This is a genomic window from Streptomyces olivaceus (genome assembly GCF_000721235.1).
Classification (GTDB): domain Bacteria; phylum Actinomycetota; class Actinomycetes; order Streptomycetales; family Streptomycetaceae; genus Streptomyces; species Streptomyces olivaceus.
On sequence record NZ_JOFH01000049.1, the window covers coordinates 1 to 54,280 of the forward strand.

The 54,280-nt window shown below is 71.5% G+C and carries 54 protein-coding genes and 1 tRNA gene (1 of these 55 cut by a window edge); 26 read left to right on the forward strand and 29 right to left on the reverse strand.

The window, feature by feature from the left end; genetic code table 11:
* Positions 1 to 177: 177 nt before the first annotated feature.
* Entirely contained in the window at positions 178 to 609 is a 432-nt protein-coding gene (locus tag IG94_RS0134435) for an ATP-binding protein (RefSeq protein ID WP_031046721.1), read from the forward strand.
* On the opposite strand, the gene IG94_RS0134440 is transcribed toward IG94_RS0134435, so the two are convergent.
* Both IG94_RS0134440 and IG94_RS0134445 read right to left on the reverse strand, forming a co-directional pair.
* Positions 575 to 1,396 (reverse strand): serine hydrolase domain-containing protein, encoded by an 822-nt coding sequence (locus IG94_RS0134440; RefSeq protein ID WP_031046723.1) that lies wholly within the window; start codon positions 1,394 to 1,396, stop codon positions 575 to 577. The two genes, IG94_RS0134435 and IG94_RS0134440, sit on opposite strands and share 35 nt — an antisense overlap.
* Positions 1,397 to 1,415: 19 nt before the next feature.
* The gene (locus tag IG94_RS0134445; RefSeq protein ID WP_031046726.1) at positions 1,416 to 1,886 is read right to left on the reverse strand and encodes a GNAT family N-acetyltransferase; all 471 of its coding nucleotides are present in this window, start codon (positions 1,884 to 1,886) and stop codon (positions 1,416 to 1,418) included.
* Positions 1,887 to 1,997: 111 nt separating this feature from the next.
* Between IG94_RS0134445 and IG94_RS0134450 the strand changes: the two genes are divergently transcribed.
* Positions 1,998 to 2,474 (forward strand): MerR family transcriptional regulator, encoded by a 477-nt coding sequence (locus IG94_RS0134450; RefSeq protein ID WP_031046729.1) that lies wholly within the window; start codon positions 1,998 to 2,000, stop codon positions 2,472 to 2,474.
* 7 nt (positions 2,475 to 2,481) lie between these two features.
* Here the strand turns inward: IG94_RS0134450 and IG94_RS0134455 are convergent, their stop codons facing one another.
* The 3 genes from IG94_RS0134455 to IG94_RS0134465 all read right to left on the reverse strand — a co-directional run bounded on the left by IG94_RS0134455 (position 2,482) and on the right by IG94_RS0134465 (position 5,364).
* Positions 2,482 to 3,351, reverse strand: coding sequence for a DUF4429 domain-containing protein (locus IG94_RS0134455; RefSeq protein ID WP_031046732.1), 870 nt, complete (start codon positions 3,349 to 3,351; stop codon positions 2,482 to 2,484).
* A gap of 66 nt (positions 3,352 to 3,417) precedes the next feature.
* Positions 3,418 to 4,635 (reverse strand): alpha/beta hydrolase family protein, encoded by a 1,218-nt coding sequence (locus tag IG94_RS0134460; protein ID WP_031046735.1) that lies wholly within the window; start codon positions 4,633 to 4,635, stop codon positions 3,418 to 3,420.
* Between the two features lie 54 nt (positions 4,636 to 4,689).
* Positions 4,690 to 5,364 (reverse strand): TetR family transcriptional regulator, encoded by a 675-nt coding sequence (locus tag IG94_RS0134465; protein WP_051159628.1) that lies wholly within the window; start codon positions 5,362 to 5,364, stop codon positions 4,690 to 4,692.
* A 161-nt stretch (positions 5,365 to 5,525) separates the two neighbouring features.
* Here IG94_RS0134465 and IG94_RS0134470 point away from each other — a divergent pair, with 161 nt between their 5' ends.
* Together IG94_RS0134470 and IG94_RS0134475 are read left to right on the forward strand one after the other, a co-directional pair.
* Positions 5,526 to 7,136 carry an MFS transporter gene (locus IG94_RS0134470; protein ID WP_031046742.1) on the forward strand — a complete coding sequence of 537 codons (1,611 nt, stop codon included), beginning with the start codon at positions 5,526 to 5,528 and terminating at the stop codon, positions 7,134 to 7,136.
* Between the two features lie 251 nt (positions 7,137 to 7,387).
* Entirely contained in the window at positions 7,388 to 7,696 is a 309-nt protein-coding gene (locus IG94_RS0134475) for a hypothetical protein (protein WP_031046746.1), read from the forward strand.
* A gap of 136 nt (positions 7,697 to 7,832) precedes the next feature.
* Here the strand turns inward: IG94_RS0134475 and aceE are convergent, their stop codons facing one another.
* Positions 7,833 to 10,589: a pyruvate dehydrogenase (acetyl-transferring), homodimeric type gene (gene aceE, locus IG94_RS0134480; RefSeq protein WP_031046749.1), complete on the reverse strand. Its 2,757-nt coding sequence runs from the start codon at positions 10,587 to 10,589 to the stop codon at positions 7,833 to 7,835.
* 427 nt (positions 10,590 to 11,016) lie between these two features.
* On the opposite strand from aceE, the gene IG94_RS0134485 reads away from it, so the two are divergent.
* The 6 genes from IG94_RS0134485 to IG94_RS0134510 all read left to right on the forward strand — a co-directional run bounded on the left by IG94_RS0134485 (position 11,017) and on the right by IG94_RS0134510 (position 15,383).
* The gene (locus IG94_RS0134485) at positions 11,017 to 11,454 is read left to right on the forward strand and encodes a DUF3052 domain-containing protein (RefSeq protein ID WP_007449195.1); all 438 of its coding nucleotides are present in this window, start codon (positions 11,017 to 11,019) and stop codon (positions 11,452 to 11,454) included.
* 126 nt (positions 11,455 to 11,580) lie between these two features.
* Positions 11,581 to 12,039 (forward strand): peroxiredoxin, encoded by a 459-nt coding sequence (locus IG94_RS0134490; protein ID WP_031046751.1) that lies wholly within the window; start codon positions 11,581 to 11,583, stop codon positions 12,037 to 12,039.
* 162 nt (positions 12,040 to 12,201) lie between these two features.
* Positions 12,202 to 12,777: a calcium homeostasis/redox stress adaptation protein gene (locus tag IG94_RS0134495; protein ID WP_031046752.1), complete on the forward strand. Its 576-nt coding sequence runs from the start codon at positions 12,202 to 12,204 to the stop codon at positions 12,775 to 12,777.
* A gap of 183 nt (positions 12,778 to 12,960) precedes the next feature.
* Complete coding sequence (locus IG94_RS0134500; protein WP_031046753.1) at positions 12,961 to 13,536, forward strand: TerD family protein; 576 nt, start codon at positions 12,961 to 12,963, stop codon at positions 13,534 to 13,536.
* A 49-nt stretch (positions 13,537 to 13,585) separates the two neighbouring features.
* On the forward strand, positions 13,586 to 14,680 hold the full coding sequence (locus tag IG94_RS0134505; protein WP_346009428.1) for a DUF475 domain-containing protein: 1,095 nt from the start codon (positions 13,586 to 13,588) through the stop codon (positions 14,678 to 14,680).
* On the forward strand, positions 14,646 to 15,383 hold the full coding sequence (locus tag IG94_RS0134510) for a TerD family protein (RefSeq protein WP_031046755.1): 738 nt from the start codon (positions 14,646 to 14,648) through the stop codon (positions 15,381 to 15,383). The genes IG94_RS0134505 and IG94_RS0134510 overlap by 35 nt, the downstream gene beginning before the upstream one ends.
* Before the next feature lie 117 nt (positions 15,384 to 15,500).
* Here the strand turns inward: IG94_RS0134510 and IG94_RS0134515 are convergent, their stop codons facing one another.
* A complete protein-coding gene (locus IG94_RS0134515) occupies positions 15,501 to 16,442 on the reverse strand; it encodes a TerD family protein (RefSeq protein ID WP_031046757.1) in 942 nt (313 codons plus the stop codon).
* 219 nt (positions 16,443 to 16,661) lie between these two features.
* Between IG94_RS0134515 and IG94_RS0134520 the strand changes: the two genes are divergently transcribed.
* From IG94_RS0134520 to IG94_RS0134530, 3 genes are all read left to right on the forward strand, one after another.
* Entirely contained in the window at positions 16,662 to 17,828 is a 1,167-nt protein-coding gene (locus tag IG94_RS0134520) for an HpcH/HpaI aldolase/citrate lyase family protein (RefSeq protein ID WP_031046758.1), read from the forward strand.
* An 81-nt stretch (positions 17,829 to 17,909) separates the two neighbouring features.
* Positions 17,910 to 20,474, forward strand: a complete 2,565-nt coding sequence (locus IG94_RS0134525) for a phosphoribosyltransferase (RefSeq protein WP_031046760.1) — start codon at positions 17,910 to 17,912, stop codon at positions 20,472 to 20,474.
* The gene (locus tag IG94_RS0134530; protein WP_043485467.1) at positions 20,474 to 21,313 is read left to right on the forward strand and encodes an HAD family hydrolase; all 840 of its coding nucleotides are present in this window, start codon (positions 20,474 to 20,476) and stop codon (positions 21,311 to 21,313) included. The genes IG94_RS0134525 and IG94_RS0134530 overlap by 1 nt, the downstream gene beginning before the upstream one ends.
* Here IG94_RS0134530 and IG94_RS0134535 read toward each other — a convergent pair.
* From IG94_RS0134535 to IG94_RS0134550, 4 genes are all read right to left on the reverse strand, one after another.
* Complete coding sequence (locus IG94_RS0134535) at positions 21,301 to 21,972, reverse strand: DedA family protein (protein ID WP_031046765.1); 672 nt, start codon at positions 21,970 to 21,972, stop codon at positions 21,301 to 21,303. The two genes, IG94_RS0134530 and IG94_RS0134535, sit on opposite strands and share 13 nt — an antisense overlap.
* Before the next feature lie 149 nt (positions 21,973 to 22,121).
* Positions 22,122 to 22,346: an FmdB family zinc ribbon protein gene (locus IG94_RS0134540; RefSeq protein WP_031046769.1), complete on the reverse strand. Its 225-nt coding sequence runs from the start codon at positions 22,344 to 22,346 to the stop codon at positions 22,122 to 22,124.
* Positions 22,347 to 22,420: 74 nt separating this feature from the next.
* On the reverse strand, positions 22,421 to 23,884 hold the full coding sequence (locus IG94_RS0134545; protein ID WP_031046772.1) for a hypothetical protein: 1,464 nt from the start codon (positions 23,882 to 23,884) through the stop codon (positions 22,421 to 22,423).
* Positions 23,885 to 23,955: 71 nt separating this feature from the next.
* Positions 23,956 to 24,726, reverse strand: coding sequence for a DUF4097 family beta strand repeat-containing protein (locus IG94_RS0134550; protein ID WP_031046775.1), 771 nt, complete (start codon positions 24,724 to 24,726; stop codon positions 23,956 to 23,958).
* A gap of 312 nt (positions 24,727 to 25,038) precedes the next feature.
* On the opposite strand from IG94_RS0134550, the gene IG94_RS0134555 reads away from it, so the two are divergent.
* Positions 25,039 to 25,113: transfer RNA gene (locus IG94_RS0134555), tRNA-Val, on the forward strand.
* A gap of 68 nt (positions 25,114 to 25,181) precedes the next feature.
* On the opposite strand, the gene IG94_RS0134560 is transcribed toward IG94_RS0134555, so the two are convergent.
* Positions 25,182 to 25,535: a hypothetical protein gene (locus IG94_RS0134560; protein WP_031046777.1), complete on the reverse strand. Its 354-nt coding sequence runs from the start codon at positions 25,533 to 25,535 to the stop codon at positions 25,182 to 25,184.
* 197 nt (positions 25,536 to 25,732) lie between these two features.
* Between IG94_RS0134560 and IG94_RS0134565 the strand changes: the two genes are divergently transcribed.
* Complete coding sequence (locus tag IG94_RS0134565; protein WP_031046780.1) at positions 25,733 to 25,972, forward strand: DUF2277 domain-containing protein; 240 nt, start codon at positions 25,733 to 25,735, stop codon at positions 25,970 to 25,972.
* A gap of 70 nt (positions 25,973 to 26,042) precedes the next feature.
* Here IG94_RS0134565 and IG94_RS0134570 read toward each other — a convergent pair whose 3' ends face one another.
* The 4 genes from IG94_RS0134570 to IG94_RS0134585 all read right to left on the reverse strand — a co-directional run bounded on the left by IG94_RS0134570 (position 26,043) and on the right by IG94_RS0134585 (position 28,903).
* A complete protein-coding gene (locus tag IG94_RS0134570; RefSeq protein WP_031046784.1) occupies positions 26,043 to 26,681 on the reverse strand; it encodes a DedA family protein in 639 nt (212 codons plus the stop codon).
* Positions 26,682 to 27,028: 347 nt separating this feature from the next.
* Entirely contained in the window at positions 27,029 to 27,484 is a 456-nt protein-coding gene (locus IG94_RS0134575; protein ID WP_031046787.1) for a DoxX family protein, read from the reverse strand.
* 377 nt (positions 27,485 to 27,861) lie between these two features.
* Positions 27,862 to 28,257: a PPOX class F420-dependent oxidoreductase gene (locus IG94_RS0134580; RefSeq protein WP_031046789.1), complete on the reverse strand. Its 396-nt coding sequence runs from the start codon at positions 28,255 to 28,257 to the stop codon at positions 27,862 to 27,864.
* Positions 28,241 to 28,903 carry a TetR/AcrR family transcriptional regulator gene (locus IG94_RS0134585; protein ID WP_063763430.1) on the reverse strand — a complete coding sequence of 221 codons (663 nt, stop codon included), beginning with the start codon at positions 28,901 to 28,903 and terminating at the stop codon, positions 28,241 to 28,243. The genes IG94_RS0134580 and IG94_RS0134585 overlap by 17 nt, the downstream gene beginning before the upstream one ends.
* A gap of 104 nt (positions 28,904 to 29,007) precedes the next feature.
* Between IG94_RS0134585 and IG94_RS0134590 the strand changes: the two genes are divergently transcribed.
* Positions 29,008 to 30,171: an epoxide hydrolase family protein gene (locus IG94_RS0134590; RefSeq protein WP_031046795.1), complete on the forward strand. Its 1,164-nt coding sequence runs from the start codon at positions 29,008 to 29,010 to the stop codon at positions 30,169 to 30,171.
* Between the two features lie 377 nt (positions 30,172 to 30,548).
* Here the strand turns inward: IG94_RS0134590 and IG94_RS0134595 are convergent, their stop codons facing one another.
* Both IG94_RS0134595 and IG94_RS0134600 read right to left on the reverse strand, forming a co-directional pair.
* Positions 30,549 to 32,183 (reverse strand): alkaline phosphatase D family protein, encoded by a 1,635-nt coding sequence (locus tag IG94_RS0134595; RefSeq protein WP_031046796.1) that lies wholly within the window; start codon positions 32,181 to 32,183, stop codon positions 30,549 to 30,551.
* A 91-nt stretch (positions 32,184 to 32,274) separates the two neighbouring features.
* Positions 32,275 to 32,919 (reverse strand): HNH endonuclease family protein, encoded by a 645-nt coding sequence (locus IG94_RS0134600; protein WP_031046798.1) that lies wholly within the window; start codon positions 32,917 to 32,919, stop codon positions 32,275 to 32,277.
* Positions 32,920 to 33,374: 455 nt separating this feature from the next.
* Here IG94_RS0134600 and IG94_RS0134605 point away from each other — a divergent pair, with 455 nt between their 5' ends.
* Together IG94_RS0134605 and IG94_RS0134610 are read left to right on the forward strand one after the other, a co-directional pair.
* The gene (locus IG94_RS0134605) at positions 33,375 to 33,956 is read left to right on the forward strand and encodes a TMEM165/GDT1 family protein (RefSeq protein ID WP_031046799.1); all 582 of its coding nucleotides are present in this window, start codon (positions 33,375 to 33,377) and stop codon (positions 33,954 to 33,956) included.
* 209 nt (positions 33,957 to 34,165) lie between these two features.
* A complete protein-coding gene (locus IG94_RS0134610) occupies positions 34,166 to 34,831 on the forward strand; it encodes an HAD family hydrolase (RefSeq protein ID WP_031046800.1) in 666 nt (221 codons plus the stop codon).
* Between the two features lie 93 nt (positions 34,832 to 34,924).
* Here IG94_RS0134610 and IG94_RS0134615 read toward each other — a convergent pair whose 3' ends face one another.
* Together IG94_RS0134615 and IG94_RS0134620 are read right to left on the reverse strand one after the other, a co-directional pair.
* Positions 34,925 to 36,133 (reverse strand): peptidoglycan-binding domain-containing protein, encoded by a 1,209-nt coding sequence (locus IG94_RS0134615; RefSeq protein ID WP_031046801.1) that lies wholly within the window; start codon positions 36,131 to 36,133, stop codon positions 34,925 to 34,927.
* Positions 36,134 to 36,255: 122 nt separating this feature from the next.
* On the reverse strand, positions 36,256 to 36,792 hold the full coding sequence (locus IG94_RS0134620) for a GNAT family N-acetyltransferase (protein WP_078892540.1): 537 nt from the start codon (positions 36,790 to 36,792) through the stop codon (positions 36,256 to 36,258).
* 164 nt (positions 36,793 to 36,956) lie between these two features.
* Between IG94_RS0134620 and IG94_RS0134625 the strand changes: the two genes are divergently transcribed.
* A complete protein-coding gene (locus IG94_RS0134625; protein WP_031046807.1) occupies positions 36,957 to 37,718 on the forward strand; it encodes a hypothetical protein in 762 nt (253 codons plus the stop codon).
* Positions 37,719 to 37,723: 5 nt separating this feature from the next.
* On the forward strand, positions 37,724 to 38,236 hold the full coding sequence (locus IG94_RS0134630; RefSeq protein ID WP_031046810.1) for a hypothetical protein: 513 nt from the start codon (positions 37,724 to 37,726) through the stop codon (positions 38,234 to 38,236).
* Between the two features lie 10 nt (positions 38,237 to 38,246).
* On the opposite strand, the gene IG94_RS0134635 is transcribed toward IG94_RS0134630, so the two are convergent.
* Complete coding sequence (locus IG94_RS0134635; RefSeq protein WP_031046812.1) at positions 38,247 to 38,654, reverse strand: DnaJ family domain-containing protein; 408 nt, start codon at positions 38,652 to 38,654, stop codon at positions 38,247 to 38,249.
* 102 nt (positions 38,655 to 38,756) lie between these two features.
* Here IG94_RS0134635 and IG94_RS0134640 point away from each other — a divergent pair, with 102 nt between their 5' ends.
* Entirely contained in the window at positions 38,757 to 39,149 is a 393-nt protein-coding gene (locus IG94_RS0134640) for an FHA domain-containing protein (RefSeq protein WP_031046815.1), read from the forward strand.
* Positions 39,150 to 39,643: 494 nt separating this feature from the next.
* On the opposite strand, the gene IG94_RS0134645 is transcribed toward IG94_RS0134640, so the two are convergent.
* A complete protein-coding gene (locus tag IG94_RS0134645; RefSeq protein ID WP_052411008.1) occupies positions 39,644 to 40,294 on the reverse strand; it encodes a TetR/AcrR family transcriptional regulator in 651 nt (216 codons plus the stop codon).
* 126 nt (positions 40,295 to 40,420) lie between these two features.
* On the opposite strand from IG94_RS0134645, the gene IG94_RS0134650 reads away from it, so the two are divergent.
* The gene (locus IG94_RS0134650; RefSeq protein ID WP_031046820.1) at positions 40,421 to 41,383 is read left to right on the forward strand and encodes a zinc-dependent alcohol dehydrogenase family protein; all 963 of its coding nucleotides are present in this window, start codon (positions 40,421 to 40,423) and stop codon (positions 41,381 to 41,383) included.
* Between the two features lie 163 nt (positions 41,384 to 41,546).
* Positions 41,547 to 42,353 (forward strand): DsbA family oxidoreductase, encoded by an 807-nt coding sequence (locus IG94_RS0134655; protein WP_031046824.1) that lies wholly within the window; start codon positions 41,547 to 41,549, stop codon positions 42,351 to 42,353.
* Between the two features lie 270 nt (positions 42,354 to 42,623).
* Here IG94_RS0134655 and proP read toward each other — a convergent pair whose 3' ends face one another.
* Positions 42,624 to 43,994 (reverse strand): glycine betaine/L-proline transporter ProP, encoded by a 1,371-nt coding sequence (gene proP / locus IG94_RS0134660; protein WP_031046827.1) that lies wholly within the window; start codon positions 43,992 to 43,994, stop codon positions 42,624 to 42,626.
* A gap of 495 nt (positions 43,995 to 44,489) precedes the next feature.
* Here proP and IG94_RS0134665 point away from each other — a divergent pair, with 495 nt between their 5' ends.
* Positions 44,490 to 46,577 (forward strand): bifunctional glycosyltransferase 87/phosphatase PAP2 family protein, encoded by a 2,088-nt coding sequence (locus IG94_RS0134665; protein WP_031046830.1) that lies wholly within the window; start codon positions 44,490 to 44,492, stop codon positions 46,575 to 46,577.
* Here IG94_RS0134665 and IG94_RS0134670 read toward each other — a convergent pair.
* The 3 genes from IG94_RS0134670 to IG94_RS0134680 form a co-directional block, all read right to left on the reverse strand.
* A complete protein-coding gene (locus tag IG94_RS0134670) occupies positions 46,531 to 48,186 on the reverse strand; it encodes an NACHT domain-containing protein (RefSeq protein ID WP_031046834.1) in 1,656 nt (551 codons plus the stop codon). The genes IG94_RS0134665 and IG94_RS0134670 overlap by 47 nt on opposite strands.
* Before the next feature lie 96 nt (positions 48,187 to 48,282).
* Positions 48,283 to 48,561, reverse strand: a complete 279-nt coding sequence (locus IG94_RS0134675) for a DUF397 domain-containing protein (RefSeq protein ID WP_031046837.1) — start codon at positions 48,559 to 48,561, stop codon at positions 48,283 to 48,285.
* On the reverse strand, positions 48,521 to 49,369 hold the full coding sequence (locus IG94_RS0134680; RefSeq protein WP_031046841.1) for a helix-turn-helix domain-containing protein: 849 nt from the start codon (positions 49,367 to 49,369) through the stop codon (positions 48,521 to 48,523). The genes IG94_RS0134675 and IG94_RS0134680 overlap by 41 nt, the downstream gene beginning before the upstream one ends.
* A gap of 94 nt (positions 49,370 to 49,463) precedes the next feature.
* Here IG94_RS0134680 and IG94_RS0134685 point away from each other — a divergent pair, with 94 nt between their 5' ends.
* Positions 49,464 to 49,895, forward strand: coding sequence for an ATP-binding protein (locus tag IG94_RS0134685; protein WP_031046843.1), 432 nt, complete (start codon positions 49,464 to 49,466; stop codon positions 49,893 to 49,895).
* 27 nt (positions 49,896 to 49,922) lie between these two features.
* On the opposite strand, the gene IG94_RS0134690 is transcribed toward IG94_RS0134685, so the two are convergent.
* Positions 49,923 to 50,858, reverse strand: a complete 936-nt coding sequence (locus IG94_RS0134690) for a hypothetical protein (protein WP_031046846.1) — start codon at positions 50,856 to 50,858, stop codon at positions 49,923 to 49,925.
* Positions 50,859 to 50,933: 75 nt separating this feature from the next.
* Positions 50,934 to 51,596 carry a M15 family metallopeptidase gene (locus tag IG94_RS0134695; protein WP_031046850.1) on the reverse strand — a complete coding sequence of 221 codons (663 nt, stop codon included), beginning with the start codon at positions 51,594 to 51,596 and terminating at the stop codon, positions 50,934 to 50,936.
* 327 nt (positions 51,597 to 51,923) lie between these two features.
* On the opposite strand from IG94_RS0134695, the gene IG94_RS0134700 reads away from it, so the two are divergent.
* Positions 51,924 to 53,348: a hypothetical protein gene (locus IG94_RS0134700; protein WP_031046852.1), complete on the forward strand. Its 1,425-nt coding sequence runs from the start codon at positions 51,924 to 51,926 to the stop codon at positions 53,346 to 53,348.
* Between the two features lie 210 nt (positions 53,349 to 53,558).
* Here IG94_RS0134700 and IG94_RS0134705 read toward each other — a convergent pair whose 3' ends face one another.
* Positions 53,559 to 54,280, reverse strand: partial view of a hypothetical protein gene (locus IG94_RS0134705; RefSeq protein ID WP_031046854.1) — the 3' portion only. 346 nt of this gene lie beyond the right edge of the window; only the last 722 of its 1,068 coding nucleotides appear in the window; the start codon falls outside the window, past its right edge; its stop codon occupies positions 53,559 to 53,561.

Genomic DNA, 54,280 nt, shown 5'->3' on the forward strand with positions numbered 1-54,280 from the left:
GGCCTCGCGCTGGCGGCGCAGCTCCCAGCCGTAGTAGTCGAGCGGGGAAGCGGTCGGGTCGAGGGACTGGATGTTGGCCACTGCGGCACCTCACTCCGGAGACTACGGACGGCAACGCCGCACGGCGTTCGTTTCTCTGCGTAGTCGAGCGTACGCAGCGTGTTCCAGGATTGTGGCGTGAATCACGTAACTGGTCCGCAGGCGGCGGGCGTCGAGAGCCAGTACCACGCCGAGTTCGCCATGGGCGCGCATTCGACCCGCCACCTGCGCCGCGTGCTGCGGCTCTGCCTGGGCCGCTCGGGCCTGTCCCGCGTGGCCGACGCCGCCGAGCTGGCGCTCACGGAGCTGGTCGCCAACGTCGTACGGTATGTGCCGGGTCGGCGTGGTCGCGTGTGTTTCCTGCTGCAGTCGGGTGGGGTGCGGGTGGAGGTTGCCGACGGGTGCCCCGAGTTGCCGGTTCCGGCGGCTGCCGACGCCTTGGGCGAGGGCGGGCTTGTGATCGCCGCGGCGGCCGACCGGTGGGGCGTGACGCCGTACGCCGGCGGGCGAGGCAGGACGGTGTGGTTCGAGCGCCTCAGCCGCGCGTCTCCGTCAGTACCGCGTCCGTGAAGGGCGGCCAGGCCTCGACCGCCCAGGGGCCGAAGGCGCGGTCGGTGAGGGCGGCGCAGGCGAGGCCCGCGTCGGGGTCGATCCACAGGAACGTGCCGGACTGGCCGAAGTGGCCGAAGGTGCGGGGTGAGGACGACGCGCCGGTCCAGTGGGGGGACTTGCCGTTCCGGATCTCCAGGCCGAGGCCCCAGTCGTTGGGGTTCTGGTGGCCGTAGCCCGGCAGGACGCCCTTCGTGCCCGGGTACTGGACCGTCATCGCCTCGGCGACCGTGCGCGGGTCGAGGAGGCGAGGCGCCTGCACCTCGGCGGCGAAGCGGAGCAGGTCGTCGACCGTGGAGGCGCCGTCCTTCGCGGGGGAGCCGTCCAGGGTGGTGGAGGTCATGCCCAGGGGTTCCAGGACCGCCTGGCGCGCGTACTCGGCGAAGGGCATGTCCGCGGCCCGCGCGATGTGCTCGCCGAGCTGCTCGAAACCGGCGTTGGAGTACAGGCGGCGCTCGCCGGGCGGGGCGGTGACCTTGTGTTCGTCGAAGGCCAGGCCCGAGGTGTGGGCGAGCAGGTGGCGGACCGTGGACCCGGGCGGCCCGGCGGGCTCGTCCAGCTCGATCGCGCCCTCCTCGTACGCCACGAGCGCCGCGTAGGCCGCGAGCGGCTTGGTGACCGAGGCGAGGGGGAAGCGGTGCGCGGCCGGACCGTGGGTGCCGAGGACCGTGCCGTCGGCCCGTACGACGCCCGCCGCCGCGGTGGGGACCGGCCAGTTCTCGATCGACGCGAGGCTCTTCAGGGACATGCCGTCGAGCCTAAGGGGCTCAGAGGCGCAGCCTCATCGAGGGGGCCGGGTCCCGGGTGAAACCCATCGACGCGTACAGGGGCTCGGCGTCGGGGGAGGCGGTGAGCATGGCGTACTGGGCGCCGCGCTCGCGGAACCAGTCCACCAGCCCGTCCATGCACGCGCGCGCGTACCCGCGGCGCCGGGCGTCCGGGTCGGTGGCGACGCTGAAGACGTAGCCGATCACGCCGCTCGGCGGGCGGTTCGGTCCGCCGATGCGGTACTCCAGGGTGCCCACCACCAGCGCGGCCAGGGCCCCGGGGCGCTCCGGGTGGTCGACGACGTAGGCCGCGAAGTCGCCGTCCGGGGCGGCCAGGCGGGCGCGGAGCGCGGGCAGGGAGGCGGACTGCCAGTCGCTGGGCGAACCGGGGTGCACCGCGTCGAGCATCACCTGACGCAGGCGGAGCACTTCCTCGGCGTCCTCGGGCACGGCACGGCGTACGGGATTCATGCTCCGCACGCTAACGACCGGCCCGTCCGGGTGTCCTCCACTTTTCCCACCGGCGGTTTCCCGCCGGGTCTGCTTGCCTTGAGTGCACTCGAAGGTCATAGCGTTGCCGTCATGACGGTGATGCAGAGCACGGCCGAGGCCCTCGGTCCGGACGCCACCGGCGCGGACGTCTGCTCCGCCCCGACTCCGCGCCGCCCGCGCCCCGACGGACAGGACCGCTACACCATCAGCGAGGTCGTCGCCTGCACCGGCCTCACGGCCCACACCCTGCGCTGGTACGAGCGGATCGGCCTGATGTCCGGCGTCGACCGCTCGCACACGGGGCAGCGCCGCTACAGCAACCGCGACCTGGACTGGCTCGACTTCGTCGGCAAGCTGCGGATGACCGGCATGCCGGTCGCCGACATGGTGCGGTACGCCGAGATGGTGCGCGAGGGGGAGAGTACGTACGCGGACCGGCGGGAGCTTCTGGAGTCGACCCGCCGCGACGCGCTGACGCGGATCGCCGAACTCCGCGACGCCCTCGCCGTGCTCGACCGGAAGATCGAGTTCTACGGGGACGCCGGAGGCGCGGAGTCCGAGCAGTGAGGGAGCGTCACAGCTCCGCCAGCAGCTGCGCCTTCTTCGAGGAGAACTCCTCGTCCGTCACCAGCCCCTGCTGGTGCAGTTCCCCCAGGTGCCGGATCCGCTCGGCGATGTCCGCGGGGTCGCGGCGAGGCGCCGGCACCGGTACCGGCGTGGCCGGGCCCCGGTCCCGTACCGCCGCGAGGACCGCCGCGGCGAACGGCAGCGACTCGTGGACCGGCCCGTAGCCGAGCCCGAACACCACGGACGCCGGGTCCTGGTCGGCCTGCGGAGCGGCCGGTGCGGTCGCGCCCGCGGCGTCCCGCGGCAGCAGGCGCAGGTAGCCCTCCAGCGCCTCGGGGGAGCGCCACTCCACTCCCCCCAGGTCGGCGACCGGGAAGAGCTGGTCGCCGGCCTTCCACTTCGCCGACGACGCGCCCGTCCAGGACCAGCGGAAGGACACCGCCTTGCCGTCGAAGGACGCCTTCCCGTCGTACGCCTTGAAGTGCAGCGGCGCCTCGGGGGCCGCCACCAGGTACCGGTCCGCCGGTTCGGAGTGCGCGGCGGCGCCCAGCATCCCGGTCAGCTCGTCGGCGTAGTACTCCGCGAGCGTCTCCCGCTCGGCCGGCAGCACCAGCCGGTACGGGTCGCAGCTCTCCTTCAGCTGTCCGGCCGCCGCCTCGATCAGCGGATCGGCACCCTCGCGCGGCTGGACGCGCAGCACGACCGTGCCGCGCCTGCCGGGCGTGAGCGTCACGCCGGCGATCGCCTCCACGGGGACACGGCGTTCCCCGAGGGCCTGGAACAGCTTGGGTGTTCGAATCCCCCGTTCGTAGCGGATGAGCACGGAGTCGGACTCGAACTCCCAGGCGGCATGAAATCCGGCCAGTACGTCACCCATGCGGCTCATCGTATGCGGCACGAGCCTCTCCGTCCCCTCCCCGTGCAAACCGGAGTTTCTACGCCTCTACGCGCGTCCGGCCGCCGTCGCCCCGGACAAATCCGCCCGGCATGTGTCATCCGTGTCGGCGCAGGCCACCGTGCGGTATGCGCCAACGCCGATCTCCGCGAAATTGCGCAGACTCTCCGTACCCGGCACGAAGTAGCCGCTGTGTCCCTGCGCGCCCCGCGCGGACAGCACCCGCGCCCCGAACCCGGTGGACACCGGGTCGGCACCGTGCCCCAGGCCGCCGACCTCCAGGTAGGGCACGTCCTGGATCCAGTCGTCGCCGTCCCGCATCGCCCACACGTGGGCGGAGGTGTCCAGGCGGGCGGCGCTGTCGGCGCGCATGCCCGGACTGCCGGCCACCGCTATGTCGGTCACCCGCGCGGGGAGCGTGCCGGCGGCGAGGCCGCACACCACCGAGCCGTAGCTGTGGCAGAACAGGGAGACCGGCGACTTGCCGGGCAGGGCGCCCAGGAGCGCGTTCAGGCGTACGGCACCGTGCTGCGCGCGGGTGGCCGTGGCCGCCTCCATGCCGAGGCCGCTGGGGGAGGTGTAGTCCGCCCAGGCGATCACGGCGGTGCGGGTGTCCGGGCTCGTGGTGCGCTCGGCCTCGTACAGCGACTCGGCCATGCCGACGGGCGCCGAGTACTTGCGCTCGGAGCGCTCGAAGGTGACCAGCTCGGTGTCCACGCCGGGTACGACGACGGACACGCGGTCGGCGCGGTTCAGGTTCCCGAAGACCTCGGCGACCTTGCCGGAGCCCGCCGGGTCGAAGGCGAGGATGTGCCGGCCGGGGGCGAGCAGCGAGTCGTAGTGGTGCATGCGGCGGGCCGCCTCGCGCTGTCCCGACGGGGACAGGCGCTTGTCGTGCATGCGTTCCCGCTCCACCGTGCGCGCCTCGTGCAGCGCCGAGCGGTTGGCGAAGTAGCGCAGCCCGACCGGGGCGCCGTTCATGTTGCCGACGGCCAGGGGATACCGGCGGGCCAGGCTCTTGCGCTGCCACTCGCCGAGCGAGGCGAAGAACCGGGCCAGCCGGGCGGGCGCCGCCTGCGCGTCGGGCAGCCGGTGTCCGTCGATCCGGCCGTGCTCCCAGGCTGATATCGACGCCTCCAGCGCGGTGGGGCCGCGGTGGTTGCGCAGGGCCGTCCAGCCGGTGGTCGCCAGCATCACGAACACCACGGCCAGAGCGAGCAGTGCGCGCCAGACGTTCAGCTGCGGGGAGGTGTCGAAGGAAGTCACTGGGAGGACACACTAGGAGAACGGGACGGTCTCGCGTGAATCCAGTGACACGGATCACGTTTCGGTGTGGCGCTCCGGGGTTGGGCCCGCACGGTCGGCTACGGGCCCCTCCCGCCAGTTCCCGGTGAGGGCGGGCGCCACGTGGTCCAGGTAGGAGGCGGTCAGGTCCCGCAGGGCGGCCGGACTGGCGTCGTCGCCGGCCGACCAGAGCCGCTCGGTCACCCGCATCACCGCTCCGAAGACCGCCACGAGCACCCGGGGCCGGGGGTCCCGGTCCAGGTCCAGGCCCTCGCGGGCCGCGACGACGCGGGCGATCTCCTCCTCCAGCTCCGTGGCGCGGCGCAGGTGGGCGGCGAGCAGCGCGGGCGTCGACTCGACCACCCGGTAGAAGCGCATGTGCAGTTCGACCGGGATCAGCCGCCCGATCGCCTCGCCGATGGTGTTCCAGCTCTCCACGAGGGCCATGCGCAGCGCGTCCAGCGGCGCCTCCTCGGGCGGGCGGGCGTGCACCGCCTCGACGAAGCGCGCCTCCGCGAGCCGCGCCACGTAGAACGCCGCGTCCTCCTTGGAGGCGAAGTAGCGGAAGAAGGTGCGCTGCGACACGTCGGCGGCCTCGGCGATGTCGTCGACGGTCGTCTCCTCGTACCCGTGCTCGGTGAACAGTTCGAGGGCGGAGCGCAGCAGCAGGTCCCGGGTGCGCTGCTTCTTCAGTTCGCGCAGGCCGCCCAAGAGTCCACTCCTTCAACACGGGTGCGGTGGCGGGTCCCGCCGCCGTCCCGCCGTTCGTTTCGGTTCGTTTTCGCAGTTCACGCTATACACTGATGAAATGTCAGTTACTGACACGTGAATTGGTTTGTCAACTGTCAGAGGCTGTCATTAGCCTCAACGGTATGACTAGTCAGACCACCATCGACAAGCCGGGACCGGGCGACGGCGTCCCGTCGGGTTCCGCACCCGCCAGGGGACTGCGCGGCCATCCGTGGGTCACCCTCGTCACCGTCGCGGTCGGGGTCATGATGGTGGCCCTGGACGGCACCATCGTGGCCATCGCGAACCCGGCCATCCAGAACGACCTGGGCGCCAGTCTCGCCGACGTCCAGTGGATCACCAACGCCTACTTCCTCGCCCTCGCGGTCGCGCTGATCACCGCGGGCAAGCTCGGCGACCGCTTCGGGCACCGGCAGACCTTCCTGATAGGCGTGGCCGGCTTCGCCGTGTCCTCCGGCGCCATCGGGCTGTCCAGCAGTATCGGTGCCGTCATCGTCTTCCGTGTCTTCCAGGGCCTGTTCGGCGCACTGCTGATGCCCGCCGCGCTGGGCCTGCTCCGGGCGACGTTCCCCGCCGAGAAGCTCAACATGGCCATCGGCATCTGGGGCATGGTCATCGGCGCCTCCACCGCGGGCGGCCCGATCCTCGGCGGCGTGCTGGTCGAGCACGTCAACTGGCAGTCCGTTTTCTTCATCAACGTGCCGGTCGGCATCCTCGCCGTCGTGCTCGGCGTCCTGATCCTGCTGGACCACCGGGCCGAGAACCGGCCGCGCTCCTTCGACATCCTCGGCATCGTGCTGCTCTCGGCCTCGATGTTCGCCCTCGTCTGGGCGCTGATCAAGGCTCCCGAGTGGGGCTGGGGCTCCGGCCAGACCTGGCTGTACATCATCGGGTCGGTGGTGGGCTTCGCCCTCTTCTCCTTCTGGGAGACCAAGGTGCGCGAGCCGCTGATCCCGCTGGCGATGTTCCGCTCGGTGCCGCTGTCGGCCGGTGTGGTCCTGATGGTCCTGATGGCCATCGCGTTCATGGGCGGCCTGTTCTTCGTCACCTTCTACCTGCAGAACGTGCACGGGATGAGCCCGGTCGACGCCGGTCTGCACCTGCTGCCGCTCACCGCCATGATGATCGTCGCCTCGCCGCTGGCCGGCGCGGCGATCACCAAGGTCGGCCCGCGCATCCCGTTGGCCGGCGGCATGACGTGCACCGCGATCGCGATGTACGGCATCTCCACGCTCCAGACCGACTCCGGCAGCGGCGTCATGTCGCTCTGGTTCGCCCTGCTGGGCCTCGGCCTCGCCCCGGTCATGGTCGGCGCCACCGAGGTCATCGTCGGCAACGCGCCGATGGAGCTGTCGGGTGTGGCGGGCGGCCTCCAGCAGGCGGCGATGCAGATCGGCGGCAGCCTCGGCACGGCCGTCCTCGGCGCCGTGATGGCCTCCAAGGTGGACAGCGACCTGGCGGGCAACTGGGCGGACGCGGGCCTTCCCGAACTGTCGCCGGCCCAGGCCCACCAGGCCTCCGAGGCGGTCCAGGTAGGCGTCGCGCCGGTGCCGCCGGGCACGCCCGCCGAGATCGCCGGGAAGATCTCGGACGTCGCCCACGACACCTTCATCTCCGGCATGAGCCTGGCCTCCCTCGTGGCCGCGGGCGTCGCGGTGGTGGCGGTGGCGGTCGCCTTCCTCACCAAGCGCGGCGACAACGCGGAGGCCGGCGCGGGCATGGGGCACATCTGACGGGGGCACATCTGACGGGGCCCGTCCCCTCGCTCTTTCGTCCATCAGGGTGACCGGACGGGCGAACCCTCCCCTCCGGCGGACCGTGCAGGTCACAGTGGGTCAGGTCGTCCGCAGAGCACGGGGCGAGGGGCTGCGGCGCGGGGCCGGAGGGGAGCCGCGCGCGGGCAGCTCGTCGTCCTCCGACCGGGTCCGGAGGCATAGGACGCCGTGCGGGGGTACCCGAACTCCACAAGGAGTTCAGGGAGTTGATGATGACGAGCTTCGGACAGCAGTCGCGCACGCACCCCCGCTCACGTGGCCGGACGTGGTCACGGACCGGGCCGGACCGTGCGACGCTCGGGATCGTCGGAGTCGTGTGCGCGGTCGCGGGATTCTTCACGCTGGGCATCGTCCTGGGCCCCGCCGCCATGGTGTGCGGCTGGCTCGCCATGGGACGGAGCTGGGCGGGCTCCCGGCCCGTGCCGGCGGTGGTGGCCTTCGCCCTGGGTGCGATCGACACCCTCCTGGCGATCGTCTGGCTCGCCGGCTCGGCCGGCATGAACAACGGCCTGCTCTGACACACCGCACGCACCGCGCCGACGAGAAGACCCCTCGGCGCACCGACGAGAAAGCCCCCGGCCGACCGGCCGGGGGCTTCTCCGTCTGTCCCTCCGTCACCCCGTCACCGCGTACGCGGCAAACGGGGCGCGCGCGTCACGCGTCCCCGCCCGCCGGGCCCGGGTCGGCCGCCGTCACGTCGAGCAGCCGGTACCGGTCGATCGCCTGCTTCAGCACCGACCGGTCGACCTTGCCCTCCCGCGCCAGCTCGCCCAGCACCCCGACCACGACCGACTCCGCGTCGATGTGGAAGAACCGCCGCGCCGCCCCGCGCGTGTCCGCGAAGCCGAACCCGTCCGCGCCCAGCGACTGGTACGTCCCCGGCACCCACCGGGCGATCTGGTCCGGCACCGACCGCATCCAGTCGGACACCGCCACGAACGGCCCCTGCGCGCCCGCCAGCTTCCGGGTCACGTACGGCACCCGCTGCTCCTCCTCGGGGTGCAGCAGGTTGTGCTCCTCGCAGGCCACGGCCTCGCGCCGCAGCTCGTTCCAGGAGGTGGCCGACCAGACGTCGGCCCGTACGTTCCACTCCTCGGCGAGGATCCGCTGGGCCTCCACGGCCCACGGCACCGCGACGCCGGACGCCATGATCTGCGCCGGGATCGCGCCGCCGGTGCCCTCGCTGAAGCGGTGGACGCCCTTGAGGATGCCCTCGACGTCCACGTTCTCGGGCTCGGCCGGGTGCCGGATGGGCTCGTTGTAGACGGTGAGGTAGTAGAAGACGTCCTCGCCGTGCGGGTGCTGCTCGTCCCCGCCGTACATCCGGCGCAGCCCGTCCTTGACGATGTGCGCGATCTCGAACCCGAAGGCGGGGTCGTACGCCACGCACGCCGGGTTGGTCGAGGCGAGCAGCTGCGAGTGGCCGTCGGCGTGCTGGAGGCCCTCGCCGGTCAGGGTCGTACGGCCGGCGGTCGCCCCCAGCACGAAACCGCGCGCCAGCTGGTCGCCCATCTGCCAGAACTGGTCGCCGGTGCGCTGGAATCCGAACATCGAGTAGAACACGTACACCGGGATCAACGGTTCGCCGTGCGTCGCGTACGCCGAGCCCGCCGCGATCAGCGACGCCGTGCAGCCGGCCTCGGAGATGCCGTCGTGCAGCATCTGCCCGTTCGGCGCCTCCTTGTAGGCGAGGAGCAGCTCGCGGTCCACGGACTCGTACTGCTGCCCGAGCGGGTTGTAGATCTTCGCGCTCGGGAAGAACGAGTCCATGCCGAACGTGCGGTACTCGTCCGGCGCGATCAGCACGAAGCGCTTGCCGATCTCCTTGTCCCGCATGAGGTCCTTCAGTAGCCGTACGAAGGCCATCGTCGTCGCGATGGACTGCTGGCCCGACCCCTTCTTCACGGTCGCGTACGTCTTGTCGTCCGGCAGCGGGAGCGGCTTCGACCGCACGACCCGGGTCGGCACGTACCCGCCGCAGCCCAGGCGCCGGTCGTGCATGTACTGCATCTCCTCGGTGTCCCGGCCCGGGTGGTAGTACGGCGGCGGGCCGGACTCCAGCTCCTTGTCGGAGATCGGCAGGTGCAGCCGGTCGCGGAAGCGCTTGAGGTCGTCGACCGTCAGCTTCTTCATCTGGTGCGTGGCGTTGCGGCCCTCGAAGTTGGGGCCCAGCGTCCAGCCCTTGATCGTCTTGGCCAGGATGACCGTCGGCTGGCCCTTGTGTTCGAGCGCCGCCTTGTACGCCGCGTAGATCTTGCGGTGGTCGTGGCCGCCTCGGCCCAGGTGCAGGATCTGGTCGTCGGTCATGTTCTCGACCATCGTGCGCAGCCGGTGGTCGTCGCCGAAGAAGTGGTCGCGGATGTACGCGCCGGACTCGGTGGCGTAGGTCTGGAACTGGCCGTCCGGGGTCGTGTTCATGCGGTTGACCAGCACGCCGTCGCGGTCCTGGGCGAGCAGCGGGTCCCAGGTGCGGTCCCAGACCAGCTTGATCACGTTCCAGCCGGCGCCGCGGAAGACCGACTCCAGCTCCTGGATGATCTTGCCGTTGCCGCGCACCGGGCCGTCCAGGCGCTGCAGGTTGCAGTTGACCACGAAGGTCAGGTTGTCCAGGCCCTCCCGGGCCGCGATGGACAGCTGGCCCAGCGACTCCGGCTCGTCCATCTCGCCGTCGCCGAGGTAGGCCCACACGTGCGAGCGCGAGGTGTCCGCGATGCCGCGCGCGTGCATGTAGCGGTTCATCCGCGCCTGGAAGATCGCGCCGATCGGGCCGAGGCCCATCGAGACCGTCGGGAACTCCCAGAAGTCCGGCATCGACCGCGGGTGCGGGTACGACGACAGCGCGTGCGGCGCCTTCGACTTCTCCTGCCGGAAGCCGTCGAGGTGCTCCTCGCTGAGCCGGTCGAGGAGGTAGGCGCGGGCGTAGATGCCCGGTGAGGCGTGCCCCTGGAAGAAGACCTGGTCGCCGCCGTCGCCGTCGTCCTTGCCGCGGAAGAAGTGGTTGAAGCCCACGTCGTACAGGGACGCCGAGGAGGCGAAGGTCGCGATGTGGCCGCCGACGCCGATGCCGGGGCGCTGCGCACGCGAGACCATCACCGCGGCGTTCCAGCGGGTGGCGTTGAGGATCTTGCGCTCGATCTCCTCGTTGCCCGGGAAGAACGGCTCGCTCTTGGTCGGGATGGTGTTGACGTAGTCCGTGCTGCGCATCTCGGGCACGGCCACGCGCTTCTCGCGGGCCCGCTCGATCAGCCGCAGCATCAGGTACCGGGCCCGCTCCCGGCCGCGCTCGTCGACGGCGGCGTCGAGGGAGTCGAGCCACTCCTGGGTCTCCTCGGGATCGAAGTCGGGAACCTGACTCGGGAGGCCGCCAATGATGATCGGACTGCGATCGCTGCGATCGGATGCGGAAGCCACGCTGTTCCTTCGCTGTCGGAGGGCCGCTGCTGCCGGGGGCTGCTCGAGGACCGCTGCCGCCGGCCGCTCTGCCGGATGTCTGCGCCGATTGCCCGCTGGTTGTCCATCGTGTACCTCGCGGGGGCGGTCGTCATCTGTACCGTGGGGTAACCGGTTCCTTCACAGGGATCGGGGGCACGTTCATTCGAGTCTCGTACCCACCCATGGTTCCCAAATACGCAAACGGGGCAGATAGGTGTGGTGTACGTCACCTTCGGGTCGGACCGCAGGGCTGAAGTTGCGGCGACACGGCCGGGATCGTCACCGTTTCGGCGGTCCCGGAGGCCGGGTACTTGCGCGATCCGTCCCGCCCGTGTGGACTACGGCCAAGCCTCGCGCCCGCGCGGGGCTCGAAGACAACTACCGAAACATGATCAGGAGGCACCCCGTGAGCGCGACCGCGGACCACGCGGAGGAGCGGACGAACCCTGCCGCCAGGCTGGGTTTCCAGCCCGGGCAGGTGGTCCAGGAGATCGGCTACGACGACGACGTCGACCAGGAGCTCCGCGAGGCCATTGAGGGCGCCGTCGAGGGCGAGCTGGTGGACGAGGACTACGAGGACGTGGCCGATGCCGTCGTGCTGTGGTTCCGCGACGACGACGGCGACCTGACGGATGCGCTGGTGGATGCCACCACGTACATCGAAGAGGGCGGGTCGATCCTCCTTCTCACGCCGAAGACCGGCCGTGACGGGTACGTCGAGGCCAGTGACATCTCGGAAGCCTCGACGACCGCCGGACTGACGGCGTCCAAGAGCGTCAGCGTCGGCAAGGACTGGAGCGGCAGCCGTCTGGCGACGCCCAAGGCCGCCAAGTCGAAGCGGTAGCCGTCAGGGCTCCGCGGCATCCGGACCCCGCGGACGGACCGACCGCCGTCGGCCCGTCCGTGGGTCCGCGATCATTCCTGCGTAGGGTGTTTGCAGCGAACCACCCTCGGAAGGGATGAACAGGACATGGCGATCCAGGCCGGCGACAAGGCCCCCGACTTCGAACTCAAGGACAACCACGGAGCGACCGTCCGGCTGTCCGACTTCCGCGGCCGGAAGAACGTGGTGCTGCTCTTCTACCCCTTCGCCTTCACCGGTGTGTGCACCGGCGAGCTGTGCGAGGTGCGCGACAACCTGCCGCAGTTCTCCGACCGCGACACCCAGGTGCTCGCCGTCTCCAACGACTCCATCCACACCCTGCGCGTCTTCGCCGAGCAGGAGGGCCTGGAGTACCCGCTGCTCTCCGACTTCTGGCCGCACGGCAACGTCTCGCGCGCCTACGGCGTCTTCGACGAGGACAAGGGCTGTGCCGTCCGCGGCACCTTCATCATCGACCGGGAGGGCGCCGTGCGCTGGACCGTCGTCAACGGCCTGCCCGACGCCCGCGACCTGAGCGAGTACGTGAAGGCGCTCGACACCCTGTGACCCGGCGTCCCGTGACCCGACACCCTGCGAATTGTCGGTCCCGGGGCCTGCGGACGGCGGGAACCCGTCACTAGGATCGAATCGTTGATCCGGTATCCACCATCCGCGTACTACATCCACGCACTACGGGGCTGACCGCCCCCGGACACCAATGGAGGACTCGTGGGAGTCAGCCTCAGCAAGGGCGGCAACGTTTCGCTGACCAAGGAGGCCCCCGGCCTGACCGCGGTCATCGTCGGACTCGGGTGGGACATCCGCACCACGACCGGCACCGACTTCGACCTCGACGCCAGCGCACTGATGCTGAACAGCGCCGGCAAGGTCGCCAGCGACGCGCAGTTCATCTTCTTCAACAACCTGAAGAGCCCGGACGGCTCGGTCGAGCACACCGGCGACAACCTCACCGGTGAGGGCGAGGGCGACGACGAGCAGATCAAGATCAACCTCGCCGCCGTCCCCGCCGACATCGAGAAGATCGTCTTCCCGGTCTCGATCTACGACGCCGAGAACCGCCAGCAGTCCTTCGGCCAGGTCCGCAACGCGTTCATCCGCGTCGTCAACCAGGCCGGCGAGGCCGAGATCGCGCGGTACGACCTGAGCGAGGACGCCTCCACGGAGACGGCCATGGTCTTCGGCGAGCTGTACCGCAACGGCGCCGAGTGGAAGTTCCGCGCCATCGGCCAGGGCTACGCCTCCGGCCTGCGCGGCATCGCCCAGGACTTCGGCGTGAACGTCTGAGTGACGTGACCGTCCGGAGGACGAGATCCGCCGGGCGACATGAACCGCTGAGCGACATGTTCCGCTGAGCGACTGAGGCATCCACCGGGGCCGGCCCCCGGCTGTCCGGCGCCGCACGGTTTGCGTGCGGCGCCGGACGCGCAGAAAAACCCGAGAACCATCACCCGGGGAGGGACCATCACCATGGGCGTCACGCTTGCCAAGGGCGGCAACGTCTCCCTGTCCAAGGCCGCACCGAACCTCACACAGGTACTGGTCGGGCTCGGCTGGGACGCGCGTTCCACCACCGGAGCACCCTTCGACCTCGACGCCAGCGCACTCGTGTGCAGCAGCGGCCGGGTGCTCGGCGACGAGTGGTTCGTCTTCTACAACCAGCTCACCAGCCCGGACGGTTCGATCGAGCACACCGGCGACAACCTCACCGGAGAGGGCGACGGCGACGACGAGTCGCTGCTGGTCGACCTCTCCCGGGTGCCCGCCCACTGCGACAAGATCGTCTTCCCGGTCTCGATCCACCAGGCCGACGAGCGCGGCCAGACCTTCGGCCAGGTCAACAACGCCTTCATCCGGGTCGTCAACCAGGCCGACGGGCAGGAACTGGCCCGCTACGACCTCAGTGAGGACGCCTCCACGGAGACCGCGATGATCTTCGGCGAGCTCTACCGCTACCAGGGCGAGTGGAAGTTCCGTGCAGTGGGGCAGGGGTACGCGTCGGGGCTCCGGGGCATCGCTCTAGACTTCGGAGTCAACGTTTCGTAAAGCCGAGTACGGCGCGGGGGAGCCCCGTACACACACGATTGGGTAGCCAGTGCTTCTGAAAACCTTCGGCTGGTCGTTCGCGGTCACCGCGCTCGGCCTGGTCGCGGCGGTCTTCTACGGGGGGTGGACCGCCTTCGGCATCGTGGCGATCCTCTCCATCCTGGAGATCTCGCTGTCCTTCGACAACGCGGTGGTCAACGCCGGGATCCTGAAGAAGATGAATGCCTTCTGGCAGAAGATCTTCCTCACCATCGGCATCCTCATCGCCGTGTTCGGCATGCGCCTGGTCTTCCCGGTCGTCATCGTGGCCGTCAGCGCCCAGCTCGGTCCCATCGAGGCCGTCGACCTCGCGCTGACCGACAAGGACCGCTATCAGGAGCTGGTGACCGACGCGCATCCGTCGATCGCCGCGTTCGGTGGCATGTTCCTGCTGATGATCTTCCTCGACTTCATCTTCGAGGACCGGGACATCAAGTGGCTGGGGTGGCTGGAGCGCCCGCTGGCCAAGCTCGGCAAGGTCGACATGCTGTCGGTCTGCATCGCCCTGATCGTGCTGCTCGTCTCAGCGATCACCTTCGGCGCCCACGCCCACCAGCACGGCGGCACCCACGCCGACAAGGCGGAAACCGTTCTGCTGGCCGGTATCGCCGGCCTGATCACCTACATGATCGTCGGTGGGCTCTCCGGCTACTTCGAGGACAAACTCGAAGAGGAGGAGGAACGCGAGCACGAGGAGGAAGAGGCCGCCGAACGCGCCGGCAAGCCCAAGTCCGCCGTCAAACTGGCGGGCAAGGCCGCGTTCTTCATGTTCCTCTACCTGGAGGTCCTGGACGCCTCGTTCTCCTTCGACGGGGTCATCGGCGCGTTCGCCGTCACCAACGACATCGTCCTGATGGCTCTCGGCCTGGGCATCGGCGCCATGTACGTCCGGTCCCTCACCGTCTACCTGGTCCGCCAGGGCACCCTCGACGACTACGTCTACCTGGAGCACGGCGCCCGTACCTCTGGTGTGAACCCGGCCCGGACGAGGAACGCTCTGAGCGGGGCGGCCGACGAGGACGACTCCTCGGGGCCGCCCCGTCGGCGGTCGAGAAAAGGTGGGGGCGGTAATGGGCTTCTTCGACGGACTGCGGGGCGGCCGTGAGACCGAGTTCGACTCGGGCAACGCGGCGACCAACTCCATCCAGCTGACCAAACGGCACAGCCAGGTCTCCCTGACCAAGCAGGGAGCGGCCACGGGCCATCTGCGGGTCAACCTGAGCTGGCGCATGCGCACCTCGGACATGGGCGGCATGCAGCGGGAGAGCCTGCTGCGGCACCCCTTCAAGGCGCTCAAGCCCCCGGAGGTCGTCGCGCACAGCCAGAGCATGGTCAACGTCGACCTCGACCTCGGCTGCCTCTACGAACTGAAGGACGGCAGCCGCGGGGTGGTCCAGCCGCTCGGCGGCTTCCTGGGCGACACCAACGATCCGCCGTACGTCAAGCTCAGCGGCGACGACCGGTTCGGTTCGGCCTCCGGCGAGACGATGTACGTCAACCTCGACCACAAGGACGCCATCAAACGCCTTCTGGTCTTCGCCTACATCTACGACCAGACGCCCGCCTTCGACCGGACGCACGCCATCGTCACGCTCTACCCGAGCAACGGCCCCCGCATCGAGATAGGCCTCGACGAGCGCCATCCGCAGGCCCGGTCCTGCGCGGTGGTGATGATCGAGAACGTCAAGGACGAGATCTTCGTCCGCCGCGAGGTGAAGTTCGTGTACGGCTTCCAGGGCGAACTGGACCGGCTCTACGGGTGGGGCCTGCAGTGGGGCCGCGGCCACAAGAGCAAGGCGGACCGCTGAGGCAGCGTTCCGCCGTCCGGCGGGGTCCTGCCGTGCGGCGGGGTTCTGCCGTGCGCCCGGGTTCCGCCGTGCGGCGGGGCCGTTTCCTCCGGCGGTGCGGTGCGGTGCGGCGGGCTTCTACCGTCCGACGAACTGCGGTCCCTGCGGGGGCAGCCGGAAGTCCGGGTCGGGTGCGCCGGTGACCGGCTGCGGGTAGCCGTAGCCGGACTGCGCCCCGGTGACCGGGGCCGCGGCGGGCGCCTGCGGGTACCCGTACGCCGGCGGCACGGGGGCGGGCTCCGGGTAGCCGTAGGCCGACTGGGCCGGGGGCGGCTGCTGCGGATAGCCGTACGCGGGCTGCGCGGGTACGCCCCCGGGCCCGCCCGGGGCGCCCGGCGGCTGCTCCGGCGGCAGCGGCAGCGAGGGCTCCGGCCGGGGCTGCACCGTCGTGGGCTCCTCCGAGCCGAACGTCGAGGGGGCCGGGGCGGGCACGGGGGAGTCCTGACGCGGCGCCGACATGGGGTCGTCCGCGCCCTCCGACTCGTCCACCGAGATGCCGAAGTCGGTCGCCAGGCCCTTCAGCCCGTTCGAATAACCCTCGCCCAGCGCCCGGAACTTCCAGCCGTCCCCGCGCCGGTACAGCTCGCCGCAGATCAGCGCCGTCTCCTGGCCGGTCTCCGGGGTGACGTCGAAGTACGCCAGCGGGTCCGCGTCGCCGGCCGCGGCGTCGTGGAGCAGGATGCGCAGGGACCGGACCTGCTCGAAGGCGACGCCGTCCGCCGAGGCCACCAGCAGGATCCGGCCCACCGACGCCTCGACCGCGGAGAGGTCTGTCTGGATCGTGTCGGTCAGGCCCTCGGCGACCCGCTTCTTGCCGAGCCGCCAGACCTGGCCGGAGGGGTGCCGGGGCTGGTTGTAGAAGACGAAGTCCTCGTCGGAACGCACGCGGCCGTCCGGCCCGAGCAGCAGGGCGGAGGCGTCGATGTCGGGGACCCCCTGCCCGGGTGTCCAGCGCAGCACGGCGCGTACCGTGGTGGCTTGCAGCGGGACGTTCGACCCCTTCAGCATCGCGTGCGTCATGCCGTCATCCTGCCCTCTCGGTCCTGGTCACGACAACGCGGGGGCGGATACCGGGCCGGCGCCCGCCTCCTCGGGTCGCCGTCGTTGACATGGCCGGGTTACCTGGAATTCATGCCCGGTGGGAACCACCGACATGGAGGCGTACGTACTATTACCGGCCACCTTTCGACGGTTCACAGGGCGCCCAGAGGGCACGCCAGACAACACGGGGGAGTTTAAATGCGTCATTTCGGACAGATTGCCCCTGATGTACGGAAGCGGCTCTTTCATCAGGAGCCCTGCCCCTTCACGGCGGACTCCGCCCCCCGGCTGCTGTCCGCGGCCCTGGGCGCCACGCTCTACAGCCCCGCCACCCGGCCGAGACTCGCCGACGACATCCTGAAGCAGCGCGAGCAGGGCGTGGTGTCGATGGTCCTGTGCCTGGAGGACTCGATCGACGACGCCGACGTGCCGGCCGGCGAGGCCAACCTCGTCAGCCAGCTGGCAGAGCTGGCGAAACGTTCCGACTTCGAGACTCCCCTGCTCTTCGTCCGGGTCCGGACCCCCGAGCAGATACCCGACCTCGTACGCCGCCTCGGCCCCGCCGTGGAACTGCTGTCCGGGTTCGTACTGCCGAAGTTCACCGAGGAACGCGGCATCCCCTTCCTGGAGGCCCTCGCCGCCGCCGAGGCCGCCGGCGGCCGCAGACTCTTCGCCATGCCCGTCCTGGAGTCCCCGGACCTGCTGTACCGCGAGACCCGGGTGCACACGCTGGAGGGGATCTTCCGCGCGGTCGACAAGTACCGGGACCGCGTGCTCGCCCTCCGCCTCGGCGTGACCGACTTCTGCTCCTCCTACGGGCTGCGCCGAGGCCCCGACATGACGGCGTACGACGTGCAGATCGTCGCCTCGGTGATCGCCGACGTGGTGAACATGCTCGCCCGCGCCGACGGCACCGGATTCACGGTGACCGGGCCGGTCTGGGAGTACTTCCGTGTCCCGGAGCGGATGTTCAAACCGCAGCTGCGGCAGAGCCCCTTCCTGGAGGGCCAGGCCGCCGGACTCCGCCAGAAACTGATCGAGCACTCGATGGACGGCCTGCTGCGTGAGATCTCCCTGGACCGGGCCAACGGCCTGCTGGGCAAGACCTGCATCCATCCCTCGCACGTACTGCCCGTGCACGCGCTGTCCGTGGTGAGCCACGAGGAGTTCAGCGACGCCAAGGACATCCTGCGGCCCGAACGGGGCGGCGGCGGGGTCCTGAGGTCGGCCTACACCAACAAGATGAACGAGGTGAAGCCGCACCGCGCCTGGGCCGAGCGGACACTGCTGCGCGCCGAGGCCTTCGGCGTGGCGAACGAGGACATCGGCTTCGTGGAGCTGCTCACCGCCGGCCTGTCCGACTGACCACGGACAATGACGTACGACAGGGCGCGCGCCGCGGACGAGAGCGGCGGGCCGTCGGTGGACAACGGGAGGCACGAGTACATGACCGAGAGCGCGCACGCCGAGGGAAGCGCCGGGGAGCGGGCGGACCGGGCGGCGGCCGGAGTGCGGGCGGACCGGGCGGCGGCCGGAGTGTGGTCGGGCAGCTGGGTCGCCGAGCGGCTCGGCGTCGAACTCGCCGGTGACGAGGCGCTGCCCGCCCTGCTCGGGCTGGCCCTGCGCCGCAACCCCAGGCGCGCGCACCTGCTCGTCTCCAACGTGCTCGGCAAGCACGTCCCGCAGTCGCCCTCCGTCGTGTACGGCCACGGTGTCGCCCTCGGCCGCCGGGTCCGCGACCTGCTCGGCGCCGAGGAGGCCGCACGCGCGGTGGTCCTCGGCTACGCGGAGACCGCCACCGGGCTCGGCCACTGCGTCGCCGACGGCCTGGGCCCCGCCGCCTACCTGCACTCCACCCGCCGCCCGGTCGCCGGGGTCGCCCGCGCGGGCGGCTTCGAGGAGTCCCACTCGCACGCGACCTCCCACCTGCTGCTGCCCCGGGATCCGGAGCTGCTCGCCGGGGACGGGCCGCTGGTCCTCGTCGACGACGAGTTCTCCACCGGCAACACCGTGCTCAACACCGTCCGCGCACTGCACGAGCGCTACCCGCGCGAGCGGTACGTCGTCGTCGCCCTGGTCGACACGCGTTCGCCCGCCGACGCGGGCCGCCTCGAGGAGTTCGCCCGGGAGATCGGCGCCCGCGTCGACCTGGTGACGGCCGCCTCCGGCACGGTCCGGCTCCCGCCGGGAGTGCTGGAGAAGGGCCAGGAACTGGTCGCCCGCCACGAGGCCCCGCCCGTGGAGCCGCCCACGGAGTACAGCGGCGGGCCGAGCGCCCCGCCGGCCCGCCCGGGCCCGTCCGGCTCCGTGGCGCGCGTCGGGCTGCGCTGGCCGGACGGCCTGCCCGACGGCGGGCGGCACGGGTTCACCACCGCCCACCGGGAGCGGCTGGAGGCCGCCCTCCCCGGCATGGCGGCGCGGATCGCCGAGGCGCTGCCCGCGGACGCCCGGCGCGTGCTCGTCCTCGGCTTCGAGGAGCTGATGTACGCGCCCCTCCGCCTGGCCCACGCGCTGGAGGAGACCACCGGCGCCGAGGTGCGTTACTCCACCACCACCCGCTCTCCCGTCCTCGCGGTCGACGACCCCGGCTACGCGATACGCACCCGCCTGGTCTTCCCCGCGCACGACGACCCGGCCGACGGCCCCGGCGAGCGCTACGCCTACAACGTCGCGGGCGCCGGATTCGACGCCGTCGTCGCCGTCGTCGACTCGGCCGCCGACACCCCCGCCCTGCACGCGCCCGACGGCCTGCCCGCCCGGCTCGCCGCCCACGTGCCGCACGTCCTGCTCGCGGTCGTCCCGTCGTACGTCCCCGGCGCCCCCCGAGCCCCGCACGCCCCTGAAAGGCCCTCCATGCTGCCCGAGCCGCTGCGCGGCCCCGCGTTCTCCTCGTACGCGCCCGACGAGGTCGGGTGGCTGCTCCAGGACCTCTCGGACGTCACGCTGGAGGCACCGACCGAGGAGCGCGAGGAGGCCATCCAGCGCGGCGGCGCGCACTACGCCGAGTCGCTGCCGGTGGAGTACCAGCCCAGCGAGCAGTACCAGCAGCTGTTCCACGCGGCCCTCGACACCTCCGCCGCCCGGCTCGCGCGCGCCGTCGGCGCCGTCACCGAGGTCGTGCTCACCGAGCGGTCGCCCCGCCCGGTCCTGGTCTCCCTCGCCCGCGCGGGCACCCCCGTCGGCGTCCTGATGCGCCGCTGGGCGCACTTCCGGCACGGCCTCGACCTGCCGCACTACGCCGTGTCGATCGTCCGGGGCCGCGGCATCGACGCCAACGCGCTGCGCTGGCTGGCCGAGCACCACGACCCCGCCGACGTCGTCTTCGTCGACGGCTGGACCGGCAAGGGCGCCATCACCCGCGAACTCGCCGCCGCGCTGCGCGACTTCGAGGACACCGACGGCGTCACCGGCTTCGACCCGGAGATCGCCGTACTGGCCGACCCCGGCTCCTGCGTACGCACCTACGGCACCCGCGACGACTTCCTCATCCCGTCCGCGTGCCTCAACTCCACGGTCTCCGGCCTGATCTCGCGCACCGTGCTCCGCGCCGACCTGGTCGGCCCGCACGACTTCCACGGCGCGAAGTTCTACCGCGAACTCGCCGCCGCCGACCTGTCGCCGGCCTTCCTCGACGCCGTCTCCGCCCGCTTCCCCGACGTCACGGACGCCGTCGACGCCCAGGCCAAGGAACTCCTGTCCGCGGACCGCGCCCCCACCTGGGAGGGCTGGGCCGCCGTCGAGCGGATCAGCGAGGAGTACGGCATCCACGACGTGAACCTCGTCAAGCCCGGCGTCGGCGAGACCACCCGCGTGATGCTGCGCCGCGTCCCCTGGAAGGTGCTGGCCCGGGCCGGCGCGGGCGCCGACCTGGACCACGTACGCCTGCTGGCCGAGCAGCGGGGCGTACCCGTGGAGGAGGTCGACGACCTGCCGTACACCTGCGTCGGGCTGATCCACCCCCGGTACACGCGGGGCGCGACCGGCGCCGACGGCCGGGCGGTGGCGCTCTGATGCCGGTCCTCGTCGCCAGCGACCTCGACCGCACGCTGATCTACTCGGCGGCGGCGCTCGGGCTGACCATGCCCGACCTGAGGGCACCCCGGCTGCTCTGCGTGGAGGTCTACGAGAGCAGACCCCTGTCCTACCTGACCGAGACGGCCGCCCGGCTGCTGACCGAACTCGGCGACACGGCGGTCTTCGTGCCGACCACCACGCGGACCCGCAAGCAGTACCAGCGGATCAACCTCCCCGGCCCCCCGCCCGAGTACGCGATCTGCGCCAACGGCGGCCACCTGCTTGTGGACGGTGTCTCCGACCCCGCCTGGCACGCCCGGGTGACCGCGCGGCTGGCCGACGAGTGCGCCTCGCTCGCCGAGGTCCGCGACCACCTGACGGCCACCGCCGACCCGCTGTGGGTACGCAAGCACCGGGTCGCCGAGGACCTCTTCGCCTACCTCGTCGTCGAACGCGAACTGCTGCCCGAGGACTGGGTGAAGGAACTCGCCGTGTGGGCCGAGAACCGCGGCTGGACCGTGTCCCTGCAGGGCCGCAAGATCTACGCCGTCCCCAAGCCGCTCACCAAGAGCGCCGCCGTGCGCGAGGTCGCCCGCCGCACCGGCGCCGAACTCACCCTCGCCGCCGGGGACTCGCTCCTCGACGCCGACCTGCTGCTCGCGGCCGACCGCGGCTGGCGCCCCGGCCACGGCGAACTGGCCGACTCCGGCTGGACGGCTCCGGTGGTCGGCGCCCTGCCCGAGCGCGGTGTGCTGGCCGGTGAGCGGATCCTGCGGGAGTTCCTGCGAGCGGCCGGTGCGGCCGGCGTGGCTGGTGCGGCGGGTCAGGCTCCCTGACCCCGGCGCTGCCCCCGGCGGCCGGTGCCCGGCCGCAGCAGCCGCAGGACGACGAAGACCAGCAGCGCCAGGGCGGCGACGGCGAGGATCACCTTCGAGTACGTGGAGGCGATGCCGGAGACCTCTGACCAGTTGTCGCCCAGCGCATAGCCGGCGAGCACGAACACGGTGTTCCAGATGGCGCTGCCCAGCGTGGTCAGGGCCAGGAAGGCGGGCAGCCGCATCCGCTCCACGCCCGCCGGTACGGAGATCAGGCTGCGGAAGATCGGGATCATCCGGCCGAAGAACACGGCCTTGGTCCCGTGCCTGAGGAACCACGCCTCCGTCTTCTCGATGTCGGACACCTTCACCAGCGGCAGCTTCGCGGCGATCGCCACCGTGCGGTCCCGGCCGAGGAGCGCGCCGACCCCGTACAGGGCCAGCGCGCCGATCACCGATCCCGCCGTCGTCCACAGCAGGACGGCGATCAGGTTCATCCGGCCGGAGGCCGCGGCGAACCCGGCGAGCGGAAGGATCACCTCGCTCGGCAGGGGAGGGAAGAGGTTCTCCAGTGCGATGGCGAGACCGGCGCCCGGCGCGCCGAGCGCGTCCATCAGGTCGTTGATCCACTGCGGTGCCGCACCGCTGTCCGCGGCCGGCTGCGCTGCGATGGCTGTCATGACGGCCACGCTAGGGACGCGCAGCTGAAGGGAGCCTGAGGAAGGCAGGGGGCCTGGTCCGCGGAAGACCAGGTGACCGGCGGCCCCGGCCGGGCTCGGCGGTCCCGGCGGCCCCAGTGGCCCGGCGGGCTCGTCGGGCCCGGGGCGGCTCAGCCGCAGCAGCCGCCTCCGCAGCAGCCGCCACCGCCACCGCCACCCGGTGACGGGGCCGGTGCGGAGGCGGAGGCCGAGCCGCCGACCGCGACCGTCGACAGCAGCTTCACCGTGTCGTCGTGGCCCGCCGGGCAGGCGGCGGGGGCGGCGGACTCGGCCATGGGACGGCTCAGTTCGAAGGTGTCGCCGCAGCTGCGGCAGCGGTACTCGTAGCGAGGCATGCGCACAGGTTAGCCGCCACGGGCGGCGGGCGGTCAGCCCTTCGCCCCGAGGTCCGACACCCGTCGGCGGCCGGTCAGTTGCCCGCGCCGCGTTCCTCGCGGATGTGGGACACGACCTCCGCCACCGTCTGCCGGACCGCTTCCGTCTCCGTCAGGAAGTGCCAGTAGTCGGGGTGCCGGCCCTCCAGCGTGGCGATCGCCCGCTCCAGCCGGGCCACGGCCTCGTCGAGCGGGCGCGCGTGCCGGGGATCGGGGGTGCTGCGTCCGGCCATGGCCAGGCGCTGGGCGTCGCGGACCGCGAAACGGGTGCGCTCGATCTCCTGCTGCGGGTCCTTCTGCACGGCGTTGAGCTGCCGCAGCCGGTCGCCGGCCGCCGAGACGGCCTCGTCGGTCGAGTTCAGCAGCGCGCGCACCGTCGAGAGCAGGGCGGTGGCGTCGGGCCAGCGCTGTTCGTCGCGGGCGGTCTGCGCCTCGGCCAGTTTCCGCTCGGCCTGCCGGACGGACTCGGCGGCCTGGGCCGGCACCTGCTGGAGGTCCTGCCAGCAGGCGGCGGTGAACCGGCGGCGCAGCTCGCTCAGGACCGGGTCGACCTGGCCGGTGCGGGTGGTCAGGGCCTGGGCGCGGGTGCGCAGGGAGGTCAGCCGGTGGCCGATCTCGGCGGCGCGTTCGGGCAGCCGCTCGGCTTCGGCGCGGACCGCCTCGGCCTCGCGGGTGACCCGTTCGGCCCGCTCCAGGGTCTGCGGGACGCCGTGCCGGCCCGCGCCCTCGTTGAGCCGGGTCAGCTCCGGGCCGAGGGCGGCGAGGCGGGAGGCGAGGTCGTCCGCCCGGAGCCCGGATCCGCGCGCCGCGTCCAGGGCGTTGGTGGCGGCGAGCAGGGCCTGCCGGGCGCGTTCGACGGCGGGTGCCAGGCGGGCCAGCTGGGTCTCGGCCTTGCCGAGCAGGGGTCCGAGCCCCTCGGCGAAGCGGTCCAGCTCCCGCTTGACCCGGCCCAGCTCGTCCTTGGCCGCGGTCAGTTCGGTCCGGGCGCGGGCGGCGGCCGACGCCTCCAGGTCGTCCCGGTCCAGGTCGTGGGCGTCGACGGCGCCGATGTACTGGTGGCTGGCCTCGTCGATGCGCCGGCCGAAGGTCTCGAAGTCGGTGACCGCGCGCCGGGCGGCGGGGGAGGAGTCCACCGCCGCGATCGTCTCTATCGAGATCCGCAGGTCCCGCTGGGCGGTGTCCAGCTCGTAGAACGCCGCCGCCGCGTCGTCCTTCGCGGCCTGCGCCTCGGCCCGCTGGCTCTCGGCCCGCCCGCCGAACCAGCGCCGGGTGCCGCCTCCGGCGAAGGCCGCGGGCAGCGCGAGCACGGCGAGCAGCGGCAGGCCCACCAGGACGAGCGTGTCACGCACCGCTGTCGTACGTCCTGCCGTCGCACGCCCTGCGGCGGCACGTCCCACCGTGTCGCGTTCCGCTCGGGGCGGGCGGCTCCGGCGGCGGTGCGGCGGGCGCGCGGCGCGCGGCACCATCGGCGAGTGCGGCTGCGATGGTGTCGCCGTCACATCACTCTCCCGTGTCGTCCGTCCTGCCCGGGTCCATTCTCCCACCCGTTGGGAACGAACACACGGGCCGGTCAGTTCGCGGTTCGGACCGTGACTTCGCCGTCCTTGGTCCGGGCGTTCACCACGTGGGCGCTGGTCTCGTCCTGCGGCACGGACACGTCGACCCCGCCGTCCTCGGTCTCCGCCGACACCTTGTACGTGGCCCGGGGCACGGTGATCGACACGGAGCCGTCACCGCTGCGGGACTCCACCAGGTCGGGCACCGCCCCCAGCTCCAGGCGGACCGAGCCGTCCTCGGTGTGCGTCTTCACCCGGCGCGAGGAGACCTCGGCCCGCACGTAGCCGTCACCGGTGCGCAGCTCCAGCGGCCCGGAGGAGTCGGTGACGTGCACGGAGCCGTCGTCGGTACGGATGTCCAGGGCGTCCTCGAACCCGCTCGCCCGTACGCTGCCGTCGCCGTCCCTCACCTTGACGGCGACGCCCCGCGGCACCTCCACGCGGTGCTTGGCCGCGCAGTCGGCGATCACGCCGGAGCAGCGCATCCGCAGCTCCAGCCGGTCGCCGTCCATCTTCCAGGTGATCTCGGGGTCAGAGCCGATCGCGACCGACCCGGAGAACCACCGGGTGACCTCGACCTTCCCGGCCGCCTGGTCGTCGGAGGCGACGATCTCCAGCGGGGAGTCGTCGGAGTCCACGGTGAGCGTGCTGCCCTTCAGGTCGAACGACCGGTGCTCGGGGTCCTTGTCGTCCGACGCGGAGGCGCAGGCGCTGAGCCCCGCGACGAGGACGACGACGGCACCGGCGGCGGCGAGCGCACGGGCGGGAACGGTACGGGCGGGCATGGATGTCTCCCCCTGGGACGGACGACGAGGTGCCGCGCGCGGGGCCTTCCGGATTGCCGGACGGGCCGTGCCGACGAGGCTCTACGACCGTACGGAGCACGGCACCGCAGCGGGATCCGGACCACTACCGGATCGGGGGTGGGGTTAACCCCCGAGCCGGGTCCCGCTCCGGGTCCGCCGGGTCCGGTCGCGGGCCCGCCGGGTCCGAGCCGTCCGTGCCATGCCCGAGCCGGGTCCGGCCGGGCCGACGGCAGCGCCGCCGACGCGCTTGCCGGGCAGTGCTCGGGGCCATGTAGGCTGTCGACTCGTCCTGGGCGCGTAGCTCAGGGGTAGAGCGCCTGCCTTACAAGCAGGATGTCGGCGGTTCGAAACCGTCCGCGCCCACCAGGACCGGCGCCGCAGCCGTCGGTGCACAGGCCCCCGGAATGCTCCCGGGGGCCTTTCGCGTGCTCCCGTCAGGCGTCGTCCCCGTCCGGGGGCCGAGGCGCCTCGTGGGTGCGCTTGAGCGCCGACCGGGCCTGCACCTGGTCGGCGCCGGTCGTCTCCGACCAGTAGCGATGGGTGCTGACGAACACGGCCAGCTCGCGCTCGCGCTGCCGGAGCTTCTCGACCTCGGCCTGCTCGTCCTCCGACCAGCCGGGGGAGGCGGGGCGTTCGACCTTGCGCCAGCCGTTGTCGTCGCTGAATCCGTCCAGGGGCTCGACGGACCAGGGAAGTCTCTTCAACAGGGCCGCCAGCTCGGCCCGGACCTGATGCAGTTCCTCCTGACCGGCGAGGAGGTCACTGGGGAAGTCATAGGTCGTTGCCACCCCTCAATGATACTCCTGTTCGATTTTGAGGCGCGCGTTCCCTTCGGGGATTCACGCGAACGGATGGCCTCCGCGCGTTGTCGTACCCCTGCCCTACCGTGAAACAAAGGGGCGGTGTGGACGACCGGACCGGGGCCGGACCGGGGCCCGACCGGACCGGCGGAAGCCGTGCCGCTGACGAGGGGAGAGACGACGCCATGTGCCGCAGCATCAAGACACTGCGCCCGCCCGCGCTGCCGGAAGAGGCCACCGAGGACGAGATGAGGGCAGCCGCCCTCCAGTACGTGCGCAAGGTGTCCGGATTCCGCGCACCCGCCGCGCACAACGAGGAAGTGTTCGAACAGGCGGTGGAGGCCGTCACCCGGGCCACCGCCGAGCTGCTGGCCGGCCTGGAGATACGGGGAGGCGCGGGCGGCACACGGCGAGCGGCGTCCTGACGCCGCGGCGTGGTCGCCGCCCGGCCGGGGGAGTCTGTCCGGCCGGGGAAGCCCGCCCGCCGTCCGGCCGCTACGCGGCTTCCGACGCCCGGGGCTGGCGGCGCACCAGGAACGCCGCGCCCGCCCCGGCGCCGAACAGCGCCGCCAGGGACACCCCCGCCGCCAGCCATGTCGCGCCGAGCCACTGGCCGCCGAAGTAGCCGAGGGCGACGCTGTACGCGGCCCAGGCCAGGCCGGCGAGGGCCGACCAGGGGAGGAAGTCGCGGATCCGGCGGTGCGCCGCGCCCGCGACCAGGGAGACGATCGAGCGGCCGGCCGGGGCGAAGCGGGCGAGCACCACCAGGGCGCCGCCGCCTCGCGCGAGGGCCCCGCCAAGACGTTCCTGCGCCGTGGTCAGCCGGCGGGAACGGGCGATCGCGCGGTCCAGACGCGGCCCGCCGCGCCAGGCGAGCCGGAAGACGGCCAGGTCGCCGAGGACGGAGGCGGTCGTCGCGCACAGGGTCAGGATCAGGATGTCCGGCACGTTCTCAGGGACCCGCCCGGCGGCCGCGGCGCCCGATCCGGCGGCCGCGGCCGTGGCGGCGGTGATCACCAGGACGCCGCTCGGCAGTACCGGCAGGAAGATGTCGAGGAGCACCGAGACGGCCACCAGCGCATAGATCCATGGGCTGCTGACCAGCGCTCCGACGCTTCCCAGACTCTCGACCACCACAACTCCCCGTTACGTCCCCCGTGGGCCGGACCGTGCCGCGCGACGCGGGGACGGCAGGGCGGCCTATGACAGCCATACAGCGTACGCGTGGGCTGTGACAGAGGAGCATAGGGGCTCGGGTGTCCGTTCGTCGCACACGGCGGCGGTGCCTCCCCTAGGGCCTGTCGTCACATTCCCGTCTGCCCGGCGACGCCATGCACGCACTCTCGCCGCACCGGGCGCCGACCACGTACAACCAGTACGCCGGTCGACGCCCCCTGACGCCGCCGGGCCCGCCCTTCGGGCGGACGACGGGAATGTGACGACAGGCCCTACGGGCGAGGCATCGCCGCCGTGTGGTCGGGTCAGGCCGCGACCGGCGTCTGCTGCTCCGCGGCGGAGGGCTCGTCCTCGGACGCGCGCCGGGCGAGGAGCCGGTCCAGGCCGAACGCGCCGGATCCGGTGAAGGCGAGGAGCAGGAAGGCCCAGCAGAACATGGCCGCCGCCTCGCCGCCGTTCTCCAGCGGCCACAGGGCGCCCGGCTGGTGCATCTTGAAGTACGCGAAGGCCATGGAGCCCGAGCAGACGACGGCCGCCGCGCGGGTGCCGAGGCCCAGCAGGACGAAGCCGCCGCCGACGAGCTGGATCACGGCCGCGTACCAGCCCGGCCAGGTGCCCGCGTCGAGCGTGCCGCCGGTGCCCGGCGCGCCGCCGAGCACGCCGAAGAGGGAAGCGGCGCCGTGGCAGACGAAGAGCAGGCTGACGACTATGCGGAACAGGCCGAGGGCGTAGGGCTGGGCGCTGTCGAGGCGTCCGGACATGTGGGGGTGCTCCTTCGGTCGACCGGCCGAGCGGGGCCGGTGGGGACGGAACCGAGTGGGCTGCTCACGTTAGGTGCGCCTAACGAGTGCTTGCAAGTTCAACATTTGGTCAGAGTGTGACGTGCTGTCACCTGTGCTGTGCTGGGCCCGTTGCAGATGGGAGCGCTCCCATGGACTCGGCGCGGGCTACCGGAGTGACTCATTTCATACCCCCGTCGAGGCCCGCCGCATAAGCCTCTTTCCGGCCGGGGTGCCCGGCGGACCGCACCCGCTGCCCGCGGGCCGCACCCGCCGGGCCCGGCATGCTGCCGTAGGGCCCTCGCCGGGGTCCCGTGAAGCGCCGACTGGCCGGCGCATGCAGACGTCCTGCTGGAGTACTAGGCGCGTGGGGTGTGCACTCGGTCGGCGGTGACGGTCAGCAGGACGCGCTGCTGCGCTCCGCCGGCGAAACCCGGGTAGGGGCGTCCCAGGTACTTGTGCGACAGCGCGTCGATGTGTTCATCGGCTCCTTGCGTGGTGGTGGAGGTGACGCGCCCACGGACTCCCCAGTACCGCGCGGGCGCGTCCGGGTCCGCGACAGCGACAGCGACGCGCGCATCGCGTTCGACGTTGCTCGTCTTCTGGTGCGTGAGAACCGTGTTGATGAGGATGTTCTCCCCGTCGGTGTCGACCCAGGTCTGGGTGATCTGGGGCGAGCCGTCCGGCATGAGGGTGGTCAGGAAGCACAGGGCGGGTGTGCGCAGGATGTCGACCAGTTCAGGGGGCAGGGACATGGGGAGTCTGCTCTCCGTTCGGTGATGCCGGGGCGTTGTCGGGATGTGCGTCGGCTTGTTCGCCCTCGCACGGGTGGGACGGTTCGGCATGGCGGAGCCCGGCGAGCGACACGGCCAGTGCGCGTCGCCATCGGGTGGGGTCGTGCTGCCGGGAGGCGTCCATCACCGCCCCCACCATGAGGTGGATGGTCTCCAGGTCGCGGGGGGTCACGTGGCTCGGCAGTCGACCTGCGCCGACCGCGCGTTCGATGAGTTGCGCGGCGAGTTCCGCGATCCTGGCGCACCCCTGGGCCAGCCGGTCGGTTCCCTGTTGGGCGCCGCGCAGCAGTTCGCTCAGAGCGCGATTGCCCGCTTCGAGCTCGAATTGCCGCTCCATGAACCAGGTGAGGCCGGTCCACGGATCGTCGGCCCGGAGTGCCTGGTGGGCCAGGGTGACCACGGCCTCGATGTGCTCGGCGAACAGGGTGTCCACCAAGTCCTGTCGCTGGGGGAAGCGCCGGTACAGCGTGCCCATGCCGCTACCGGCCGCGCGGGCGATCACTTCGTACGGCACTCCGAGTCCGTCGCGGGCCATCAGCTCTCGCGCCGCCTCCAGCAGACGCTGCCGATTGCGCTCGGCGTCACGGCGCAGGGGACGTTCGGTCATGCGCTGAACCTAGCGAAGTTGAGGGTGTCTTCTCAAGTTGAAAAATGTCTCCACTTCGCGGGTAAGGTGCACCACCGCACCACGTCCCGACAAGGAGATCCGTAATGCCCCAGCCTGCGGCCATCGAGCCGTTCCCCGTCTCGGTCGATCAGCAGGACCTCGACCGGCTCGCCCGCCGACTGGCCGACACCCGGTGGCCGGACCGGGAAACCGGTGCGGACCAGGGCCCTCGGCTGGACCGGATCCGCGCACTGTGCGACCACTGGGCCCGCGACTACGACTGGCGGCGCTGCGAGGACGAGATCAACGGCATCGGGTCGTACCGTACTGTCCTGGACGGGATCGATGTCCACTTTCTGCACGCTCGCTCGCCCGAGCCCTCGGCGCTTCCCCTGCTGCTGTGCCACGGCTGGCCCGGGTCCGTCCTCGAGTTCCGTCACATGGTCGGTCCGTTGACGGACCCTCTCGCGCACGGCGGCCGGGCCGAGGACGCGTTCCACGTCGTCATCCCCTCGATGCCGGGCTTCGGCTTCTCCGGCAAGCCGGACACCACCGGCTGGGGAGTCGCCCGCGTCGCCGACGCCTGGATCCAGCTCATGGACCGCCTCGGCCACCGCACATGGGTCGCACAGGGCGGCGACTGGGGATCCGCCGTCGTCGAGGCGATCAGCCGCAAGGCCCCCAAGGGCTTCCTCGGCATGCACGTCAACCTGCCCCTGGTCTTCCCCACCGCCGACGAGATCGAAGCGGCGACACCCGAAGAACAGCGCATGCTGGCCAGGACGCAGCGCTACGAGAACGTCCTGTCCGGCTACGCGAAGGAGCAGGCCACCCGGCCGCAGTCCATCGGCTATTCTCTCGCGGACTCCCCCGCCGGACTTGCCGCCTGGATCTACACCCTCTTCGAGGATGTCACCGACAGCGACGGCGACCCCGAGACGGTCGTCCCGCGCGACGAGATCCTGGATGACATCATGCTGTACTGGTTGCCGAACGCGGGCGCCTCCTCCGTGCGCCTCTACTGGGAGGCGCGGCAGGAGCCGGGCGGCACCGCTGAGCCGAATCCCGTCCCGGCCGGGTTCAGTGTCTTCCCCGGCGAGGCCGTCCAAGCCTCGCGACGCTGGATCGAGCGTCGCTACCCCAACCTCCTGCACTACGGTCGGCTCGATCGCGGAGGGCACTTCGCCGCCCTCGAACAGCCCGCCGCTCTCACCGAGGAGATCCGCACCACCTTCCGGACCGTGCGTCCCGGGGGACCTGCGACCTGAACAGGCAAGAAGGCGCCGGACCCGCAGCGCACCACCCCTCCCATCGACCCTGCCGCCAGTCGTTGCAGGCAGGGGACGGGCCTCATGGGCACCCGGCACGAGGAGGCGGCCGACGCGGGGCAGACACCTTCCGCATCGACCACACCCTCGCGCATCCACGTCGACCGCGCCCGGGCCGGGCGAACGGACACGGCCGTCGCACAGGCTCACAGGCGGGAGGCGGCCTCGGCGGCGCGGGCAGCGGCGCCACCCGAAGCGGTGGGGCATGGCGGTGCCGTGCCCGAGGCCGGATCAGGGCCCGCTTCCAGGGGCCAGGGCCCGGTGCGGCGAGAGTGCGTGCATGGCGTCGCGAGGTGAACAGGAGTTGACGCCAGGCTCTAGGCCAGCTCCCGGTCCGCCGTCACCCGCAGCGCGGTGGTCCCGTCGCGTTCGGTGCGGGCCTGTTCCAGGCGCAGCCGGGCCGAGCGTCCCCGCAGGGTCAGCGTCATGATCTGGTTGCCGAACCAGGGGCCGCCGCTCCTGCGCCAGCGGACCGCCGGCGGCGTGCACCGGCCGTGCCGGGCGATGCGCCGTCCCAGGGCGCGTGCCGGTGCGCTCCAGCCGAAGCGGAACCCGAGGCGTATCGACAGCGGCACGGAGTTGTGGACGGGGGAGCAGGTCAGCTGGGCGACCTTGGCGTCGGGCGTGCGGTCGGGCCAGGACGGCTCGGCCACGTAGGCGTGGTGCACGTCGCCCGAGAGCACGCTCACCGTCGCGGGCGCCCCCGGCCCGGTGCCCGCCTCGGCGATCAGGTCGCCCAGGGCGTCGAAGGACGACGGGAAGGCCGCCCAGTGCTCCAGGTCCGCTGCGCGCCGGATCCGCTCCCCGCGCCGCGCCCAGCGCTCACCGCGTACGCCGCCGCACATGGCGGCGTTCCACGCCTCCATGTCGTGCACCAAGTGCGGCAGCAGCCAGGGCAGGGAGGTGCCGATCAGCAGGTGGTCGTACGACTCCCGGTCGTCCAGGACCTGTTCGCGCAGCCAGGCGGCCTCGCCCTGGTCGAGCATCGCGCGCCGGTCCTCCTCCAGGACGCGCGCCGCGCGGGAGTCCACCATCACCAGCCGGGTCCGGCCGAAGTCGCGCCGGTAGCTCCAGCGGACGGAGTCCCGGTCGGCATCGGCGCGCTCGGCGAAGGCGCGCAGGGCGTCGGTGCCGTCGTCGGACTCGCACACCGACTTGTAGAGCGGGTCGGCGGCCAGCTCGTCCGGGGAGAGGTTGCCGAGCTGCTGGTACACCCAGTACGACATCAGCCCGCTCTGCAGCCGTTCCTGCCACCAGTCGGTGGCCCGCATGTCGGCGAGCCAGGCGGCGGAGGTGTTCCAGTCGTCTATGACGTCGTGGTCGTCGAAGATCATGCAGCTGGGCACCGTGGACAGCAGCCAGCGCACCTCGGGGTCGAGCCAGGACTCGTAGTAGAGGCGGGTGTACTCCTCGTAGTCCGCGACCTGGTCGCCGGGCGGCTCGCTCAGGTCGCGGCGGCCGGCCAGCCACTGGCGCGTGGCGTCGGAGGTCTCGTCGGCGTACACCTGGTCGCCGAGCAGGAGCAGCACGTCGGGTCGCGCGCCGCGGGGGTCGGCGGCGACGCGGCCGGCGAGGGTGTCCAGCGCGTCCGGGCCGACCTTGTCCTTGCCGCCGGAGGGCGGCGCGGCCCAGCGGCAGGAGCCGAAGGCGACGCGCAGGCCGTCCTGGTCGGTCGGCGTGGCGATCACGGAGGGCGGGAAGCGCGAGTCCGGCGGCGGCCACACCGGGGCGTCGTCGAGGAGCACCTCGTACTCCGTCGCCGTGCCGGGTGTCAGGTCGCCCACCGGGACGAGGGCGTAGTGGTGCCCCGCGACCTGGAAGGTGCGGGTCGTGCCGCGGGCGCCGTCGGCGCAGCGCACCTCGGCGGTGCAGGGCCCGTCGGTCTCCACCCAGACGGTCGCGCACGAGCCGTCGGTGTACCTCAGCAGTGGCCCCAGGCGCAGTCCGGCCATGGTGATCATCCTCTCCTCCGTCGCCCCGTACGGTACGGAACGACGGAGGCCGATGGGGAGGATCCGCGTCGAACAGCCGGTGGAGGTCGCGTCAGCAGTCCGCGAGATAGCCCTGCAGGGCCGACTTCTCGGCGGAGTCCACCGAGAGGTCGTAGTAGTGCTTCACCTGCACCCAGGCGCGGACGTACGTGCAACGGTAGGCGCTGCGCGAGGGCATCCAGGTGGCGGGGTCCTGGTCGCCCTTGGACTGGTTGACGTTGTCGGTGACCGCGAGGAGCTGGGGCCGGGTCAGGTCGTTGGCGAAGGACTGCCGGCGCGAGGTGGTCCAGGAGTCCGCGCCGGAGTCCCAGGCCTCGGCGAGCGGGACGACGTGGTCGATGTCGACGTCGGAGGCGGCGGACCAGGTGGCGCCGTCGTAGGGGGAGTACCAGCTGCCGCTGGTGGCGGCGCAGGAGGAGTCGGTGACGACGTCCGTGCCGTCGCGCTTGAGGATCGTCTCGCGGGTGTTGCAGGAGCCCGACTGCGTGATCCAGTGCGGGAAGAGGTCGCGGTCGTAGCCGGTGCGGTCCTCGGTGGCCACGGTGAGCGAGGACAGGTAGGTGCGGGCGGTGGCGGCGCTGACCGGGGTGGGGAGGGCGGCGGAGGCGGCCGGGCCGTTGAGGAGCCCGGCGGAGGCTATGAGCCCGGTGAACGCGGCGAGGAAACCGAGCCGTCGACGCGCGTAGAACTTCGGCATGCGAACTCCCTTGGGGTGTGGGGGCGTTGGGGTGCGGGCAGGGGAATGCTCGCGACGCCGCATGGCGCACAGGTGTGCGGTCGGTAAGAAGTTAGTGACGTGTGCATGGCACGTCTAGGGGTCCGGCGGGACCGCGGTGCGGCCGGAGGCTGCCGAGGGGCGGGATTTCCGGGCTCCCGGGGAGTGCGCGCGGGTCGCGTACCATGGAGGGCGCAGAAGGGGAGTAGCTCTTCGCCGGACCGTCGACATACTGCTCAGCTCGTCTGAGCCGGCGCCCGGAGGCAGGCCTCGTTCACGGGGCAGGCCAGCGAGACCTTCGGCAAGCAGTGCACGCCCGTGCCGTACGGCAGGGGCGGATCAGTGTGCTGCCGTGCCGAGGTGTCGCGCGAAGCGGAGATCGTGGAATCCACGAGATCAGCACTCTCGGTGGGGCAGCCCCGACCGATTGAGGAACCTTGATCAGCCTGACCGTGACGGCGCTCGTCTTCGGTGTCGTCTTCCTCGCCGAACTGCCCGACAAGACCGCGCTCGCGGGTCTCGTCCTCGGCACCCGCTACCGCGCCTCGTACGTCTTCGCGGGCGTGGCCGCCGCCTTCCTGCTGCACGTCGTGCTCGCCGTCGCGGCCGGCAGCGTCCTGACCCTGCTGCCGCAGCAGATCGTGCAGGCCGTGACCGGTGTGCTGTTCCTGGGCGGCGCCGCCGTGCTGCTGCTGAAGAAGGACGACGACGAGGAGGAGGTCCGCAAGCCGGCGGACCAGTCCTTCTGGAAGGTCTCCGGGGCGGGTTTCATGCTCATCCTGGTCGCCGAGTTCGGTGACCTCACGCAGATCATGACCGCCAACCTCGCGGCCCGCTACGACGATCCGCTCTCCGTCGGCCTCGGTGCGGTGCTCGCGCTCTGGGCGGTGGCCGGACTCGGCATCGTCGGCGGAAAGGCCCTGATGAAGCGGGTGCCGCTGCGGCTGATCACCAAGATTGCGGCGCTGCTCATGCTGGGTCTCGGCGTGTGGAGCCTGGGAGAGGCGATCGTCGGCTGACCGCCCGTCGGTACCGGGTGAGGGCGGGCGAGCGGGCTGAACGGCGTGTGAACGTCCGGCGGGCCGGTGGCGCGCTGCCCCCTCTGTTTTGTACCGTGGATGAACAAAGTGGCTCCCGCCCGTTTCCCTGACCGGCGGGCGGGGCCACCTTGTTTTCCTTCCGCGTTTCCTTTCCGCGCCGTTTCGTTCCCGCGTCCTGGAGTCTGCCGATGACGGCCACCGCCACCACCGCTCTGCCCGCCCGCGCCCTGCTGCTCGACATGGATGGCACCCTCGTCAACTCGGACGCCGCCGTCGAGCGCGTCTGGCGGCGCTGGGCCGACCGGCAGGGGCTGGACGGCGACGAGATCATGAAGGTCGTCCACGGGCGGCAGGGGTACGCCTCCATGGCGCTGCTGCTGCCGGACCGGCCCATGGAGCAGAACTACGCGGACAACGCCCGCATGCTCGCCGAGGAGACCGCCGACACCGAGGGCGTCGTCGAGATCCCCGGCGCGGCCGCCTTCCTCGCCTCGCTGCACGGCCTGCCGCACGCCCTGGTGACCTCGGCCGACGTGGCCCTGTCCACCGCGCGGATGGCCGCGGCCGGGCTCGCGCTGCCGGACGTCCGGGTCACCGCCGAGTCGGTCGGCGCCAGCAAGCCCGACCCCGAGGGCTTCCTCAAGGGCGCCGCCGAACTGGGCATCGCCCCTGCCGACTGCGTCGCCTTCGAGGACTCCGGCGCCGGGATCCAGGCCGCGCGCGCCGCGGGCATGCGGGTCGTCGGAGTGGGGCCGCGGGCCGGCTTCCACGGGCCGGACGTGGTCGTCGAGGACCTGACCCGGGTCCGGGTCGAGGCCCTCGGGGACGGCACGCTGCGCCTGCACATCGGCTGACGTCTCCGGCAGGTGCCGACCGCCAGGTGCCGGAGGGCCGGGCGCAGGGGCTGGGCGCCGGGAGGGCCGGGTGCCGGGAGGGTCGGGTGCCGGCTACAGGTCCCCTGTCTCCGACTCCAGCCGCTGGCGGGTCTCCCGTCCGTAGACGCCGCTCTCGTCCGAGTGGATGCCGCGCCACCACTGGAAGGTGCGGACCGATTCCTCGACCCGGCGGTCGTACCGGCCGTCGTGGTCACCGGCGTAGACGCCCGCCTTGGCCAGGCGCTGCTGGAGCTCGGCGACCTCGGGGCCCTGGTCGCCGCGGCGCAGTTCCGGGCCGGCATAGAAGTCGGGACCGTCGTCGCCGGACTCCTGCGAGGCCTGTTCGGTCGGCGTGGGCGAGGCGGTCGGCGACGGCTCGGCCGACCGGGACGGTGCGGACGAGGTGCTCGGCGCCGATGCCGACGGGGACGGCGACTCCGGAGCACCCGCACCGGCGGAGGCGGACACCGAGGGGCCGGGGGACCCGGAGGCGGACGGCGGGGCGGAGGGCTCGCTCGGCTCCGCGTCCGGCGTGGCCTGGGTGGACGACGGGTCGGGCACCCCGGCCCGCACCTCGTCCGGCGCCGCCCCGTCCCGGGACGGGGTCTCGTAGGAGAAGAGCCCGCTCGCGAAGCCGGCCGCCCCCAATACGACCGCCACCGTCCCGGCGGCACTCAGCAGGACGCCCTTGCGCCGCCTGCGCGGCTTCCTGGCGCCGCCGGTCCCGCCGTCGCTCCCGCCGCCGGTCTCGTCCGTACGGGCGGTCACGGCCGGGAGGGGCGCGGTGGCGGAGGTCTCGAACAGGCGCAGGTCGCGCGCGTTGGGCGAACCGGCGGAGGGGGCGAGGGGCGTCGGCAGCGAGGGCTCGGACCCGGTACCGGACTCGGGACCGGGGTCGGCCTTGGCTGCTGCGGCGCCGGGTGGCGCGCCCGCGTCGACGGCGCGCAGGGTCATGGTGGCGTCGGCGTCGGCATTGGCGCCGGGTGCTTCGGTGGCGGGCGCTGGTGCGTCCGGCGCGGCCTCCGCGGGCCCCGGAGTCCCCGGCGCTCCCGGCGGCCCTTGCGGTCCCTCGGTGCCGTCCAGTTCGACGTACGGGCGTATCCGCAGCGGGTTGAAGTCCTCCGCCGCTGCCGCCTGGGCCGTGCGCGCGTCCCGCAGGGCCGCGGACGCCCGGGTTCCGCAGGCGCAGGACGGCGTGTGGTCCGCCGCTCTGGGCGTGCCGCACTCCGGGCACGGGGCCCCCGCGGGCCGCTGCTGCGACGGTTCTTTCTGCTGCTCCACGTTTCGTCCCCTCCCCCCGAGCCCCTCGCGACTCCCCTCGCGACCTTCAGAGATTATGCAGATCTTCTCCACACTTCCGCGCACACGCCCCCGGAATCCGGACTTCCGCGAGGCTGGAACGGTCAAATCCGGTCTGAGTTCCCTTGGTTGACCCCATCGGCCGACGGGTTCGTGAGTCTCTTCGTGAACCAGTGCTCGGAGTACGGGTCTTCCTTGTACGCCTCGGTCTCGGTGTATCCGAGGCGCGCGTAGAGAGCGCGGGCCTCCACGAGGTCGCCGCGCGTGTCGAGAACCACGCGCGCCGCCCCGAGCGCCCGCGCCGCGTCCTCGGCGGCCCGCACGAGCAGCGCCGCGCCGCCCCGGCCCCGTGCCTGCTTGTGCAGGAACACCCGGGTCAGTTCGGCGGTGGTGGCGTCCAGGACCCGTACGCCCGCGGTGCCCACCGCCTCACCGGCGTACCGCGCGACCAGGAGAACGCCGCGGGGCGGTACGAGTTCGGCGCCGGACTGCGCGGCGATCTCCCGCTCCAGCTCGCCGGGTTCGGTGTCCCGTCCTTCGTGCAGCTGGTACCAGCGGTCGCTGACCTCCGTGTAGTACGCGCGCCAAAGGGCGGCGGCGACGGGGGAGTCGTACGGTTCCGGGGCAACGGTCCAGTCCATGACCGGCATTGTCGGGAGGGCGCCCGTGCGGGGCGCAAGCGTGTTTTCCCGCCCCGGGAGGCCGGGCGGAGGCCGGCGGCCGTTTGAGGGGGCACTGCCGGGCAACACGAACGGCGAACCGGCCCGTTCCGAGGGCCGGTCGGGACGAAACCCGGAAGGCACTCATGTCCACAGGCGTGATCATCGTTCTGATCGTGATCGTGGCGGCCGTGCTCGTCGTCGCGGCCGTCCTTGCCCTGCGCGCACGGGGCCCACAGCACGGCGGGAGCCTGAAGCGCCGCTTCGGCCCGGAGTACGACCGGGCCGTCGTCCGGCACGACGGCGACACCAAGGCCGCCGAGCGCGAACTCTCCGAGCGGGTGCGGCGGCACGGGTCGCTGCACACACGGCCGCTGGAGCCCGCCGAGCGCGAGCGCTTCGAGGCCCGCTGGACCGCGGCCCAGGAGCACTTCGTCGACTCCCCGCGCGAGGCGGTCGGCGAGGCGGACCGCCTGCTCGCCGAGCTGGCCGGCGCCCGGGGCTATCCGGACGGCGCGCAGTACGAGGAGCAGCTCGCGGCGCTGTCCGTACACCACGCCCACCACGTCGACGGCTACCGGCGCGTGCACCGCGTGACGCACGCGCAGGCGCAGACGCACACGGCAGGCGCGGGCAGCGGCGGCGCGGGGACGGCCGCCGCGTCGGACACGGAGGAGCTGCGTGAGGCCCTGGTCGCGGCCCGCGCGCTGTTCGAGCAGCTGGTGCGTCCGGGCCGCCACGACGACGGCAGGCCGGGGACCGGTGCGCGCGTCGCCCCCGCCCCCGCAGCCGCGTCCGGTCCGGCATCCGCGCCCGGGTCCACCCCCGCGTCCACCCCCGCTTCCGAGCCTGCCGCTCGTGCGCCGCACGGGTGGTCGCTCGGCAAGCGCCGGCCGAAGGAGAGCTGAGGAGCATGCCCGACGTGACACGCGAACCCGGCACCGCGACGGAACCCATCCCCGTGACCGAACCCGTCCCCGCAGCCGAACCCGCCCCCGCGGCGGAGCCCGCCCCCACGACCGAACCCGCCCTCGACACCGAACCCGACCGTGCGCCCGAACCCCCGCCTGTGCCCGAGTCCGCCCCCGCGGTCGCCCCCGGCACCGCGACCGGCCCCGGCACCGCCTCCGGGCCGCTCCTCCCGCGCGAGGAGTCCGACGAACTGGGGCGGCGTCTGCACCACGCGGTGACCGGGTTCGTCGACGCGCCGCGGGCCTCCGTCGAGGAGGCCGACCGCGTCCTGGAGGAGATCGCCGCGCGCCTCACCGACGCCGTGGCACAGCGCCGACGCGACCTGCGCACCTCCTGGCAGGGCACCGGCGAGCGCACCGGCGAGGAGGCCGCCGCCCTCGGCGCGGACACCGAACAACTCCGCCTGGCCCTGCGGGACTACCGCGAGCTGGCGGACCGCCTGGCGCACGCCTGACCGGTCGGCGCTACCGCCCCGCCCGGCGCTCCCGCCACTGCCGTACGACCTCTTCGACGTTGTAGGGCTTCTTGCCCAGCGGGGGGCCGGGCGGCGGCTTGAACATGACCTCGCGGATCTTGGCGTTGACCTCCTCGACGATCCGGCGGACCATCCGCTCCGACGGTGCGTCGAGGGCCGCCTCCAGGGCGTCCTCCGCCTCCTTGCGCAGGGCCAGGGTGGGCGGCAGTACGGAGAACCCCTCGCGGGCCATCTTGCGCCTGACCCACCACAGTTCGTCGTAGGTGCTGTCCAACTCACCGGGCAGCGGCTTGCCCGCGCCGGGCAACTCGGCGAACTCGCCGCGCGCGTCCGCGTCTCGGATCTGCTTGTCGACCCAGGACTCGAAGTCGACGCCGGGTGGCTTTCGCTCGGTCATGCACCCAGTGTGCCGGACACCGCACCACCGGTCGATCTATCATGCGGCGGCGACGTCTCAGGTCCCCGTCGGGTCCCCGTCCGGTCCCAGCAAGGAGCACACGTGCTTGAACTCACCATGGCCACCGTCACCGCGGCGGACGAGGGCGCCACAGCCGGCATGCAGATGGCCGACGCGCCCAGCGAGCCGGACGCGGTGCTGCGGGTGGGCCGGGACAAGTCCGTGTGCAGGCTGTCGACGCCGGACGACTGGCTGTTCGTCTCCCGGGTCCACCTGGAGTTCCACTGCGGCCCCGACGGCGCGTGGCGGCTGAGCTGGCTGCGCGGCTCCCAGGCGGACCCCTCCTCCGAGGTCCGGCTGACCGTCGGCGAGCACATGCAGACCCTGCCGTACGGGGGCACCGTGACGCTGCCGAGGGGCGGCAGCGGCGAGGTCGTCGTCCGGGACCGCGTGGAACCGCGCAGCGTCAACGTCGGCTTCTACCACGAGGTGTAGGTGCGGGAGGGGCATGGGTGCCCTCCTCGGTCAGGCCGGGACGCGGCGAGTGGTGCGTCCCGCATGTTGTCAGGGTCGCTTGCCACACTTCCCGGCACCTCCCGGGTCGGGCTGTCCTCAGCTTCCACTGTTCTTCGTCAGGTGTGCGGCAGTCCCGCCCAAGGTTCGATCCTCTTCGTGGGCACGAGGCCGTCTGGTCGGGTCGCAGACGGCAGGACAGTCGGAGGCGGCCTTGGCCGAGGCGTCGTCCGCCTCGTCGACGCGACGTTCGGGCTGGGCATGATGCTGCCGGCTTCGCAGGTGTGGACGCCGGCCGCCCGTGAGACGCATCCCTTTCACCTGGTTGCCCAGACCGTCGGCGACCACGCTGACTGGCTGCGGGCCGGCGGGCAGGACGCGCTCGCGGGACCGGACGATGTGCCGGGCGTTGCAGCGGTCGGCCTGAATCCTCGTTTATGTGGGCCGGCCATCCGGAGCCGTGACGGGGAGAGATCTCAGCACGTTCGCCCATCGCTTTCCGATTCGGCGAAAGCCCGGGCGAGGTACACAGTGGGAGGCAGTGGCCTGTTGTGGGGGCAGTTCGTGATTGCCTGGATCACGAAGGCAGCGAAGCGTCGAGAGGCTGCTACTTGCGCCGTGGCGGGTACCATTTGGATACCCTTGTTGGCCAGGAGCAAGATAATGAGATCGTCCGGTTCGAAGTCGGGGCGCAGGTTTCCGGACTCCTTTGCCCGGACGGCCAAGTCGGCGATGGCCCTGAGTATGCGGGCACGGCTGGTGGTCACGGTCATGGCTCGGGGATAGACCGACAGGAAGGCTTCGGTAAAGCCTCGGTCGCGTGCGTGCAGTTCACAGATTTCCTCGATGACCCGACACAGGCCGTGCCATGAATCGGGGTCGGCGGTTGCCCGGTCGATGATGTCTTGACAGGCGTGAAGTTGGTCAGCGAAGGCTGCGGTGACCAACGATTCCTTGGTAGGGAAATGCCGGTAGAGGGTGGCTGGTCCGACGCCGGCGCGTCGGGCGATCTCCCGCGTCGGAATCGTCAAGCCTTCCTTCGAGAACAGTTCCCGGGCAGCTTCGAGGAGCCGATCACGGTTGTCCCGCGCGTCCGAGCGCAGAGAGTGAGAGAAATTCCGCGTCATGCTCTTACTTTAAACCAACCGGACGGTGGCGTCCGCTACTTTCGAGTCAGGTCATATCTCGTATGCGCGATGTGCAGTGGACAAGGTGCGTACGCGAAAATTCGAGCATGTGGAGGTTAATGCCCAATGAAGGCCGTAGCGATCGGGACCTATGGAGATCCCGAAGGGCTCACTTTGGTAGATCTGCCGACGCCCAGCCCGCCCGAAGGTGAGATTCTGATCGCTGTCGAGGCGGTGGGGGTCGCCGGCATGGATGCCCAGATTCGCAGTGGGGCGCTGGCCGATTACGGCTTCGAGGAGGGGTTCGTCCCTGGAAGTGAGGTAGCGGGCACGGTAACAGCCGTCGGTAAGGGGCGCGACGATTCCTGGATCGGTCGCCGGGTGTGGGCTTTCACTGGCCTGGGGGGTGGCTACGTGGAGCAGGCGTGCGTACCGCTGGAACAGGTAGTGCCTCTGCCTCCGGAACTGTCACCGGTCGAATCGGTCACCATCGGCAGCTCCGGAAGCGTCGCCCACTTCGCCTTGGTGCACGCCCATCTCGCCCGGGGAGAGGCGGTGTTGATACGCGGGGCCGCGGGCAGTATCGGTGTCATGGCCGTGCAACTGGCCACACGCGAGGGCGCTTCCGCGGTGGCGGTGACCACGTCGTCGACCGAACGCGGAGACCGCCTGCGGCAACTGGGCGCAACGCACGTACTCGATCGCTCCGGGGCCGGTCGCGCCGATGCTCCGGCGGGTTACTGCGTGATCTTCGACGTTGTGGCGGGCGACGAACTGCCGGTGTTTCTGGACCGGCTCAATCCCAGAGGGCGCATGGTCACTGTCGGCGCCGTTGGAGGCCAGCCGCCCGTGGACTTCGGACGCGTGCTGATGGCGCAGTTCCAGAGGTCGACGTCGTTCGCCACCTTCAGCGCAGCATCGGTAGGCGCAGCGGATCTGCAGGCCGTACGCCGTGACCAGTTCGCCGCCGTGGCCCGCGGTGAACTCACCGCCGTGGTGCACGAGGTGCTTCCGCTGGACCAAGCCGTCCTGGCACACCAGAAGATGGACGCTGGCGAGGTCTTCGGCCGGATCGTGCTGGCGCCCTGACCGTCGCATTCGCCCTGCGACTCCGACCAGGGTCGGCCGGTGTCGGTGCGCTCGTGGTCGAGCGATCCTCATGGGCGCTGAGCGCGGATGCGTCGCCGCTTCGATCACCCTGCCCAGTCACTCTCTGCGATTCCCCAGTTCCGAATCGGAAGGAAACCATCCCATGTCCGTATCGGCATCTCTCTCGGCTCCGCTGCGCATCGATGTATGGCTGGATTTCTGCTGCCCTGCCTGCTACCTCGCTGAACCGCGCTTGGAGGAAGCCGTGGAGGCCGAGGGCGGTGCCACACGAATCGCCGTCGTGCGGCACTCCTACGAGCTGCTCCCCGACGTCGATGACACCGTCGTCGACGCCTTCGGGTACATACTGCACAAGTTCGGTGGGAACCAGGCGCAAGCCGAACAGCAGGAGCAGCGTATGGCCGACCTCGCTCGCGCCCAGGGAAGGGACTACCTGCCGCACCGGCCGAGCGCCAACTCCTTCGACGCGCACCGCTTCCTGCATCTGGCCCGTGCGCACGGCAAGGCCGACTCCTTCTTCGCGCAAGTGCAGCAGGATCTGTTCGCCAAGGCGACCAACATCTACGACACCGCCTACCTCATTCAGGCCGCCACCCGACTGGGAATCCCCTCCGAAGAAATCCATGAGACAGCTACAACAGACGCCTACGCCGAAGCGGTACGTGCCGACCGGGGTATGGCTCGCGAAGCCGGTGCCACCGGGGTTCCGTATGCCGTCTTCGGCAACCGACTCGCCGTCCCCGGCGTCGTGACCGTGGAAGACTACCGAAACGCCATCCAACAGGCTCGACGAGACAGCGAGGGAGAGCACACGAACTCCCCGTCCCAGCCGTTCACTGTCCTTGACGTCCCCCATGACGCCTTCTGCGACCCCGACACTGGCGTGTGCGCCGTGCGGCTTCCCGCGACGAAACCGTCGTCGGGAGAGTCGGCAACGGCACGGCAGTGACAAGCGGGGTACGGCACGCAGCATGGTGAGACGAGCGCTCTGCCGGCCGGATTCGCGGGGCTGGTCGCCAACGGCCGGCCACTCCGAGGTGAGTTCGGTGGGCCCGTGCTCTCTCGGGTCCGGGACGGGCGGGGGCCGAGCGTCCCGGACCCGGCGGGGTGTTGCTGCGACCACCCGAGCGCCCCGGCGGCACTGCTGCCCGCAGTTGGGGCGGTGCGACCGGCCCGTGGCCGGGGCGGCATGACTGCCCGCGGTGGCGGGGCGGGGCAGCTACCGCGACGGGGGTGAGCCGGGAAGGGGGCGGCCCGCGGATTCGGTCATGTACCAGACCGCCGCGCCGCCCACGACCGCCGCGGCCATCATGTAGTACGCGGGCATCATCATGTTCCCCGTCGCCCCGATCAGCGCCGTCACCACCAGCGGCGTCGTCCCGCCGAAGAGGGACACGGAGACGTTGAAGCCGATCGACAGGGAGCCGTACCGCACCCGGGTCGGGAACAGGGCCGGCAGCGCGGACGGCATCGACGCCGTGAAGCAGACCAGGAGCAGGCCCAGCGCCGCCAGGCCCAGCCCCACGGCCACCAGGCTGCCCTGGCGGATCAGCAGCAGCGCCGGGACGGACAGGAGCAGGAAGCCCGCGCAGCCCGCCGCGATCACCGGCCGCCGTCCGACCCGGTCGGTCAGCGCGCCCGCGAACGGCTGGACGACCATCATCAGCGCCATCACGGCCAGCACCACGAGCAGCCCGTGCGTCTCGTCGTACTCCAGCTCGCTCGTCAGGTAACTCGGCATGTACGACAGCAGCATGTAGTCGGTGACGTTGAAGACCAGCACCAGGCCGACGCAGAGCAGCAGCGCCCGCCACTGCCCCGTGACCATCTCCCGCAGCGGCACCTTCGGCCGGGCCGTCTCCGCCTTCTCCAGCTCCGCCGCGAAGGCCGGGGTCTCCTCCAGCCGCATCCGCAGGTACAGGCCGATGACGCCCATCGGCCCCGCGATCAGGAACGGGATGCGCCAGCCCCAGGACATCAGGTCGCCGTCCGACAGCAGCGCCGTCATCAGGGTCACGAGCCCCGCGCCGCCGATGTACCCGGCGAGCGTGCCGAACTCCAGCCAGCTCCCGAGGAACCCGCGGCGCTTGTCCGGGGCGTACTCGGCGATGAACGTGGACGCGCCCGCGTACTCGCCGCCGGTCGAGAAGCCCTGCACCAGCCGGGCGACCAGCAGCAGCACGGGTGCCCACACGCCGATCGTCGCGTAGGACGGGATCAGGCCGATGGCGAAGGTGCCGGCCGCCATCATGATCATCGTGAGGGCGAGGACCTTCTGCCGTCCCACCCGGTCGCCCAGCGGCCCGAAGACCACGCCGCCCAGCGGCCGGACCAGGAACGCCGCCGCGAAGGCGCCGAAGGTGGAGAGCAGCTGCGCCGTCGGACTGCCCGACGGGAAGAAGACCTTGCCCAGCGTCACGGCGATGTAGCTGTAGACGCCGAAGTCGAACCACTCCATCGCGTTGCCGAGCGCCGCCGCCTTGACGGCGCGCCTGACGAGGGCGGGATCGGTGGCGGTGGGACGTGCGGACCCGTGGTGGGCGGAGGGGTGGTCGGAGGAGTGGTGGGCGGCGACGGTAGCGGCCGACAAAACTTCGCTCGCCTGCTTTCGACGGGGACGGGGACGGGGGTGCCCGGACCCGCACGGCGGCGCTGTCGCCGGGCCGGAAGAAGCCCGCGGCGCGCAGCGCATGGAGCGTGCTCGGTCACGGGCGGAAAAGCGACCATAGGCGTTGATGCTCCGTTTACGCCCGGTATGCTTTTCGTTGCACACTGCATCAAAATGCCGTGCACGCAGCGGACATCCGCGCGCCGCGCGGTGTTCTCGATGACGTGACCTGTGATCCTTCTCGCTCCCGCGGGAGGCGGTCGCGGCACCTCCGCACTATCGTCGTTCGGACAAAACGCGGGCGGCACTCAGGTTGAGCGGGGGTTGCCTGCGTCTCCTCCCGGGGGTGGTGCGAGCCTCATAGGGTTCGCGGAAGCAGGTACGCGGCAGCGCCGGAGCAGTACGGCAGCACACTGCGTGCACGGCGCGGCACGTACGGTATGTACGGGCACGAACGGGGCGGGAGGCCGACGAGGCGTGGCGAATGCGGAGCACAGTGGGCGACCGGCGGAGTCCTTCGGAGCGTCGGCCGCCGACGCGACCAGAGCACGGCTGCGCGTCGCGCGCCTCGGCCTGTGGCTGGTCGCCGCCGTGCTCGCGGCGCGGCAGCTCGCCACGGTCCTCGGTACCCCGCGCGGGGAACGCCTGACGGACCTGGAGACCTGGGTCGGCGAGCACGGCGTCCTGCACGTCGAGGGATCGCTGTACGAGTCGACGCAGTTCACCGGGACGCCGTTCGTCGGGCTCGTCCTCAAACCCTTCACCCGCGCCGCCGAGCAGGCCCTCGGCTGGGGCTGGACTTTCGGCTCGCTGCTGCTGGTCGTCGCCCTCGGCCTGGTCGCCGCCCGCGCCCTGCCCCAGCCGGTCGGACGCCGTACGGCGCTTCTGGCGGCGCCCGTGGCCGTCAGCCTGCTGATGCTGTCGCTGCCGGTGCGCAACGCCCTCTGGCTCGGCCAGACCAGCATCATCCCGGTCCTCCTCGTCCTGCTGGGCTGCTTCGCCGTACGCGGCGCACAGGGCGACCGCGTGGGCGGCGTACTGATCGGCGTCGCCGCCGCCTTCCAGCCGACCGTCCTGCTCTTCGTGCCGCTGCTGTGGTTCACCGACCGCAGACGGGCCGCCGTGTCGACGGGGGTCACGTTCGCCGCCTGCACCGCGATCGCGTGGGTGGCGATGGCGCAGGACTCGTACACGTACTGGGTGCACCACCTGGCCGGCGTGGGCCTGGGCGGCGCGGCCGACGACCTCGCCAACCAGTCGCTGCACGGAGTCCTGCTGCGCCTCGGCCTCTCCGGGCCCCTGGAGATCGCCCTCTTCCTCGCCCTCGGCGCGGCCGTGGCCGTCCTCGCCCTGCGCCGCGCGGTGCGCTACGCCCGCGACGGCCAGCTGCTGCTCGCGGTCGCCGTCACCGGCTGCGCGGCCGTCGTCGTCTCCCCGGCCACCTGGCAGCACCAGCTCCTCTGGGTGCTGCCCGCGGTCGTCGGCCGGGTCGGCAAGAAGGCCTCCGACCGGTACGTGTGGCCGGTCGCCGTGGTCCTGGTGACGACGCTGCCCGCGAAGATGATGCTGCCGGACATGGCCGCGCTCTACCCCTTGCGCGACAACGTCGTCCTCCTCGCGGCCCTCGCCGCCGCCGTCGCCGTGCCCTTCCTGGCGCGCACCTCGCCGTACTTCGACTCACCGGTCCCGACGAGCTACGCGCCGCCCGTGCCGACCCGCTTCAAGTACGTCCCGCTGCTGCCGTTCCTGCGCCGGGTCCTCACCCGCCCCAACCTCCTCCTGGAGCTGCTCCTCATCCGGGTCACCTACGCCGCCTACTCCCAGGTCCGCCTCGCGGCGACCGGCGGCAGCAACTCGGCGGGCCGCGCGCGGGCCGAGGACCACGGCTGGCAGATCCTCGACATCGAGCGCTTCCTGCACCTCGACATCGAGCACGCGATCAACCACGCGGTGGTCAAGGTCGGCTGGCTGCGGGACTTCTTCGACTTCTACTACACGTCGTTCCACTTCGTCGTCCCGCTGGCGGTCCTCGGCGTCCTCTACTGGCGCCGCCCGGTCGACTACCGCTGGGCCCGCGCCTCCCTGGGCTTCGCCACGCTGCTCGCCCTGGTCGGCTTCTGGCTCTACCCGCTGGCGCCGCCGCGGCTGATGCCGGGGCTCGGCATCATCGACACGGTGCACGGGGTGCAGGACTTCACGAAGCCGGACTACGGCACGCTGACGCACCTCACCAACCAGTACGCGGCGATGCCGTCGCTGCACTTCGGCTGGTCGCTGTGGTGCGGGGTGGCCGTCGCGATCATCGCGCCGAAGATGTGGATGAAGGCCGTGGGCCTGCTCCATCCCCTCTTCACGGTCCTGGCGATCGTGGCGACCGGCAACCACTGGATCCTCGACGCGGTCGGCGGCGCGGCGGTCGTCGCGGCGGGCTTCGGCCTCGCGTACCTGTTCCAGGGCCCGAGGGCGAGGACCCTGAAGGCGGCGCCCCCGGCCCAGGAGTCCCCCGGGCGGCAGGACGTCAGCAGCGATCCCCCGCCTCCGGCGAAGGACCGTACCCCGAGCTGAGCCGGTACTCGCCCGGTGCCGGGACGGTCAGCCGCGTGAACTCGCCCTCCTGTGCCAGGCACCCGCCGTCGCTGCGCAGCCACGGCGACCAGGCGACCCGCACCGTCACGTCGCCGGGCCGGTCCGCGCGCAGCACCAGGTCGGCGCCGGTGGCGTCCACGACGGTGCCGGGCGCGGAGACGAGCGGTACGGCGTCCCGCACCCGGTACACCCGCCAGTGCGCGTCCTGCCAGACGGGCTCCAGCCACTCGGGCCGCTGCGCGGAGTCCCGCACGAGCGCGGCCTCGGCCTCGGCGGGCCCGTCCGGCCTGCCCAGCGGAAGGACGACGAACCCGACCGCCCAGTGGTCCAGCCACTCCCGATAGGTGGCCGCCGAGAAGCTGCCGTCGTAGAAGAGGCGTGCGCGTTCCACGTCCAGCTGCCGGTTCCAGCCGCGGGCCAGGTTGAGGTGCGGGGCGAGCCGGGCGGCCTCGCGGTGGTTGCGGGCCGGCACGACCTCCACGCGCGTACGGTCGGCGCCCAGCCCGTCCAGCGCGCGTACGACGCCGTCGGTCTCGGCGGCCCAGGCGGGCACGACGGTGGAGACCCGCAGGTCGTCGACGGTCTTCTTTCCCACCCACCCGGTGGAGTAGACGACGGCGACGGCCAGCAGCCCCGACAGCAACCGGCGAGATTGCGCCGCCGTGCGCGCGGGCGGGCCGCTGAGCAGCGCGGCCAGCAGCACGGCGGGCGCGAACAGCTCCGCGAACCGCTCCACGTTCGTACCGACCGGCGAGGCGACGAGGTACGTCAGTACGGTCCCGCACGCGTAGACGGCCCCGCTCCACCGGGCCACCCGCCAGGTACGCGGGGCCAGCACGGTGACGGCGAGGCCGAGCACGACCGGCGGCCATATGCGGGCCCCCGGCATCGGCTGCTCCCCGGTGAAGGGGAAGAACAGCGTCGTCAGCCCGACCACGGCCGCCGGGGGTATGAGCAGCACCAGGGCGCGCCGCCAGTCCCGCACGAGCAGGAACGCGGCCCCCACGACGGCCAGGAACAGCCCGGCCACCGGCGAGGCCAGGGTGGCGAGGGCGGCGTACCCGGCGGCGAGGTACAGCCGCCGCTCCCGCACCAGCGGCACGCAGGCGGCCAGCGCGAAGGCGACCCCGAGGGCGAAGGTGGTCCGGCCCGAGGCGACGTCGCACCACAGCGCGAGCGAGGCGAGCAGCGCGGGCCACACCGGCCGGCGCACCCCGGCCCGCACGAACAGCACGGCGGCCAGCCAGGAGGCGGCGAGCCCGGACACGACCGTGACCGTCCGCACGCCGACCAGGGCCATCAGATACGGCGAGATGACGCTGTAGTTGGCGGTGTGCATCCCGCCGTACCAGAACAGCCCGTACGCCGAACCCCCGTGCCGCGACGCGAAGTCGGCCCACGCCTGCTGCGCCGCGAGGTCCCCGCCGCCGGTGGCGAGAAACGCCCACCACACCACGTACAGCGGAATGGTGGGCAGTGTGGCGAGCAACGGCACCCGGTACCGCCGCCCGAAGGCCCGCAGGGCATCGCTCGCGCGTCTGTCCCGACGCTGATCGGTCCGGGGGGCGGTGAGTTCGGCAGGGACCACGGTCGGGATTTCCGTTCGGCGTCATCGGGGTGCACAGCGAGGGCACAGGCGAAGACGATAATCCGAACAGTTACGTTGACTGGGCCCGGCCCCTGATCATCCCGAGTGGGCGGCCCAGCCGACGAAGGCGGTGAAGGAGGCGGAGGCAAGCGTGAGGACCGGTCCCGCCGGGTTCTTGGAGTCGCGCAGGGCGACAGTGGCGTGGTGCAGCGTCTCGGCTACTTCCACGCAGTCGCCGCCCTGGTCGCTGCTGTACGACGACTTGCGCCAGGCCAGCGGACCGAGCGGCGCGCACTCGACGCAGTCGCCGCCCTGGTCGCCGCTGTAGCTGGACTTACGCCACGGGATCGTCGTCGGTATCGCGTTGCTCTCCATAGCGCTCCTCCATCACTCGGCGGATCAACGCCGCCGAGTCCCTGAGGGAGAGCGCGGCGGCCCGGAGGTGATCGTAACGGAGCGAACAGTCCCTGACCGTCTCCAGGTTGGCGGTCGGATGCCCCGCGTCGTACCCCTCCGTGTAGACGATGGCCGGGTCCTGCGTGAAGCGGTAGAGGTTGAATGAGCCTTGGAGTCCCGCGTGTGCGCCCACCGCGAACGGCAGCACCTGGACGTTGATCCGGGGGTCGTCCTCGAAGGACAACAGGTGGGCCAGTTGGCCGCGCATGACCTCTCGGCCGCCGATCTCCTGACGCAGCGCTGCCTCGCTGAGCACCGTCCAGAAGACGGGCGGTTCCTGCTTCTCCAGGACGCGCTGACGGGCGAGGCGTACGGCGGTGCGGTCGTCGAGGTCGGTCGGGTCGAGCGCGCTCAGCACGGCCCGTACGTAGGACTCGGTCTGAAGCAGGCCGTGGATCATCCGGGTCTGGAAGGTGCAGATCTCGGCAGCCCGTACCTCCAGCTCCGCCACCTGTTGGAACCAAGCCGGTAGCTGGCTGCGCATCACCAGGTGAACGAGCCGGGACAGCAGCCCGCCCGTGCCCAGCGCGGCGTCGATCCGCTCGCTGAACTCCGGCGTCGGCAGTTTCCTCGCGGTCTCGATCTGACCGACCAGCGAACCGGTGTAGTTGACGATGTCCCCGAGTTGCCGCTGGGTCAGCCCGGCGGCCTCGCGGTGGCGGCGCAGCTCGAAACCGTAGTAGTCGAGTGGTGAGGCGCCGGGGTCGAGGACGTTGACGTGGGTCATGCGGAGAGCCCCCTCTCGCACAACGCGGTCCACTGCGGGACCGGTTGTATCCGTTCGGTAGCCCACGGTAGTCGCCCGACGTCAGGCTCGTGCCGTGAACGAAAACTTCCCCCCGGTCCTCCTGAGCCACTGCCCGGACCAGTACCGGATGAGCTTCACCGCGGGCGCCCATTCGGCCCGGCATGTCAGGCGCATTGTCCGCTCATACCTCGGCGCGTGGGGCCTGGCTGAGCTGTCCGACGCGGTGGAACTCGGCGTGACCGAGCTGCTGGCCAACGTCGTACGCCACGTCCCGGACCGCCGCTGCACGCTGCTGTTGCTGCGGCAGGCGGACGGGGCCGGTGTCCGGGCGGAGGTCTCCGACGGGAGCCCCCGGCTCCCCCTGCGGACCGCGCACGTGAGCAACGACGCGGAGTGCGGCAGGGGGCTGGTGCTGCTGGACGCGGTGGCCGACGGGTGGGGTGTGGTAATGGGGCCGGAGGGTGGCAAGACGGTGTGGTTCGAGTGCGGGTGCGGGACTCCTTGAGGGCACACCGTCCTCCTTCCCGCTCATTCACCTGCCGGGGCGAAACCAGCGGCGTTTGCGTGGCGGCCTGGCCTCGTCGTCCGTGTCCGGCTCGTCGAACAGCAAGTATGTGACTGGCCCGGAGAGTTGGGAGGCGATGCCTGTCTCCGGGGCGGCGGTGACGAACACCAGCCGGTGCCCGCGGCCGGGTGACTGGATCGGTACGACGCGGGTGCGCTGGAGCAGTCCGTCCTCACTGATCATCCCGTGCCGTTCGTAGAGACCGACCAGGACGAGACCCATGCGCCGCTCCGCTTCTTCCCCGTCCCGCTCGTCCGACTGGTTCACCTGGGACCTGACGGTGATGCCGGCCCGCTCCTGCCAGGTACAGGCCAGATCGAGCAGTTCTTCGGCCTCGTCCTGGCTGGTCGGCGTGGACCGCCAGAGGATCAGAACGTGTTCGAGCTTCTCGGTGTACGGGTTGGCGGGCTTCCCGAGTGGGCGCCCGGTCGGCAGCACCGGCGCTCCCAGTTCTCCGAGGCAGCCCCCGTTCGGGCAGTTCCGGTTCCGCGAGTCGAGGCAGTTGCGGCACAGGGAGTAGCGGCAGACCTGGCACTGCAGGCCGATCGGGTTGGACAGGACGAGGTTCTCGAAATTCTCCTGGGCATGGGCGGAGTACCAGAACTTCGTGCAACGGGCGCACTCGGTCGCGACGGGGGCGAAGTAGGGATTGCCGATCTGCTCCTGGGTGACCGGTTCGACCACGCCCGGGTCGGGGGTACGCCTCATGCCGGAGCGCAGGAGCATCAGGGCCCATCCGAACGCCTGCGCGGACCTGCCCTCGGTCCGCAAGAACCGTAGGACCACATCGAGGGCCGACTTGTTCCGGCCCTCGTGCCACAGCCGGTCGACCTCGTCGGTCAGTTCGGGCAGTGGGTCGTACTGCTCGGGGAAGTGAAACGCCTCGGCGTCGTGCTTGACCACTCTCACGCCTCCGTTCGCCGTTGCCCATCGACCGGGGTGGGCAACCTAGTCCCGATGTCTCGGGACCGGTCCCGGTTACTCCGCGGTGTTCACGGTGGGGCCGTAGTGCGCGGCTGCCGCTCCTGTCTGCAGGGCCCAGTAACGGTCCCCGTACGACCAGTGCCACCATTCCGTCGGGTAGTTGACCAGACCGGCGGAGGTGAGAGCGGTGCCCAGAGTGGTGCGGTGCGTGCGGGCCTCGGCGGTGATGTTGTCGGCGTGGGTGTAGCAGGCGCCGGCGCTTTCCTCCGGGGTCGCGTTCATGCGGGTGCCCAGGTCGAGTTCGTTGCCGTCGGCGTCCGCGAGTGTCAGGTCGACGGCCGCGCCCGCGCTGTGTGGGGCTATCTCGGGCGGGGAGACGTAGCGGCTGGCCGCCGAGCGGATTCGGTCGGGGGACCAGTCGGGGTGTTCGGTGCGCAGTCGGGTCGCGTACTTGTCGAAGTAGTGGCGTTGGAGGGCGGGCGGACGGTATCCCTCGACGAAGAGCAGCCGCAGTCCCGGGGGCAGTTGTGCCTGGGCTTCGAGGAGGCGGGTGAGTACGCCTTCGCGCAGGTGGGCGAAGGCGCCTGCGGAGTCCTGCCACTTGCGCGTGTCGACCAGCAGCGGGCTGTTGAGCCGTACGTCGACGAGCGGTTCGCCGCACTCCTGGACGGGCACGGCGGCGACCTTCGGGTCGGACATCAGGATGATCTCGGTCATGAGGTGATCATCTCGCGGGTCTGCGCCTTGGCACCCGGGCGTGGGCGCTGAGGGCGAACGTTGCGTTGTCGCCGTCGAGCCCGGCCATGAGTGACGCGTCCAGGGACAGGCCAAGTGCCTTGTGATGGTCGTGGGCCGCCCTGTGCGAAGGCGTGCCTGGCATTCCCGTAAGGGCCGGCCGGCATCATGCCGCTCGAGGAGCATGTCAGGTGGGACTGTCTTCTATGCCTTGACTGATGCGGTCGATCTGGCGGCCTGCTATTTCCCGCGCCCCACCCGAACCCCGTCTCCTACGATCACCCCGGTACGACTGTGTGAGGGGTGGGAATGCTTGAGAACATCGAGGACGGGACAGCGGCAGCAACGCGGCTCGCGAGTGGTGCGCCGCTTCGAAGCACGCTGGATGTCGCCGACCCGGCTGACTGGATCGCGCTGGACGCTGGAGTGCGTGAGGTGGCCTGGCATCGTCCGCTGTTCCGGCCGGGGTGGGAGCACTCCGCGCCACCGCCCGCCGACCTGACTCAGGTCGGCGAGTCCCAACTCGCGCTCGCCCTCTGCCACCGAGACGGGCGGATCCGTCAGGAGGCGGTGCGCCAGTCGGTCCGGTACCCCGGGCTGCTGCCGTTGGTCGTGATTCGTTGCGCCGACTGGGTCGGCCCGGTACGCGAGCACGCGCGGCGGCTGCTGTGCGAGGCCCTGGACGTGGACTCTGCCCTCGACCTCACGCCGCTCGTCCTTCGCATCGGCCGCCGCGACAGAGGTGCCTTCGGCGTCGATGCGCTCGGCCAGGTCCTGCGCCAGGCATCCCACGGGCAGCTCGCTGTTCTCTTCGCCGACCCCGACCGCATCATTCGGCGGTTCGCGTACCGGCTGGCTGTCGAGGGCCGACTGCTCCGTCCCGCTGAGCTGGCCCGCGCAGCCGCCGGGGACCCGGACACGGTGGTCCAGGACCTGTGTGCCACCGCGGCGCTCACGGCTCCGGGAGATGAGGACGCCTTCGCGGGTGTACTGCCTGCACTGCTGTCCGCGCGCAACCCGCGTGTCCGTTCGGCCGGTGTCACCGCGCTGAGACGGGCAGGGCGACCGAAGCAGGCCGAGCCGTTTCTCAGCGACCGTTCCGCGCTCGTGCGTGCTTGTGCCCGGTATGTCGTACGACAGCAGGGTGGTGACCCGGTGGCCTGGTACCGGGAGCGGTGCACGGCACCCGATGACCCCGAGTTGCCGCCCGGCGCGGTCATCGGCCTGGCCGAGTGCGGGAACCGCGCGGACGCCGCGCTGCTGCTGCAGCCGCTGCTCGCGCACCCGTCGGCCGGGGTGCGGGCGCGAGCGGTAGCAGGGCTGCGGGCACTGGACTGCGCGGATGCCGAGCAGTTGTGGCCACTCCTCGATGACCCTGCCGCCGGGGTCGTCCGCGAGACCGCTGCCGCCCTACTGCCCTCGGTCAAGGAACTGCCCGCCGACTGGCTGTCGGAGCGCACCAGCTCCGAGCGGCCACGGCACGTCCGCGTCGGTGCGTTCCGGCTGCTCGACGCACGCGGCGGCATCGTGGCACTGCGGGCGGCGGTCGGTCTGCTTGAGGACCCCGACGTGAAGCTGCGCACCTGGGCCGCGCAATCAGTGCAGCGCTGGCATCCGTCCCCGGACGGGCGGAGCGGCGACGTGGAGGTGGGTGAACTGCTCGACCGGAGCCGACATCTCTTCAGCGACCACATGCTGCGCCGGCGCAAGTGGGAAGCCGGGGTGGGCAGCTGAAGCTGCACCTCGGGTTGGAACTCCGCTCAGCACTCGTCGCCCGGTCGCCCTGGTAACCACGCTTCTGAACGCGAGTTCGGCCTGGTTCCTGTTCCGATGGGTGGGGCTGCCAGCGTTTGAGGTCGGCGTTGACGAGATCGTTGGGTTCAGCTCGGGTCAGTATGAGGGCAGGAAGGGCAGCTCGATCTGGTCCTCGTGGTCAGCCGCTCGTCAGCGGTTGATGGCCTGGATCTCCTGGACGGTCATGTCCTGAGTGGTTTCGAATGTGCCGTTCGGCAGGTTGCCGTTGGCGCCGCCGGAACCTTCCCAGGCGATCTCCCAGGTGATGGACGCCTTCAACTCGTACGGCCGGCCAGTCGAGGAGCGCAGGTACCGGATGCCGCACGGCGGGGTCGTGTCCGCGTTGCCCTTGGTGTACGGGGTGCCGATGGAGCCGTCGTCGTTAATTTCGCAGTTGCCGGAGGCCGGGTACGTCTGGGCCTCCTCGGTACCGGGCTCCAGATGCAGAGCCACCGGCTTGGCGGTGGTCTCGGCCCACACTCCGGCGGCCTCCAGATCGGCGCGGACCTTGACCTCCTGGAAGGTCGTCTTGTCCAGCCACACCCACGTCGGCAGGTTCACGGTCGACCTGGCTGCGGGCTTCAGCTCGACCTCGGTCGCGGGGACGTTGATTCTGTCGTAGGCGTAGGCGGCCAGGATGTCGGGAGTGGGTGCGTGATCGTCGTCGGGGAGCGTGTTGGCGTCCTGCCAGAACAGGTTGTGCTCACAGTCGTACGACGCGGGGTCGTCCTCCCGCTCCTCGTTGATCACCCCGCGCCAGAACTGGCCGTCCTGGCCCAGGTTGTAGTTTTCGTAGCCCTCTCCGTCGGTCTGTGCCTCGCCCTTCTCGTAGTGGTCCACCATCAGCTGCTCACCCCAGCTGAGCGTGGGGG

What these genes read in the sequence shown, in the direction of transcription:
- IG94_RS0134440 (WP_031046723.1), bottom strand. Translation starts at nt 1,396, where the DNA reads ATGTCCCTGAAGAGCCTCGCGTCGATCGAGAACTGGCCGGTCCCCACC.
- IG94_RS0134445 (WP_031046726.1), bottom strand. Translation starts at nt 1,886, where the DNA reads ATGAATCCCGTACGCCGTGCCGTGCCCGAGGACGCCGAGGAAGTGCTC.
- IG94_RS0134450 (WP_031046729.1), top strand. Translation starts at nt 1,998, where the DNA reads ATGACGGTGATGCAGAGCACGGCCGAGGCCCTCGGTCCGGACGCCACC.
- IG94_RS0134455 (WP_031046732.1), bottom strand. Translation starts at nt 3,351, where the DNA reads ATGGGTGACGTACTGGCCGGATTTCATGCCGCCTGGGAGTTCGAGTCC.
- IG94_RS0134470 (WP_031046742.1), top strand. Translation starts at nt 5,526, where the DNA reads ATGACTAGTCAGACCACCATCGACAAGCCGGGACCGGGCGACGGCGTC.
- IG94_RS0134475 (WP_031046746.1), top strand. Translation starts at nt 7,388, where the DNA reads ATGATGACGAGCTTCGGACAGCAGTCGCGCACGCACCCCCGCTCACGT.
- IG94_RS0134490 (WP_031046751.1), top strand. Translation starts at nt 11,581, where the DNA reads ATGGCGATCCAGGCCGGCGACAAGGCCCCCGACTTCGAACTCAAGGAC.
- IG94_RS0134500 (WP_031046753.1), top strand. Translation starts at nt 12,961, where the DNA reads ATGGGCGTCACGCTTGCCAAGGGCGGCAACGTCTCCCTGTCCAAGGCC.
- IG94_RS0134510 (WP_031046755.1), top strand. Translation starts at nt 14,646, where the DNA reads ATGGGCTTCTTCGACGGACTGCGGGGCGGCCGTGAGACCGAGTTCGAC.
- IG94_RS0134515 (WP_031046757.1), bottom strand. Translation starts at nt 16,442, where the DNA reads ATGACGCACGCGATGCTGAAGGGGTCGAACGTCCCGCTGCAAGCCACC.
- IG94_RS0134520 (WP_031046758.1), top strand. Translation starts at nt 16,662, where the DNA reads ATGCGTCATTTCGGACAGATTGCCCCTGATGTACGGAAGCGGCTCTTT.
- IG94_RS0134525 (WP_031046760.1), top strand. Translation starts at nt 17,910, where the DNA reads ATGACCGAGAGCGCGCACGCCGAGGGAAGCGCCGGGGAGCGGGCGGAC.
- IG94_RS0134530 (WP_043485467.1), top strand. Translation starts at nt 20,474, where the DNA reads ATGCCGGTCCTCGTCGCCAGCGACCTCGACCGCACGCTGATCTACTCG.
- IG94_RS0134535 (WP_031046765.1), bottom strand. Translation starts at nt 21,972, where the DNA reads ATGACAGCCATCGCAGCGCAGCCGGCCGCGGACAGCGGTGCGGCACCG.
- IG94_RS0134540 (WP_031046769.1), bottom strand. Translation starts at nt 22,346, where the DNA reads ATGCCTCGCTACGAGTACCGCTGCCGCAGCTGCGGCGACACCTTCGAA.
- IG94_RS0134550 (WP_031046775.1), bottom strand. Translation starts at nt 24,726, where the DNA reads ATGCCCGCCCGTACCGTTCCCGCCCGTGCGCTCGCCGCCGCCGGTGCC.
- IG94_RS0134565 (WP_031046780.1), top strand. Translation starts at nt 25,733, where the DNA reads ATGTGCCGCAGCATCAAGACACTGCGCCCGCCCGCGCTGCCGGAAGAG.
- IG94_RS0134575 (WP_031046787.1), bottom strand. Translation starts at nt 27,484, where the DNA reads ATGTCCGGACGCCTCGACAGCGCCCAGCCCTACGCCCTCGGCCTGTTC.
- IG94_RS0134580 (WP_031046789.1), bottom strand. Translation starts at nt 28,257, where the DNA reads ATGTCCCTGCCCCCTGAACTGGTCGACATCCTGCGCACACCCGCCCTG.
- IG94_RS0134585 (WP_063763430.1), bottom strand. Translation starts at nt 28,903, where the DNA reads ATGACCGAACGTCCCCTGCGCCGTGACGCCGAGCGCAATCGGCAGCGT.
- IG94_RS0134590 (WP_031046795.1), top strand. Translation starts at nt 29,008, where the DNA reads ATGCCCCAGCCTGCGGCCATCGAGCCGTTCCCCGTCTCGGTCGATCAG.
- IG94_RS0134595 (WP_031046796.1), bottom strand. Translation starts at nt 32,183, where the DNA reads ATGGCCGGACTGCGCCTGGGGCCACTGCTGAGGTACACCGACGGCTCG.
- IG94_RS0134600 (WP_031046798.1), bottom strand. Translation starts at nt 32,919, where the DNA reads ATGCCGAAGTTCTACGCGCGTCGACGGCTCGGTTTCCTCGCCGCGTTC.
- IG94_RS0134610 (WP_031046800.1), top strand. Translation starts at nt 34,166, where the DNA reads ATGACGGCCACCGCCACCACCGCTCTGCCCGCCCGCGCCCTGCTGCTC.
- IG94_RS0134620 (WP_078892540.1), bottom strand. Translation starts at nt 36,792, where the DNA reads ATGGACTGGACCGTTGCCCCGGAACCGTACGACTCCCCCGTCGCCGCC.
- IG94_RS0134625 (WP_031046807.1), top strand. Translation starts at nt 36,957, where the DNA reads ATGTCCACAGGCGTGATCATCGTTCTGATCGTGATCGTGGCGGCCGTG.
- IG94_RS0134630 (WP_031046810.1), top strand. Translation starts at nt 37,724, where the DNA reads ATGCCCGACGTGACACGCGAACCCGGCACCGCGACGGAACCCATCCCC.
- IG94_RS0134635 (WP_031046812.1), bottom strand. Translation starts at nt 38,654, where the DNA reads ATGACCGAGCGAAAGCCACCCGGCGTCGACTTCGAGTCCTGGGTCGAC.
- IG94_RS0134645 (WP_052411008.1), bottom strand. Translation starts at nt 40,294, where the DNA reads ATGACGCGGAATTTCTCTCACTCTCTGCGCTCGGACGCGCGGGACAAC.
- IG94_RS0134650 (WP_031046820.1), top strand. Translation starts at nt 40,421, where the DNA reads ATGAAGGCCGTAGCGATCGGGACCTATGGAGATCCCGAAGGGCTCACT.
- IG94_RS0134655 (WP_031046824.1), top strand. Translation starts at nt 41,547, where the DNA reads ATGTCCGTATCGGCATCTCTCTCGGCTCCGCTGCGCATCGATGTATGG.
- IG94_RS0134675 (WP_031046837.1), bottom strand. Translation starts at nt 48,561, where the DNA reads ATGGAGAGCAACGCGATACCGACGACGATCCCGTGGCGTAAGTCCAGC.
- IG94_RS0134680 (WP_031046841.1), bottom strand. Translation starts at nt 49,369, where the DNA reads ATGACCCACGTCAACGTCCTCGACCCCGGCGCCTCACCACTCGACTAC.
- IG94_RS0134695 (WP_031046850.1), bottom strand. Translation starts at nt 51,596, where the DNA reads ATGACCGAGATCATCCTGATGTCCGACCCGAAGGTCGCCGCCGTGCCC.
- IG94_RS0134700 (WP_031046852.1), top strand. Translation starts at nt 51,924, where the DNA reads ATGCTTGAGAACATCGAGGACGGGACAGCGGCAGCAACGCGGCTCGCG.